The following is a 42,140-nucleotide window of genomic DNA, read 5'->3' as shown; positions in this document are numbered from 1 at the left end:
GGGGTAAACCGGCTTCATGACAAAAAGCGGCGATAAGGCCAAGATGATCGAGACGTTTAATGGCAGGTATGGGTGTGGACATATTCGCTTTCCGGCAAATAAAAGTAATAGATCAAAATTGGCGATTACCGTCAACCCCACCGATGTCATCAATACAAAAAACCTGTGTAAGATCACATTATTTTTAAATCAGAAATACGGTGCGGAATGACGGGTGTATATGAATTAATTATAACGGTAAACTGGAAAAATGATGCAGATCTTAACAGAGAAGAATTATCGCGCATTGCGCAAACTGTCTGTAAACAAACAACAGTGTATTTTGACGTGGGAAATAAATTAAGCAAAACCAAGAGAAGAGATAATAAAAACAGGAAGATCCATCTGTAGACTTGGTGCGTCCGAGTGGACTCGAACCACCGACCCCCACCATGTCAAGGTGGTGCTCTAACCAACTGAGCTACGGACGCACTGTAAACCGGTGTGGTCACTACGCAATTGGTGCGTCCGAGTGGACTCGAACCACCGACCCCCACCATGTCAAGGTGGTGCTCTAACCAACTGAGCTACGGACGCAATCTAAATTGCATTGGTGACAACGGGGACGAATATTAACGGCGAGTTAGCCTTCTGGCAAGGGGAATAATACAAATTATTGTTCAACTGTTCGTATTTGCATCTGCCACAGTGGGTTTGTCGTTTATTCCACCAGTTAAGTATTCATCCCCGGCTTTATAGTAAAGTAAATTAGCGGGTTGAATGTTGTAAAATTACCTCATCTGGTTGTTTTTGTGTCCATGAAATACGGGCGAATATCATTACTGCTGATGCAGTCAGGCCAATAATAAAGCCGATCCAGAACCCTTGTGGCCCCATAGCGGGTACAATATAGTCGGTTAATCCCAGGATATAACCGCTTGGTAGCCCCAGAATCCAGAAAGCGATAAAAGTGATATAAAAGATAGAACGCGTATCTTTATATCCACGTAAAACACCAGCCCCTACCACTTGTATGGCATCAGATAATTGGTAAAGCGCGGCAAATAGCATCAGATGTGATGCCATGGTGATAACTTCAGGATTGTCGTTATACATCAAGGCGATCGGCTCTCGCAGAAGGATGGAAAAGGTTGCGGTTAAACAAGCAAATACCAAACCAACCATAATTCCGGTATAGGCTGATATCCGGGCATTCTCGATAGATTTTTTCCCCAAATTATAGCCAACGCGGATAGTGGTTGCTGCGGCCAAAGATATTGGGAACATAAACATTAATGAACTAAAATTTTGTGCAATTTGGTGCCCTGCAACAGCAGTAACGCCTAAAGGAGAGATCAGTAATGCCACTATGGCAAATAACGTAATTTCGAAAAATACTGCCATCGCAATAGGCAAGCCGAGAGCTGAAATGCGTTTCAAAATATGCCATTCTGGTGCGGCGAAGCGATGTTTAGGGCGGATATCCCTTTGTGATGATGCACGTTTCACATACCAACGCATTAATAGGAACATGACCCAGTAAACGCTGGCGGTAGCAACACCACAGCCGACACCACCTAAAGCGGGTGCGCCAAATTTACCATAAATGAATATGTAGTTAATCGGAATATTAATCAATAATCCTAAAAAACTAATTACCATGCCTGGTTTGGTTTTTGATAAACCTTCACATTGATTACGCAGTACCTGATAAAACAGATAGCCCGGCGCACCCCACATTATTGCGTGGATAAATCCCACTGCTTTTTCTGCCAAAAGTGGATCTATATTGTGTTGCCTGTCAATCAGGAACTTGCTGTTGTATAGAATAGCAATAATGATAATGGAGAGAAAAATCGCCAGCCAGAATCCTTGCTGAGTTTGGTTAGCAATGAGATTCCTGCGACCAGAACCGTTCATTTGCGCAATAATGGGTGGTAAAGCTAATAGTAAGCCGTAACCAAATAAGATAACGGGCAGCCAGATCGAGGTGCCAACAGCAACCGCGGACATATCTGTTGCACTGACGCTACCCGCCATAACGGTGTCCACAACCCCCATTGCAGTTTGTGAAAATTGAGCAATAATGACGGGAATCCCAAGAGCGAGCAAACTACGCGCTTCTTTTAAATACTTCTGCACGCATTACACCTTTTTTATTAAAGTGGAAAATATTAAGAAAGACATCTGTATATAAGAAACGATTTTCGAAAAATCAACCGCTTACTAACCGGAGTATTGTATCTATTTAATACTATATTGCAATAATAATGCTGAGTTTATATTCAAATGATCAGGTTGTATTGATCAATGACAACTTGATATATACCCTATGGATTTCAAGATGCATCGCGGCGGCAAGGGAGTGAATCCCCGGGAGCATAGATAACGATGTGACCGGGGTGAGCGAGCGCAGCCAACAAAGAGGCAACTTGAAAGATGACGGGTATAAACTAATTAATAATTATACACAATCATTAAGAGGTTCTTCTATGTTTACGGGCATCGTTCAGGGAAAAGCACCCTTGGTTGCTATTGATGAAAAAAGTCATTTTCGGACTCATGTTGTTAAATTCCCGGCTGAATTATTGCCAGGTATTGAAACAGGGGCGTCAGTTGCCAATAACGGTTGTTGTCTGACGGTAACCAAAATAGAAGGCGATGAGATTAGTTTCGACTTGATGAAAGAGACTCTACGTCTGACTAATCTTGGTGATTTACAGCCAGGGGATTACGTGAACCTGGAGCGGGCAGCTAAATTTGGGGATGAAATTGGTGGACATTTGATGTCCGGTCATATCATCACGGTTGCTGAGATAGCTAAAATTTTCACTTCAGAAAATAATCATCAAATCTGGTTCCGTATCCATGATAAGCAATTAATGAAATATATCTTGCATAAAGGATTTATAGGCATCGACGGAATTAGCCTGACAATTGGCGATGTGGTTAATAATCGTTTTTGCGTTCACCTTATTCCTGAAACACTGGAACGTACGACATTAGGTAAGAAACGTCTTGGTCAGAGGGTTAATATTGAGATTGACTCACAAACTCAAGCGATTGTTGATACTGTGGAGCGTGTTCTTGCTCAGAAAGAGCGGGAACAGGTTGTCTCTCAGCAACCGGAGACATTCATGGAAGAATGCGCAATAAATGAGGAGCGATAGGCGGACTCCGATTGTCGCTTTCGAACAGAATTAACCGTGTGCTAAAAGGGAGTATTGAACTCATCAATGCTCCTTTTTGTGATTTGCGTTGCAGTGTTTTGTATATAATGTTAACTAACATAATTAATATTGTTATTATTGTGTTAATGCTCTTTCTCGTAAAGTGCAGGTTAATCCCCGTGATGATATTTTTAGAGGCTACTTTTTTATGGAAAACCCGATTGAGTTAGATGAATGGCTTGAAGAACCTACACACGATGATGCTGTTGAAATGATGAATGCACAAGCTGTTGTACCTTTTGGTACCGCACTTTGGCCTTAACGGTTTTTTATAATTAAGGTTCTTTATAAATAATATACCCTATGGATTTCAAGATGCATCGCGACGGCAGGTGAGTGCAGCCAACAAAGAGGCAACTTGAAAGATAACGGATATAATATATAAGTAAGGGGAGTCGCCCCTTACTTAGAAATAAACAGGATTATCCTCATGGATAAAAGTCTTGAAAATATGTATGGTTGTTTATCACACCATCCCGCAATTTCGGATAAAGTAAGAAATGATGAATGTATAAAAATATTTATCGGATCTGATACTGAGCATAGCGATATTGCGCAAAAGATGCATGTGCATAAGAAGCGTTTCGATGTAAAGTCTGATTTTGCTTTTTTAGAAAAAACATCACCGGACGATATAAAACAAAAAATATCTGATTGTGATTTGTTTATTTTTCTTTACGCATCATCAACATTAAAGAATGCCTCTCCACAAGGGCCAGAATATCTAACCAAAATAAGAAGCTTTATTACTGAATCATGGAAGAAATCTGTTAATAAAGGGAACTCGATTGTAGGTTATTTAGAAAAAGGCCATAAGTGGACTTCCATTGATGGTAGTGGAAATATTGATGTTATTCCTGGGGAAATAGCAAGCCATATAAAGAGCCTTAACGGTAGTGTCAGCTTTAGTGGCACTTTTTTGAGTACGGCACCCTTTGCCATAAAGTATGGGGTTGTCAATGATATGATGACTATAAATATAAAAGAGGGTGAAATTATTGGGTTTGATTGTGAAAATGATGAATTTAGTCAGGATTTTAATTTATACCTAAACCATAATCACGGAAACCGAATTGTTGAAGAGTTTGGTATTGGGACTAATATGGGGGTGAAAGCGCTTTATGGCAGAAATGCTGGTTTTGAAGAACGACATCCTGGTTTACATCTTGGTTTGGGTGGTGGTGTAAAAGGGAGTCATCATTTAGATTTGATATTTTCTGGTGGAAAAATAGCATTTGATCAAACAGTCTTCTTTGATAATGGTTATGTGAATGATTTCCGTTAGTGATAAATAGATCTGTCTTTTATTAAAGACCACCTATTCTAAGTGTAGTTAAATGGTTTTGTCATATTGAAATGGCAATAGAAATTTTCCTTTTATTATTTAGAGTTAGAAATGGATATGCTGTATTGACTAAAAGCTACAGTGGAAACCTGTAGCTTTTGGTTAATTATCGGGCTACTCGTAACCCGCCTTCAATACCTTTTAGACTGAATATGATTTGCCACAATTGGATATCGCGAGCACGAAATGCACCTGCACAGGCATTTAGATAATAGCTAAACATGCGTTTAAATGTTGGACTATAGTTATTTTCTATTTCAGGCCAGCAGGCAATAAATCTTTCATGCCAGGCCATCAATGTGCGGTCATAATCTGCGCCAAAGTTATGCCAATCTTCCATAACAAAACGGCTTTTGCTGGTGTGGGCTATTTGCTCAATAGAAGGCAGGCAGCCATTAGGAAAAATATATTTGCTGATCCACGGGTCAGCACTGACTTTAGCTTTGTTGGAACCAATAGTATGTAGCAGGAATAAGCCATCAGGTTTTAGGTTTCTTTGAACAACGTCGAAGTAAGTTGCATAATTTTTAGGTCCAACATGTTCAAACATACCGACAGAAACAATTTTGTCGAACTGTTCATGTAAATCCCGATAGTCTTTCAAAATGATCTTTACATCCAGATTGGTACATTGATTCTGTGCATATTTCTGTTGTTCGGCTGAAACAGTGATACCTGTTACGGAAACACCATAATTTTTAGCAGCATAAGCCGATAGCCCACCCCAACCACAGCCAATATCCAGCAGAGTCATACCTGGAGAGAGTGCTAATTTCTCGCAGATGAGTTTCAACTTATCAAGCTGAGCTTGTTCCAGTGTTTCAGCTTGTTTCCAGTATCCGCAGGAATATTGCATATAAGGGTCAAGCATACGGGTAAAAAGATCATTTCCTAAATCATAATGTTGATGACCGACAATCCATGACCGTTTTGGCGTTTGCAGATTACGTAAGCGGGTTATTGCGATTCTCAGCGTATCTTTGAAATTATTAGGCATTTTATTTTCTAATCCAGCGCGTAAAACGCGATAAAAGAAAATATCCAACCGCTCACAATCCCACCAGCCATCCATATAACTTTCACCTAATCCCATCGAACCTTGTTGTAAAACTCTTTTATAGAAATTAGGGTTTTTTATCTGGATATCATAAGGATTGTGACCATTAATTTGAATACCTGCTTCTTCTAGCATCTCATTGGTAATTCTCTGCCAGGAGTTAATGGCTGTTTTCGGGTTTTCAATACAGGATGAACTCATATACTCTCCAACGTTAGGGTGATGGAATATTGAGGAGCTCGTTTTAGCTAGCAAAGCAGGATGCTAAGACGCAAAATGCAAAAAATAACAAAGAATCAAAGTAAAAAACCTTAAAGATGACTAATCCATAAGTTTAATGAGGGCAGTCATTGCTCCTGAAAACCTCAAATTCCAGGTTATTTATAATAGGGAACATATTGAGTATAAAAGCGTAAAATTGTTTTATCAATTAATAAATAAAGGCTGCGATTAATTAGTAATTGGCAGCCTTTATTGAGATAGCAATTTGATTAATATCAAGAATTTTGTTCAATTATGTGAGTGTGGCGATCAGCGTTTTTTTTCCACTGCATAAAATATCCTAATGTCATTGGAACAACGGTAGAAACCATGACAGTGGTTGTGGATATGAGAGGATTGCTGATAAATGCTGATACAATCAGGCTGGCAATAAAACAGAGCCCTAATTGAAGCGTGTTTTGTAATGCAGTAGCTTTCCCACTGTCTTGTGGATAAGCGGATAAAGCGTTTGCTACTGCAATTGGGTATAACGCACCATTCATCGCAGCCATAAAGCAAAAAGGTACCAAAATGGTGAATAGCGTTGGCTCGCTAAATTTTGCCATTAAATAGAGCACAATCATACTGACAGCATAGCCAATTAACAGATAAGGGAAAATAATATCACTTTTTATTTTGGCTAAAATACTGCGGCATCCATAACCTCCAACGATAAAGGCCAGCGTTTGAGGGATATAACTCAGACCGATGTCATCTGGGGTATATCCCATCTCACCGAGAATCGAAGGTGAGCCTGTTAACCAGGCAAAAAAGCCGGCGCTGCATGATGCAAATATCAGAACATTGCCACTAAATAGCGGTGATTTTAATAGCGTAAGGAAAGAGACATTATTTGTTTGCGCTTGAGTTTCACGGTTTTTGCGATTTTCTTGCAAGAACAGAGTAAAAAACAACAGTAATAATGTAATTGTCAGTAAGACTAGGAAAATTATGCGCCAGCCGCCATGTTGTAACAGCCATGCTCCCATTAAAGGCGCTAGGGCAGGGGAGAGCGCAACCAGGGGCATAATCGTGGCAAAAACACGTTTGGTACGATTGGAATCGTAACGATCAATAACTAATGCTTGCCATGAGACGGCGGCTGAACAAACACCTATGGCTTGAATAAAACGCAAAACTAAAAGTTGGGTGGCGTCTGTTACCCACATCATCCCCAGACAGCCAATAGAAAACAGGGATAGCCCGGTGATGATAATCGGCTTTCTGCCAAAGCGATCTGAAAGAGGTCCCCACAAAAGTTGCGCAAAGGCGAAACCTGCAAGAAAGATACTCAGGCTGGCACTAATTGCGTTTGCCGATGTACCTAATTCTTGTTGCATGGCACCGAATGCTGGCAGATACATATCAATAGCCAGATAACCTAGCATACTCAAGCCTGCAAGGTAGAACATGAACTGACTTGAGTTTTTCATTTGATTACTCTCTTTGGATGTCATGATTGAAATAATTTGCAGTGATATACCCGTCATCTTTCAAGTTGCCTCTTTGTTGGCTGCACTCGCTCACCCCGGTCACATCGTTATCTATGCTCCCGGGGATTCACTCCCTTGCCGTCGCGATCCATCTTGAAATCCATAGGGTAAGGTAGATAACGATATTGACACATATTCTATACGTCGTGATTTTTACTTGTGAAATGGTAATATTTGCATAGTGTTGTGAAAAAAATTGAAAGGTAAAATTATGTGGTCAGAATATTCACTTGAAGTTGTGGATGCGGTTGCCAGAACAGGCAGCTTTAGTGCCGCTGCATCAGAGCTTCACCGTGTCCCTTCTGCGATCAGTTATACCGTAAGACAACTGGAAGAGTGGCTTGCTGTTTCGTTGTTTGAGCGTCGTCATCGGGATGTAGAATTAACTGAGGCAGGCGCTATTTTTATCAAAGAAGCTCGCTCTGTTATCAAAAAAATGATTGATACTCGTCACCAGTGTCAACAAGTTGCAAACGGCTGGAGAGGGCAATTTAGTATTGCTATTGATCTCGTTGTCAAACCAGAACGTAGTCGCCAGCTTATTCTTGATTTCTACCACCATTTTCCTGATATAGAACTTTTTATTCATCAGGAAGTGTTTAATGGTGTGTGGGATGCGCTGGTGAATAGTCGAGTTGATGTTGCAATTGGTGCAACCCGGGCGGCTCCAGTCGGGGAAAGGTATAGTTTCCGAGATATGGGGTTTATGCCCTGGTTATGTGTGGTTAGCGCTGACCATGCGCTGACCCAGTTGCCGGGTCCGTTATCTGATGATCAAATGCGGCCTTATCCAAGTTTGTGCCTTGAAGATACATCCCGTAATTTACCGAAGCGTGACACCTGGAATCTGGATAATCAGCGCCGGTTGGTGGTTCCTGATTGGGAGTCCGGTCTGTCTTGTCTAAACGAAGGGTTATGTGTAGGAATGGTGCCTAAGCATAGGGCAATGCCGCTTATTCGACAGAATAAACTAACCGTGCTGGAATTAGAACAGCCTTTACCAGACAGTCCATGTTGTTTGGCATGGGTTCAAAACAGCCATTCTCCAGCATTAAGTTGGCTGCTTGACTATCTTGGCGATAGTGAAACTCTTAATGCTGAATGGCTTCAAGATGAATAAAACGAATTAACGACGATAGTCGATAAATGGCCCATCCACGACAGAACGTCGCTCAACCAAGCGTGGATGTACTTCAATAGTTTGTGCATCTTCACGTTTATTGATTATTCTGTCCAGCAACATGGAAAAGGCCATCTGCCCCAGTCGTTCTTTTGGCTGATGAATGGTGGTCAATGCCGGAGAGAAATAACGAGCGTTGCGTATATTGTCATAACCGATGACAGAAATATCCTGTGGGACGCGTAATCCTAATTCATCAGCAGCACAAATCGCCCCCATAGCCATAACATCTCCGCCGCAGAAAACCGCAGTCGGGCGCTGTTTTTGATTCAAGATTTGATGCATGGCTTTATAGCCCGATTCTGGTTCAAAATCCCCCTGAATAACCCATTCTTCTCTGATCGGAATGTTGGCTTCTTTTAACGCCTTTAAGAATCCTTGATGACGGCCACCGCCGGTATTTCGTGCCAGAGGGCCGGGGATCGCACCAATATCACGATGACCACGTTCGATAAGATAACGACCAGCTAGATAACCGCCGTGGAATGCATTATCGATAATAGTATCGGTGAAATCGCTTCTGGCCTGTCCCCAATCCATGACGACCATTGGAATATTGCGATAATCTTCCAACATTCCCAACAACTGTTCCGGGTATTCTGAACACATAATTAGCAGTCCATCCACACGTTTTTGTGCCAGCATGGCTAGATAGGCTTTCTGTTTATCAATGTTATTGTGTGAGTTACATAAAATCAGCGTATAGCCTTTGCTATAACAACTGTTTTCAACAGCCTCAATGACTTCAGCAAAATAGGGGGCTTCACTGGACGTTGCCAGTAATCCGATCGATTTTGTGTGGTTAACTTTCAGACTGCGGGCAACGGCACTGGGTGAATAATTCAGTGCTTTAATAGCAGTCCAAACAGCAGCTTTAGTATCTTCAGCGACGAAGCGGGTTTTATTAATAACATGGGATACGGTGGTGGTTGAGACGCCAGCGTGCTTAGCCACATCTTTGATCGTTGCCATGAGGTGAAAGACTCCTGACCTTTTGGTCTAAATTTAAAACGCTTTGTTAATCGCTTTCTAGCCCTTTACATCGAAGGACTGGCAATAAGTTAGCGATAAATCCTGGATTTTGTCTGATCTGGCTCAAAACTGGAAGCAATAATCAGTGTTATAAAATGTGTGGTAATCGCTATTTATACTTTTCCTTATGTAAGTGCAATTAACCATCTCAATAGACTGGTTTTTGTCGTTATAAACTTTTTATTCTGAGGAGGCTCTATGAATACCGATTTGAAGCTTGGTTTATTTACTGCTGTCAGCACGTTGGTGATGATTGCCATTTTTGCCGCTCTTTGCTTGATCTTTGCCTGATGTTTTGAACGGGTTAGATGATTTAAAAATTGGGTTTTACGTTGAAAGGAAATTGGGCAGATAGTCTCTTTATCTGCTCTTTGTTTTTCTGCCGCCGTTGTGTCTGTCATCTTAACAACCTCTACAATAAATAACCGTGAAAATGATGTCATCTGTGTCAGGATACGAAGAGATCAGGATACATATTAGTGAGAGAAAATGGTATTCTCCGCAATATTGTGACGATGTTGGTTATCAACAGACTGTTGGTTTAAAGGAAATAAAAATGACGACGACTATAGAGAAGATTGAGCGCCAAATTAAAGAAAACCCGATTTTATTGTATATGAAAGGTTCTCCTAAATTGCCAAATTGTGGCTTTTCCGCGCAGGCGGTTCAGGCTTTATCTGCGTGTGGTGAACGTTTTGCTTACGTAGATATTTTGCAAAATCCAGATATTCGTGCAGAATTGCCAAAATATGCTAATTGGCCAACTTTTCCTCAGCTTTGGGTGGAAGGTGAGTTGATAGGTGGATGCGATATTATCATTGAAATGTATCAGCGTGGTGAGTTACAAACATTAATCAAAGAAACTGCTGATAAATATCGTTCTCAGGACGAAAACGCGAAAGAGTAATTTTTTAATTATTTATATACCCTATGGATTTCAAGATGGATCGCGACGGCAAGGGAGTGAATCTCCGGGAGCATAGATAACTATGTGACCGGGGTGAGTGAGTGCAGCCAACAAAGAGGCAACTTGAAAGATAACGGGTATAGATGATTATGCTATCCCCCCACATGTTGATATATGGGGGGATTATTGTTTAGGTTTGATTATATTAATCTAGCCGTTCAGCTATTTATCCAGTTTTTTCTGCTGTTGTTGCTAATGGCCAGCCACCAAGTTGTTTCCAACGGTTGACCATTTCACAGAATAATTCAGCGGTACGATCAGTATCATATAAGGCACTGTGAGCCTGATTATTATCGAATGGGATACCGGCTGTGATGCAGGCTTTTGCTAAGATTGTTTGTCCTAACACCAGACCACCTAAAGCAGCGGTGTCAAAAGTTGCAAACGGATGAAACGGATTTCGTTTTAGTCCGGTGCGTTCCGCGGCAGCCATAACAAAGCTGTGATCGAAGTTAGCATTGTGAGCAACGATAATTGCTCGATTACAATGATTATTTTTTATCCCTTTACGAACCATTTTAAAAATAGCGTGCAGAGCTTCATATTCGCTCACTGCTCCACGTAGCGGATTTAATGGATCAATGCCGGTGAATTCCAGGGCTGCTGGTTCAAGGTTGGCTCCTTCAAATGGCTCAATATGGAAGTGAAGTGATTCGCCAGGCGTTAGCCAACCTTCACCATCCATCTCCAGTGTAACGGCGGCAATTTCAAGTAATGCATCTGTTTTGGCATTAAAACCGCCAGTTTCAACATCAATAACAACAGGGTAATAACCTCTAAAACGTCCACTAAGGACGTTTGGCTCTTTTTTGTCAGACATCAGATTGAGTTACCCAGAGCGTTGCGGGCATTTTTGTTTTCAATAAGTTCAATTTTGTAGCCATCTGGATCTTCAACGAAAGCAATAATGGTTGTTCCGCCTTTTACAGGACCCGCTTCACGGGTAATGTTACCACCTGCTTTGCGAATAGATTCGCAAGTGGCTGCGACATTATCAACACCTAATGCGATGTGACCAAAGGCATTTCCCATTTCGTAATGGTCAACTCCCCAATTATAGGTCAACTCGATTACTGCTCCTTCGCTTTCATCAGCGTAGCCAACGAAGGCGAGTGAGTATTTATATTCGGTGTTTTCACTGGTGCGCAACAGGCGCATTCCTAACACTTCAGTGTAAAAATTAATGGAGCGTTGTAGATCACCAACACGGATCATGGTATGGAGTAAACGCATAATTACCTCTAATTTAATGGTTTTACCAATATTTTTGTGCGGTAGATCGCACAAAAACCACTAACTATAACGTGTCTTACGGTTACAGTTCAATTTGTCCATAATTATAATTTATTCTTATCTAGGTTTATAATTAAATATAGTATGTGAATTGTATAGGAAACGGGATGTGATGGCTGAGCAACTAGAGTTTTTTGCTATTCCCAGTCCTTGTCGAGGAATTTGTCAGGCGAATGAGCGGGGTTTTTGTCTGGGGTGTTATCGCAGCCGGGAAGAAAGATTTAATTGGATGAAAATGTCAGATGGGCAAAAGCGTGAAGTATTGCGACTGTGCCGGCAAAGATATTTACGTGCATTGAGAGCACAAAATCAGATAGATGAAGAACCACCTGAACAGCCATCACTGTTTTAATTATCGATTTTTGAGGTTATTGGGATTAACAATTCAATGATTTACTTATATAGGGTTATATTTTTGGCAAAGTTATAAATGTTCTACTATAATTTTAAGTATTTTGTTTGTTATTTTTTTATTTCTTGATTAACGGACAGGCTAAGTGAGCTTATTTGATTTTTTCATAACCTTATGTTTTAAATGGAATTTTAAGCTTGATTGTGTGATAAATGTAAAATAAAAACAACATTAATGTAAAAATAGATAGCTTAGCATTTAGATGACAGCTATTCTTATAGTACTTTGAATAAAGTATTGAATGATATTTATTGGTTTCTGCTTGTCTGTATTCGTAGTTCTGATAGTTTTTATGGTAAAAATATTGTATGTTAATTGTTTGTTCTGAGTTTAAATTAAGTTTAGTTATTCTTGGTTATAGTTACCTGAATTAGTTAGTTACTAAGAATTTACTGTGATTATACAGAAGTTATATATACTTTTTAAGGCTAGTTAGCCTGATTTAGAAAAATTTGGCTGTTATGTTTAGTAGGCTAGTTATTTAAGGAGGGACAATTGGAATCTACATTGGGATCAGATCTGGCACGGTTAGTTCGTATTTGGCGTGCTTTAATTGACTATCGTTTAAAGCCGTTAGAATTAACTCAGACTCATTGGGTAACGTTATACAATATTAGCCGGTTACCTCAGGAGCAATCTCAGATACAGTTGGCGAAAGCTATCGGTATCGAGCAACCATCTTTAGTCAGGACATTAGATCAGCTTGAGGAAAAAAAACTTATCACCCGGCATACTTGTGCCAATGATCGTCGTGCAAAGAGAATCAAGCTAACTGAAGATTCTGCATCAGTTATTAGGGAGTTAGATGGTGTTATTGAATCCACAAGAAATGAGATTCTGGGAGGTATTTCACGCGAGGAACTTGCTTTTCTTTCCACTTTAGTTCAGAAGTTAGAGCAAAATATTATCCAATTACAAAATAGATAGTAATGACGATATCCATGAAATGCTAACCGGATGAAAGAAGACCGCGACTTACTAAAATGAAGTCACGGTTTTCTTATCTATATCTTATTGTCGAGGTGAAACAGTAATATTACTACCTTGGCCTGCGATTCTTACACGTTGGCCTTTATGAAAGAGTGTTTTGCCTTGTTTTTGAACAACAATGATGCTTTCACCACTGTCACGACGAATTTCGAGTTCTACACCTTTAGTTGTGTTAAGAGCTCCCTGAACATTTTGGCCCGCGACACCACCGGCAATCGCACCCGCGGCAGTTGCTAATGTGTTGCCACTGCCACCACCAATAGTATTACCAACAAGGCCTCCTAGAACTGCACCACCAATTGCGCCTAATACATTCTCATTGCTGCTCGCCTGAATATTGATAGGACGAACAGAAACAACTGTGCCGTAAGAGACAGTTTGGACTTGCTTAGCTTGTCCAGCAGTGTAAGTATCACCAGAAAGAGAATCGGTGTTGACACAGCCTGATAATGAAGCAACGGCAACCGCGCTAACTAAAAAGTGCTTAAACATAGTAACTCCTAATTTTGATGCCTGACTGCGGAAATCTGATAGCTCATTGGGCAATCAGGCTAACAACCGGCATTGGCAATAAGTAATAAAAAGTTTATTCAAATAGAATATCAGTACATTAGCAATCTAGTGCTAAACATATATTAAACGTCAATAGAGATTTTTAAAAGAAATAGCTATTAATGAAAAATTCAGCATTTTTTGTGAAGTTGTTTCCAAAACTCAGGTTTTATTCCTTCGTTTGTCTATTAGTCATATACAGCCAAAACCACTGCGCTTTATAGTTATTGGCGTGGTTTCTGATTTTATCAAGACAGATTCTAAGCAGGAAGGCAAATTAAATGGTTATGAAGTCAGGTCGTTATATTGGTGTAATGTCGGGTACAAGTCTGGATGGCGTTGATGTGGTGCTTGCCGCAATCAATGATAAAGTTGTTGCTCAGCAAGCCAGTTATTCGCATCCATTCCCATACGAATTAAAACAGAAAATTCTCGCAGTCTGTCAAGGGCAGCAAACGACATTATCGGAAATTGGTCGGTTGGATTATGAACTTGGTTCTTTATTCGCTGAAGCTGTACAAGGCTTACTGATTAAAACAGGGTTAACCACAAGTGATATTACTGCTGTGGGATGTCATGGGCAAACCGTTTGGCATGAGCCAGATAGTCATACACCTTTCACTATGCAACTTGGCGACAATAACCGTATTGCAGCTTTGGCTGGGATAACTGTGGTTGGCGATTTTCGTCGGAGGGATATGGCGTATGGTGGGCAGGGTGCGCCATTAGTTCCAGTTTTTCATTTCGCCGTATTAGGCCATTCGATAGAACGAAGGATAATTCTCAATATCGGTGGTATTGCCAATATAACGGCGCTATTACCTGGATCACCTGTCAAAGGGTATGACACAGGTCCGGGTAATATGCTGATGGATAGTTGGGTATGGCGTCATCAGAAAAAACCTTATGATAAAGATGCGCAATGGGCACGAGAAGGTGTTGTTAATAACAAATTGCTCGGACAAATGCTTTCTGATCACTATTTTTCACGACCAGCCCCTAAAAGCACAGGCCGGGAGTATTTCAATATGAGTTGGTTGGAGGCTCAATTAGTTAACTTTCCTGACATATCTCCTGTCGATGTTCAGGCAACGCTGGCCGAGCTGACAGCAGCATCTGTATCACAACAAATTATGTTGAGTGGTGGATGTGAACGTCTGTTGGTTTGTGGTGGTGGCGCACGTAACCCGCAGATAATGAGTCGACTTTCTGCCTTATTACCGGGGACGGAGGTTTGCCCGACAGATAAATATGGCTTAAGCGGTGATGATATGGAAGCACTGGCATTTGCTTGGTTAGCATTCCGTACAATGTCAGGTGTGCCAGGGAATTTACCCTCTGTTACCGGTGCGAGTACTGAAACTATTTTAGGCGCGATTTATCCTGTTATTAATCAATAACAATGATAAGCTATCGGGTATTTAGTGAGTCATAAACAGAGTTACGTTAATGTCAGAACATAATGAATTTGATGTTGCAGAATTACGCCGTGAATATATTCGTGGTGGGTTAAGACGTAAGGATTTGACTGAAGAACCCATCGAACTTTTTGAGCGTTGGCTTAATCAAGCATGTGACGCTAAGTTGAGTGATCCCACAGCAATGTCTATAGCGACGGTCGATGAGAATGGTCAACCGTATCAACGTATTGTGTTATTGAAGCATTTTGATACAAATAGTCTGATTTTTTATACAAATTTAGGCAGCCGGAAAGCAAAACATTTGGCGCACAATAATAAAATCAGCCTCCATTTCCCTTGGTATCCTATGGAAAGGCAAGTCTCTTTTCTTGGTAAAGCAGAACGTCTTTCTCCTATTGAAGTGGTGAAATATTTCCATAGTCGTCCTAGAGATAGCCAGATTGCTGCATGGGCATCACAACAATCTTCCCGTATTTCTGCACGCGGTGTTTTAGAAGGGAAGTTCCTTGAATTGAAACAGAAATTCTTGAATGGTGAGGTGCCTTTACCTAGCTTTTGGGGGGGATTCAAAGTGACCTTTGATTCTGTTGAATTTTGGCAAGGTGGTGCAAACCGGCTCCATGACCGGTTTATTTATCAACGGCAAGGCGATAGCTGGCATATTGACAGGCTTGCACCATAAATCGTGGATTATCATTTTTAGTACTAGCACTTATAGTATTGGCGTTTTATCCTATGCCGCACTCTTTTTAAATCGCGATTTATACCCTATGGATTTCAAGATGCATCGCGACGGCAAGGGAGCGAATCCCCGGGAGCATAGATAACGATGTGACCGGGGTGAGCGAGTGCAGCCAACAAAGAGGCAACTTGAAAGATGACGGGTATACACACAGACAAAATACACAAATTGATGGAGTCATTAATGTCTAGCAATAACCTGATAAAACAACTGCAAGAGCGGGGCCTCATTGCCCAGGTGACGGATGAGAATGCGTTAGCGGAGAGACTGGCGCAGGGTCCTGTCTCCCTCTATTGTGGTTTCGATCCGACCGCTGACAGCTTGCATTTGGGGCATCTGGTTCCCTTGCTGTGTTTAAAGCGATTCCAGCTAGCCGGGCATAAACCCGTGGCGTTAGTTGGTGGAGCTACGGGTCTGATTGGTGATCCAAGTTTCAAAGCCACTGAACGTAAATTGAATACTGAAGCTACCGTTAAAGAGTGGGTGGAGAAAATTCGTAGACAAGTTTCACCTTTCCTCGATTTTGATTGTGGCGAAAATAGTGCTAAAACAGCCAATAATTATGATTGGTTTGGCAACATGGATGTTCTGACTTTCCTGCGTGATATCGGCAAACATTTCTCAGTTAATCAGATGATTAACAAAGAGGCGGTTAAACAGCGTTTGAACCGTGATGATGTGGGTATCTCTTTCACTGAGTTTTCTTATAATCTACTGCAATCCTATGACTTTGCTCGCCTGAATGAAGTACATGGTGTTGAGTTACAGATTGGTGGTTCTGACCAGTGGGGGAATATTACTTCTGGTATTGATCTAACGCGTCGTATCAACCAGAAACAAGTATTTGGCATGACCGTTCCATTGATCACGAAATCTGATGGCACTAAATTTGGTAAGACAGAAGGTGGCGCTGTTTGGTTAGATCCGAAGAAAACCAGCCCATACAAATTCTATCAATTTTGGATTAACACTGCGGATGCTGATGTTTATCGTTTCCTGAAATTCTTTACCTTTATGAATCTTGAAGATATTGATGCTTTGGAAGAAGAAGATAAAAATAGTGGTAAAGCTCCTCGTGCTCAGTACGTGTTGGCAGAACAAGTCACCGGTATGGTGCATGGTGAAGAGGGGTTAGCAGCCGCTAAACGGATTACAGAAAGTTTATTCTCTGGAGCTGCTGCTGATTTGACCGAAGCGGATTTTGCTCAATTGGCGCAGGATGGTATGCCAGTAATTGAGTTGGAAAAAGGGGCAGATTTGCAACAAGCTTTGGTTAATGCCGGGTTGGTACCTTCTCGTGGTCAGGCGCGTACGATGATCAGTTCCAACGCTGTCGCAATTAATGGTGAAAAACAATCTGAGCCTGAATACCTGTTTACTGACAGTAACCGTCTGTTTGATCGTTACACCCTGTTGCGTCGTGGTAAAAAACACGATTGTTTGATCTGCTGGAAATAACTAATATTGCATTATGATGGGGCAACAAATGTTGTCCTTTTTCTTACCATGACTTTAATCTTATAAACAGAAGCCAGAATAAAAATATAGGCCGTCATTGTGAAAAATATCCTTTCAATTCAATCTCATGTTGTTTTTGGTCACGCTGGCAACAGCGCTGCGGAATTCCCTATGCGTCGGATGGGGGTAAACGTATGGCCGTTGAATACAGTACAGTTTTCAAATCACACCCAATATGCTCAATGGAAAGGGTGTGTTATGCCAGCTAACCATCTTACAGAAATCGTTCAGGGCATAGAAGAAATTGAACAGCTCAAATCTTGCCATGCAGTACTGAGTGGATATATCGGTTCAGCGGAGCAAGGGGGCCATATTATCGATATAGTAAAACGGGTAAAAGCGGTGAATCCTGATGCTTGGTATTTCTGTGATCCCGTTATGGGCCACCCAGAAAAAGGTTGTATTGTTGTGCCTGGGGTGGCTGAATTTTTGTGTAAAGATGCCCTTCCTGTAAGTGATATCATTGCGCCAAATTTGCTGGAGCTTGAAACACTCAGTATGCAGAAAGTGACTAATGTAGAACAGGCTGTTATGGCTGCTCGAACACTATGTGATAAAGGGCCGGATATTGTACTGGTTAAACACCTTAGTCGCGCTGGTTATCAGACTGATCGTTTTGAAATGCTATTAGTGACTAAAGAACATAGCTGGCATGTAAGTCGGCCTTTGGTGGATTTTGGCGAACGCCAGCCAGTTGGTGTTGGTGATTTAACCAGCGGCTTGTTATTGGTTAATCTATTAAAAGGCGAGTCTTTACAAACTGCTCTCGAACATGTCGCTGCTGCGGTTTATGAAGTGATGGTAACAACCAAAGATATGGGCGAATACGAATTACAAATTGTGGCTGCTCAGGACAGAATGGTGGCACCTGGTCATAAATTCTGTGCGACACAATTAGATTAAACAATTAGATTAAGATATTTAACCGTTCCACCGATGTCATGTGGAACGGTTCTTTTATCCGTAAATCAAATTAACCCTTCAGCTTTCAGTGCATCACGAACATTTGGACGTTCTGCAATCCTCTCTTGATAAGCTTTAAGATGAATCAGATCAGATAGATCCAATTGCACTAAAGGTGCCCAATTACTGAGAGTGAATAAGTAAGCGTCAGCAACAGTAAAATGCTCCCCGGCAATGTATGGCTGTTTTGCTAATACTTCATCGATATACTTGAATCTTCTAAGTAGATTATTAATAGCAACAGGACGATAATTTTCTGGTGTTCCTGGTAAAAACAGAGGGGAAAATCCTTTATGGATTTCACTGGAAATATGACTAAGCCATTCAAGTTGATGATATCGTTCCATCGTTCCGGCTGGTGCAATTAATTTTTTGTCCGGTTTCTGGTCGGCAATATATTGGACAATAACAGCTCCTTCGGTGAGGATCTCATTGTTATCTAGCAGGAGAGTGGGTATCTGGCCTTTTGGATTGATTGCGAAAAAATTGTCGCCGTTCTCCGTTTTTTTAGTTTTCAGATCAACTTTAATCACGCTGAAATCAAGTCCTGCTTCACGAAGTATGATGTGGGGTGATAGAGAACAAGCTCCAGGTTGGTAATAAAGTTTCATGTATAGCTCCTTAAAAATTTTCGGTAATATACCCGTTATCTTTCAAGTTGCTTCTTTGTTGGCTGCACTCACTCACCCCGGTCACATAGTTCTCTATGCTCCCGGGGATTCGCTCCCTTGCCGCCGCGATGCATCTTGAAATCCATAGGGTATAGATATAATAGGACAAAGGAACTCAGTAAGGCATTGTCATAGCCTTGATACATACTACCACGGCATATGGAAATATACCCGTCATCTTTCAAGTTGCCTCTTTGTTGGCTGCACTCGCTCACCCCGGTCACATCGTTATCTATGCTCCCGGGGATTCACTCCCTTGCCGTCGCGATGCATCTTGAAATTCATAGGGTATATGTTATAGCAAATTAATGATTGAATAGATATCCGGTGGTCTGATCATATCGTGATGAGTGCTTTCTTATACTGTTATATAGCATATTTTACAACTGATGATATTATACGGAATAAATAATAGAGATTATTGATAGTTGCAAAAATTCATTTTATATTGATTATAATATAATTAATATATTATTTTTTCTAAATGATTTGTAATCATAGGAAAATAAATTGAATTTATTTGTAAAATCACTAAAATAGACCATGCATTGCCTATAGTTTCTTGTAAAAATATCTTTTTTATTCTCTTCATTAAAGTTTTCGACTAACTCATTGTAAATATTATTAATTGCTCTGATTTGTCCATTAAGCTTATTGACTGAATTGTTTATATTTCTAAGGCTAAATGAAACATCTGATATGTTTAAAGTGATTTCTTCCATCAATAAAGAGAGTTTATATATTTGTTTTTTATCTTCTCCATCGGGAATATTCTTTAATAATTGTTGTATTTTTATATGTGTTTTTTCTGCAAAACTTTTCTTGCTTTCAAAATAAATTTGAGATATTTCAAATGGTTGTGGTAATTTCGAGATGAAATTTTCTAGCTTACTAAAATCTGATTCAATTTCTTTCAATGCATGATTGACTCTGGCAATATAACCATGGCCTAAATAGCCACTGCTAAGTGAACCTAAATAGGTTGTTGCTTTGTGTATATTTTTAATAATTCTATCAATATCTTGTTCATCGGAATTATATGCATATTCATAATCCTCCAATGCTGATGGCCAGTGATATAATGATCCACTAAATTCATTCCAAGAAGCTGCAATTTCTTGGGATAGATCATGATTTTTCAGGCATTCTGGCAATTTTATATTGGTAATTGATTTAAACATATTGGATATAATTAAAAAATCATTTTTCATTTTATGCACCTTGCTAAAATAATAAATGTCACTAAATTGTATAAAAGCATGAAATATAATATTAAACCTAAAAGATTAAAATGATAATAAAAATAAAATATTGAAATAGAAATATTGTACTGATAATCGATTTTATGAAATTAAGTTGTTGATTATATTAAAGGACATATTACTGATTAGTGCAAGGAAACAAGATGATATTTTTTATTTCGGTAAAACAATTATAAGGTAATATCGTTTAACTCTTTAATTACAAAGGTTTTAATAATTCTTTCCAATTGTTTTTTATATTTTGATTTAAAATTAATTTTTACCTATTAGTGATGATTTAATGAAGTGATTAATCTATTTATTTTATTGATAAATAAAAGGCCCGAAAAACAGGCTCTTCGGGCCTTGGCCTTATGAATTAAAAGTTACTGATTATTAATCAGATTATTTCAATTCCAGTTCATTCATTGCGGCAATGCTGAAACCACCGTCAACATGCAGGATTTCACCGGTAATACCGCCGGACAGATCCGAGCACAAGAATGCCGCAGCGTTACCAACATCTTCAGTTGTTACAGTGCGGCGAATTGGGTTAACGGATTCACAGTGAGCCAGCATTTTACGGAAATCTTTGATGCCAGACGCAGCCAAAGTACGGATAGGCCCGGCAGAGATACCGTTAACACGAATACCTTCAGCGCCCATGGCGTTAGCCATATAACGGACGTTAGCTTCCAGAGATGCTTTTGCCAGACCCATTACATTATAGTTAGGGATTGAGCGCTCTGCTCCCAGGTAGGTGAGAGTCAGTAAAGCAGAATTTGGGTTCAGCATTTCACGGCAAGTTTTTGCCATAGCAACAAAGCTGTAAGAGCTGATGTCGTGCGCGATTCTAAAGCCTTCGCGGGTAACGGAACTGACATAGTTACCATCCAGTTGATCAGCAGGTGCAAAGCCAATGGAGTGAACAAAACCATCGAATTTCGGCCAAATTTTGCTCAGTTCGGTGAACAGGACTTCAATGCTTTCGTCTTCAGCTACATCGCAAGGCAGAACGATAGTAGAATTTAGGGAAGCAGCAAATTCTTCAACACGAGGTTTCAACTTGTCATTTTGATAAGTGAAAGCCAGCTCAGCTCCCTGGTCATGCATTGCTTTTGCAACGCCATAAGCGATGGAGAGTTTACTGGCGACGCCAGTGATCAGAATGCGCTTGCCGGTCATAAAACCCATAACAGTATCCTTGTGTGATAACGCCGGTAATGATATTCATGGATTAAAATTGCTCACAGAGACAATATCAATATGACGTTTTATTGTTAATAAACCCAGTAATTCTATCACGCTAGAGAGAAATATGCTGTATTTTGCGTTCTGCTCCGAGCAGTGATTATCGTTTTCTATATGTTAAGGAATATCCTGCCGCCAGGCATCAGCGGTGAGTGCTTCACCAAAATGGCTAGCGATTAAACGGCGGGTCATATCGTGCAGAGGGGAAGCCAACACTTCTGCTGTATTTCCCCGCTCAACAACTTCCCCTTGATGCATGACCAGCACCTGATCGCTGATATGTTTCATCATGCCAAGATGCTGGGTGACATAGAGGTAAGAAATACCTTGTTTTTCCTGTAATTCCAACATCAGATTAATGATTTGAGATCGCATAGACATATCGAGTGATGCTAATGCCTCATCAGCAATAATAATCTGAGGTTGTAATATCAATGCGCGCGCCAGTGCTACCCGCTGTTTCTGGCCTGAGGCTAACATATGTGGATAATAATTGGCATGGTCCGGTAGCAGGCCAACTTGTCGCAATGTCTGGTTGATCCGTTTTTCCCGCTCCATTGTATTAAGCGCTGTATTAAGCAGAAGGGGAATATCAAGAATTTGACCAATACGCTGACGAGGATTTAGCGACGTACTTGGGTCCTGAAATATCATACGAATGCGTTGGCTACGATAACTGTAATCACCGTAAGTGAGTTTATGGCCTTCGATCATGATTTCGCCGGAAGTTGGCTCGATGACGCCTGAAAGCATTTTTGCCAGTGTTGATTTTCCAGAACCGTTTTCACCAATAATCGCCAGCGTCTGTTTAGCTTTTAAGGTAAAACTAACGGGTTTTACCGCATTGAGATGTTGACGGTGAAAAAAACCTGTTCGATAACGAAAAGTTTTAGCCAAGTTCCTGACTTCTAGCAGAGTGTTAATCAATTACTGTTCCTCCAGATTCAGTGGAAAGTGGCAGGCAAAAGCGTGGTTTTTAATCACCCGCAACCGTGGTGTTTCAATACACGTTTTTTGCGCATAAGGGCAACGTGGACCTAAACGGCAGCCGATGGGTAAGTGCTCAAGGGATGGAATAGCGCCTGATAAGGTGTTTAACCTGCTTTTATGGGGCAAAGAGCTACTAAAATCAGGGATAGCGCGGCTTAACGCTTGTGTGTAAGGGTGGTGTGGTATTACCAATAATTCATCGGGAACGGCGCTTTCGACCGTTTGACCACAGTACAGAACATTAATGCGATCCACCAATTTGCTCATGACTTGCAAGTCATGACTTATCAGTAAAATGGTGGTGTTGTTGTTCTGATTCAATCGTGCTAACAGACGGAAAATCTGAGCTTGTGTGGTCGGTTCCATCGCATTGGTTGGTTCATCTGCAATCAGCAGGCGTGGTTGGTTAGCCAATGCGATAGCAATCATGACCTTTTGGCACTCTCCCTCCGTTAACTCGTAAGGGAAGCTATTCATAATGTCTTTATGATCTTTAATTCCCACACGGTGGAGTAATTCAATAGCCCGGCGTTTTCGCCATTTGAAACGTTGCCACCAACGGCCTTTGTATGTCCAGCAGGGAATGGCTTGAATGAGTTGACGACCAATATTTTCAGAAGGATCAAGACAGGATTGTGGCTCCTGAAAAATCATTGAGATATTGTGGCCGATCACTTTTCGGCGCTGACGTGGAGTCAGACGGAGCAGGTCAATATCATCGAAGCGAAAACGGTCAGCCGTCACTTTGAGATTATCTTTAGTGACTCCGCTTATTGCTTTGGCAATCAAGCTCTTACCTGAGCCGGATTCACCAACCAGACCACGTATTTCGCCTTCTGTCAGTGACATACTGACGCGATCAACCGCTTTAACTGGCCCTTTGGCAGTCATAAATTCAATAGTAAGATTGCGAATGTCGAGTAATGGCATTATTCCACCCCGGAATTGATTGCTCGGTGTAATCCATCACCTAATAAATTGACTAACAAGACACAGAACATAATTACCGCGCCGGGCAACATAACGGTCCAGGGCGCAACATAGATTAGCTCCAGTGAATCGCCCAACATGGCTCCCCATTCTGGTGAGGGAAGTTGGGCGCCAAGATCAAGAAAACCAAGTGAAGCGATATCAAGTATGGCGATAGAAAGGGCGCGTGTTAGCTCGTTGACCAAGGCGGCGGTAATGTTTGGTAATACGGCATACCATAGAATGTGGTAATTAGAGGCGCCATCCAGGCGAGCGGCAATAACATATTCTTTATCTAGCTCATCGTGAACGGCGCTGTAAACTGTGCGAACGATACGTGGCAATAGCGCCAACCAAATAGCGATTATTGCATGTTGCAAACTGGCACCCACAAAGGCGACGACAATGATTGCCAGCAATAGTGATGGGATAGAGAGTAATGTATCGAGAATATGATTGAGCACCGCGGATTTCAGTCCTCGTGTCATGCCTGCCAGACAGCCAATAATCAGACCACATAAAGCGGCTGCTAAAGTGACTAACAGCGCTGAACCAAATGTAGAGGCCGTACCTATTAGTAATCGGCTGAGAATGTCGCGTCCAAGATCGTCGGTACCTAGAAAAAATGCGATATTACCGTGATATGACCATGAAGGTGGCAGCAACTGATGACCAAGAAATTGTTGATCGAGCTTATAGGGGGCCAGATAGCTACCAAACAGACTTAGGGCGATCAGAATCAGCACCCCATAAAACCCCATCATTGCCAACATATCAGAATAGAAAAAGCGCCAGATGACCTTTATCGGTGACGGCATTTTCTTTTCACGATAAAAATTATCTAAGGGCATACCATTCCTTATGCTTCAGAGGGTTAGCCATTGCGCCAATAATATCAGACAGAACATTGACAAAAATCACCAGTGTGCCAATCACCATAACACTGGCAGAAATGGCGGAATAATCTTGCTGACGAATGGCACTGACCAACCAATGACCAAGTCCCGGCCAGTTAAATACGAGTTCTGTCATCATTGCCAGTGTCAGCATGGTGGAAAATTGTAATCCTAGTTTCGGAATGATAGGGGGCAACGCATTGTGTAATACATGACGACGGATAATTGTCAGCCTTGATAAACCACGGGTTGCGGCGGCTTTAATATAGTTTTCACCAAAAACTTCTTCTGTGCTGTTCCTCATCAACCGGATAACTTCGGTTGTCGGTGCAACGGCGAGTGTAATAACGGGTAGCAGCAAGTGTTGCATGGCACTAATGATCATCTCATTACGATAGGGTGATTTTGATAACCAGGCATCAATTAATGAGAAACCTGTCACAGGTTCAATCTGATATAGCAGATTAAAGCGCCCGGAGACGGGTAGCCAGCCGAGATAAAGAGAGAAAAATAGAGTCAGTAATAATGCTAGCCAAAAAATCGGGATGGAAAATCCGACTAAAGCAATGGAGATGATAACAGTATCCGCGGGTTTGTTACGCCATACTCCCGCAATAATTCCGAGTGGGATGCCGACGAGTAAGGCGGTAGAGAAAGCCAGAATACAGAGCTCCATTGTAGCGGGGAACACTTCCCGTAGTTGTCCGCTGATAAGTTCACCATTAATGCTGGATACGCCAAAATCCCATAGTAATAAGCTGTTGAAATAGAATATATAAGCATCAAATAGGGATGCCCCGCTGAGTGGAGCATTGGGGGTAAAGTAACTTAGGCTAAAGCTTATCAGTGACAGGAAAAACAGGGTAATAATCAGCAATAGCAGACGACGGAGAGTGTAAATAATCATTTGTCACCCTTCTGATTCATTCGATTAGTCTCTTTTTCCCGATAAACTCCAGCGAAAGAGGTATTACCAAATGGGCTGAGTACCAGCCCTTTAATATCATGACGGTAGGCTTGTAAATGCAGAGAATAGGCTAATGGTAATATAGGTAATTGCTGCTCAAGGACTTGTTGAGCCGCATGATAATACTTAATTCTGGATAATAATTGCTGGTTAATCAAAGCTTCCCGCAAAATTTTATCAAATGTTGGCTCACACCAATGGCTGAAATTTGTTTGTGAAGCGATAGCAGCACAACTTAACAGTGGACGGAAAAAACTGTCTGGGTCATTACTGTCAGTTGACCAACCTGATAATGTCATATCGTGAGATTTATCCATCAGTTTGGTTTCCTGAAAGCGGCCCTCAACAGGTTTGATACTCATGGTAATACCAACTTGTGCTAAATCGGCCTGAATCAGTTCTGCCATTTTGAGTGGACTTGGATTATATGATTGAGAGGCGGAAGGTACCCATAAGCTCAATTGCAAGCCATTTAATCCGAGGTCATTAAGCATTTTGCGTGATTTTTCTGGGTTGTATTCCGTAATTTCAGTTTGATTATCATAAGCCCATGACGCCCGAGGTAAAATTGATGAGGCTGTTTCCGCCGTACCATAATAGATGGATTGCATCAGCCGTTGGTTATTAATAGCGTAAGCAATGGCTTGCCGAACCTGTAGCTTATCAAGAGGTGGTTTGCTGGTATTGAAAGCCAGATAAGCGATATTCATTCCTGGGCGTAAAGTCAGACGCAGGCGAGGATCATCTCGTAAAACGGTAAGCTGACTGGCAGCGGGATACGCTAATACATCACATTCACCGGTTAAAAGTTTAGACATCCTGCCGGTGCCGCCGGCGCCGACGTCAATAACTATTTGGCGCATTTGTGGTTTGCCTTTCCAGTATTTATCATGACGAACCAGACGGATAAATTGTCTGGTCCGATGATCTTCCAACATAAACGGGCCTGTGCCGACAGGTTTCCAGTCAATTTGTTCATGGCGATTCATTTGATGCAATTGTTGCCCATATTCTTGTGAAAGTATTGGGGCATAGTGGGTTGCCAAATGCCAAAGAAAAGAAGCATCTGGTTCGTTCAAGCGAAACTCCACCGTATATTCATTAAGTTTACGGATACTTTGAATAGAATCGGCCAGTTGGAGGCTGTCAAAATAGGGGTAATGCCCGCCATTGACGTTGTGATAATAGTGTTGCTTATCAAACAGACGCTTAAAGCTGAAAATGACGTCATCAGCATTCATGTTACGGGTCGGAGTAAACCAGTCTGTTGATTGAAATGAGACATTATGGCGCAAATAAAAACGGTAGGTAGCACCGTTATCCAGTATTTCCCAATGGGAGGCTAATTCAGGGAGTAAACGATAAGTATAAGGGTCAACATCTAGTAGGCGTTCATAGAGTTGTGCTGCCAGTGTATCGACGGTTAAACCGCTGCTAGCCAGTTGGGGATTAAAGGTATTCAGGTTGCCATTAACGCAATAAATAAGCCCTTGTTGCTGAATGTCAGCCGGAGCGTGGGGATTTTTTTCAGGCGTAGCTATTGTTTCTGCAATAGCAGGAGCTGAAAGGGATAATATGATCCAATAAATCAAACTGCGCATATAAGGCATCTGTTATTAATTAGAATTGACACATTGTATCTCAATTCGCGCTTGAGCCCAAAAAAACGCTGCGGGGATGATAATGAGAAAAATTCTCAACAAAGTGCTTTACAAAACGTATTGATAACCATTATCATCTGTATCGCACTTCCGGGGAACAGTTTTTGTATCTCAGGAAAGGCACGACATTGCTCACATTGCTTCCAGTGTTTTTTAGCCAGCTCGGGTGCTGGCTTTTTTTTATCTGTAATCCGGATCACTTATCGCCGACGTTGATATCATGTTTCTTCATTAAGCCTCGTAATTGATAATAGGTCAGTCGTAGTTTCTCTGCTGCTTTTCTTTGGTTAAATCTGCTCTCTTTTAATGATAGCGCTATTAATTGTCGTTCGCTGTCATGTTGCCACTGTTTCAAATTAACGGGCAGTGAAGGCAGAAGTTGTGAAGATAAATCATTATTATCATCAACATTGGCTATAAAATGTGGTGTGGAGGCGAATGGGTTAATAATAATATTATCAAGTTGAGCAGAATTTTCGCCGTGACGATAAACCGATCGTTCCACAACATTTTTCAGTTCACGAATATTACCGGGCCACGTGTAATCCTGTAACTGTTGTCTTGCCTGGTCAGTGAACCCGGGAAATAGTGGTAAATCAAGTTCGCGGCACATCTGAATAGCAAAATGCTGCGCTAACAACATGATATCCTGCTGTCTTTGCCGCAATGGTGGGATTTTAACCACATCGAAAGCCAGCCTATCGAGCAAATCAGCGCGGAATTGCCCCTTAGCTGCCATTGCGGGCAGACTCTCATTGGTCGCGCATATCAGTCGAGCATCAACTTGTAATGATTGGCTGCCGCCAACGCGTTCAAGATGCCCATATTCAATGACACGCAATAGCTTTTCTTGAACTTGCATTGGTGCGGTTGCCAATTCATCAAGAAATAGCGTTCCTCCATCAGCACGTTCAAATCTTCCTTGGTGCCTCTTTTGTGCACCGGTAAATGCGCCAGCTTCATGACCAAATAACTCTGAATCCAATAAATTTTCATTCAGAGCCGCGCAGTTTAGGGAGATAAATGGGCCTTGCCAGCGGGGAGATAAATAATGCAAACGGCGGGCAATCAGCTCTTTACCGGTTCCGCGTTCCCCAATAACGATAACCGGTTTGTTTAATTTTGCCAGCGCGGATACCTGTTCCAGAATTTCAATAAAGCTGTTTGCTTCACCCAATAGGTTTTCTGTGGCGTCATTCATGGTTATTTTCACCGATAATTGGTTATTTTAGCCACTTTATTACGTTGTGATAAAAAGTTAAATAAAAAAATTTCTTTATATTTCATGAAAATAAAGTAAATGAAAAGTTGGCACGACTCTTGATAGATAAAAGTGACATGAATAGTATTAACCAACCTTAACCAAAGAGGATAATTTGTTATGGGTATTTTCTCTCGTTTTGCTGATATCGTGAATGCCAATATCTCTTCATTACTGGATAAAGCGGAAGATCCGCAGAAAATGATTCGTCTAATGATTCAGGAAATGGAAGACACTTTAGTTGAAATTCGCTCAACTTCCGCCCGTGCTCTGGCAGAGAAAAATCAGTTATCTCGCCGCATTACCGCAGGTGAACAACAAATGCACGACTGGCAGGAAAAAGCGGAACTGGCGTTGAATAAAGAGAGAGAAGATTTGGCACGGGCAGCCCTGCTTGAAAAACAGAAAGTGGCTGCTTTAGTGGATACATTGAAACATGAATTGACCATACTGGAAGAGACACTTGAGCGAATGAAAGGGGAGATTGTTGAGCTTGAAAACAAACTTAGCGAAACCCGAGTAAGACAACAGGCATTGGCTTTGCGTCATCAGGCGGCCGCCTCTTCCCGACAGGTTCGTCATCAGCTAGACAGCGGTAAAATTGATCAGGCAATGGCTCGCTTCGAACAATTTGAACGCCGTATCGATCATATGGAAGCGGAAGCAGAAGCCGTGGGCATGGGAAAACAAAAATCGCTGGATCAACAGTTTGCTGAATTAAAAGCAGACGATGAAATCAGTGCGCAGTTAGCGGCAATGAAGGCTAAAATAAATGCTAATAAAGAACAACATTAAGTGTTGGCGCACTCAACTAACCATTTAAGGAAAAGTGATGGGCTCTATATTTCTTGGCATTCCGCTGACTATTTTTGTACTTTTTGTGTTACCCATCTGGTTGTGGTTGCATTATAACAACCGGAATTCAAACCAAAGTCAGTTAGATCAGAATGAAATTCAGCGTCTGGCAGAGCGTGTACAACATATGCAGGCACGAATCAAAACATTGGAAGATATTCTGGATGCGGAACATCCTGATTGGAGGCAATCATAATGTCGAATGGTAACCGCCGGAAACTGTATCGAATACCTGAGAAGGGCAAAATTAAAGGTGTTTGTGCTGGGTTGGCCTATTATTTTGATGTACCAGTACGTTTGATTCGTGTCATCGCGGTATTGTCACTCTTTTTTGGCCTGTTTGGTTTTGTGGTTGTTGCTTATATTGTACTGGTTTTCGTCCTTGATCCGGCACCCACGGGTTATACCGAAGAGGCCCATTTTTCAGTACAAAACTTGCTGAATGAAATCGATTATCAATTGAAATCGGGAGAGATTCGTCTGCGCCAAATGGAGCGTTATATCACCTCAGAAACGTTCAGCGTTCGCAGTCGTTTCAGGCAGCTTTGATAGCAAAAATTACCTATGGCTCGGCTGATACAAAAAAATTGTTGTAATACTTATCTCAGGAGAGACATGAAACGGCTACAAAATGAATTAACTGCGTTGGTGAATCGTGGGATGGATCGCCATTTACGGTTAGCTGTAACAGGATTAAGTCGTAGTGGTAAAACAGCGTTTATCACATCTTTGGTTAATCAGTTACTTAACCTCCATAGCGGTGCCCGGTTGCCGCTATTTTCTGCTGTGCGTGACGGTCGCTTGTTGGGTGTAAAACGGGTTCCTCAACGTGATTTGGGCGTTCCTCGTTTTACTTATGATGAAGGGTTGACCTCACTTTACAGCACACCGCCAGCCTGGCCGACTCCGACGCGGGGTGTCAGTGAAATCCGTCTGGCACTTCGTTACCGTTCTGGGGATTCTCTGCTGCGCCATTTTAAAGAAACTGCCACGTTATATCTGGAAATTGTGGATTATCCCGGCGAATGGCTGTTGGATCTACCGATGTTGGCGCAAAGTTATTTAACATGGTCACATCAGATGAATAGCTTATTGCAGGGACAAAGAGCTGCATGGGCAAAACCTTGGTTGGAACTTTGTAAACAGTGCGATCCACTGGCACCCGCAGATGAGAATCTGTTGGCTGCTATTGCTCATGCCTATACGGAATATTTGGTTAAATGCAAAGAGCACGGTTTACATTTTATTCAGCCGGGGAGATTTGTTCTGCCCGGTGATATGATGGGTGCTCCGGCTTTACAATTTTTCCCGTGGCCGGATATCAACAATATCACTGAGTCACGATTTGCTCAGGCAGATAGACACACGAATATCGGTATGCTGCGTCAGCGCTTTGAATATTACTGCCAGTCGGTGGTGAAAGGGTTTTATAAAGCGCATTTTCTACGTTTTGATCGACAGATTGTGTTGATAGATTGTTTACAGCCATTAAACCGTGGACCACAAGCATTTAATGATATGCGTTTGGCGCTGACACAATTAATGCAAAGTTTTCATTATGGTAAACGAACGCTCTTCCGCCGCCTGTTTTCCCCTTGCATTGATAAATTAATGTTTGCTGCCAGTAAAGCCGATCACATTACCGCAGATCAACATGCTAATTTGGTTTCTTTACTCCAGCAATTGATTCAGGAAGCCAGACAAAATGCGGTTTTTGAAGGTATCAGCATGGATTGTGTTGGCCTGGCATCGGTACGAGCGACAGAAAGTGGCGTGATTGAACACAATGGTGAAAGTATTCCGGCGTTGAAAGGATATCGGCTTACAGATGGTAAACCGCTGACATTTTTTCCCGGAGAGGTGCCACGGCGTTTACCTGAGGATAACTTCTGGCAAAAACAGGGTTTCTCTTTCGAAGAGTTTAGCCCTTGTCCGGTAAATGTGGATACACCATTGCCTCATATCCGGTTGGATACCGTGCTGGAATTTTTAGTGGGAGATAAAGTGAAATGACGGAGCCCTTGAAGCCAAGAATTGACTTTACAGAATCCTTATCGGGGCCACAAGAGCCGGTTTTAAAGCCTGCTCAGATCTTTAATGAAAAAGACACAGCAAATTTTTGTCCTGCTTCACTGGAACTTGAGGCTGAAGAACGCGAAGGTCAGGTAGAAGGGATAGTTAATGCAGCACTGAAACCTAAGCGTAGTTGCTGGCGTAGAATGGTATATGGTTCTCTGATGTTATTGGGGGTGAGTGCTGTTGCTCAGTTTGTGCAGTGGATTTATCAATCATGGCAGCAACAGGATTGGAGCGCATTAGGTGTAGCGGCAACCGGGGGCATGATTGTCTTTGCGGGAATAGGTTCTCTTGTCAATGAGTGGCATCGTCTTTATCGGCTAAGAATGCGGTCTGAGGAACGCGATACTGCGAGAGCGTTATTGCAGCATCATGGCGTGGGTAAAGGGCGGGAATTTTGTGAGAAGTTGGCAAGTCAGGCGGGTATCGAACAGCATAACCCGGCGTTACAGCGCTGGCGAGCCGCTTTACATGATACACATAACGATCGTGAAGTGGTGGTGTTGTACAGTAAATGGGTTCAACCTGTTTTGGACTCTCAAGTCAAGGCTGAAATCAGCCGCTGTGCTGCGGAATCGGCATTAATGATAGCAGTTAGCCCGTTGGCCATTGTCGATATGGCATTTATTGCCTGGCGTAATATCCGGCTAATTAATCGTATTGCAGCTCTATATGGTATTGAACTGGGATATTTCAGTCGTATTCGGCTCTTCCGCCTTGTTCTGCTGAATATTGTTTTTTCTGGTGCTTCAGAAGTGGTGCGGGAAGTGGGTATGGATTGGTTATCGCAGGATATCGCTGCGCGTCTTTCTGTCAGAGCCGCTCAAGGGATCGGTGTAGGTTTACTGACTGCCCGGTTGGGTATTAAAGCGATGGAATTATGTAGGCCATTACCTTGGATAGAAGGTGATAAACCCAAATTAGGAGATTTCCGTCGTCAGCTAATCACTCAACTTAAGAATATCCTACCAAATAAGTCTAAGAATATAGTTAATTAAATGATATATACTTTAATTCTATATGAACGCACAAAATATCCAGATAACGACAATATTTTACGTTATTTTATTAGTTTGTTTTATAATCAATCTTAGAGTTTGTTTATTTTAGTGAAAGTTTCAAATACTGTGTTATACCCAATGGATTTCAAGATGCATCGCGACGGCAAAGGAGCGAATCCCCGGGAGCATAGATAACTATGTGACCGGGGTGAGTGAGTGCAGCCAACAAAGAGGCAACTTGAAAGATAACGGGTATATTTGCGACATTAAAAAACCGGAGTCTGGTCAATTTTTACTGACAGAACGCTTCATATGAATAATTGTAGAGAGTAGTATTTTAAAAAATTATATGTATTAGTGTAAATAAGGTCAAAACAGATGCGCTTAGAAGTTGCTTGCCATGATCGAATTGGGCTGACCCGTGAACTGCTCGATCTACTGGTATTAGAGAATATTGATTTAAAAGGGATAGAAATATCTCAAATCGGCCGGATTTACCTTAATTTTTCACAAGTTGATTTCAATGTATTTCGTAAATTGATGGCAGAAATTCGCCGTATTAATGGTGTTATTGATGTTCGTACCGTCTCTTTTATGCCTTCAGAAAGAGAACACAAAGCGATGTGTGCCCTGTTGGAATCCTTGCCTGAGCCTGTTTTTTCAGTTGATCTGAAAGGAAATATTGAGCTTGCTAACTCCGCGGTGTTTAAGCTGTTTGGTGTTAGTGAGGAACAAACTTATCAAAAACCTATCGGGCAGTTTATCAGCGGTTATAACTTTTCGCGCTGGTTTGAAAATAAAAATATCCAGCAACGTGTGGAAAGGATAACTCTCAAAGGTCTGGACTACCTGATGGATATTACTCCTATTCAGCTGATTGATGAAAAGCAGAAAATGCAATGTGTTGGCACAGTGATTATGCTCAAATCTGCTGCTCGAATAGGGAATCAACTGAAAAAACTGACTGTCAATGATGGTAGTGAATTTAAGGCGATTATCGCTGTTAGCCCAAAAATGACTCAGCTTATTGAACAGGCTCGTAAAATGGCGATGCTGGATGCGCCACTGTTGCTGATTGGTGAAACAGGAACTGGCAAAGACATTTTGGCAAAAGCCTGTCATTTGCACAGCTTACGCGGAAAACAGCCCTTTTTGGGGTTGAACTGCGCATCGATGCCGGATGATGTAGTAGAAAGTGAACTGTTTGGCTATGCTGCCGGCGCTTATCCGAATGCGATTGAAGGAAAGAAAGGTTTCTTCGAGCAGGCTAATGGCGGCACTGTTTTACTGGATGAAATTGGCGAAATGTCGCCACAGATGCAAATTAAGCTGCTGCGTTTTCTTAATGACGGTACTTTCCGCCGAGTAGGGGAAGAAAATGAAGTCAAAGTGAATGTCAGAGTTATCTGTGCTACACAAAAAAATCTGGTTGAATTGGTGCAGCGAGGGGAATTTCGCGAAGATCTCTATTATCGTCTTAATGTGTTGGCGATTACCCTCCCGCCGTTGCGTGATCGTAAAGCAGATATTATGCCGCTGGTGGAGTATTTTATTGAGCGTTTTTCTGAAGAACAGGGAGTACTGAAACCGAAATTGTCCCCTGAACTTCCCCACTTTCTGACGAGTTACAGTTGGCCCGGTAACGTAAGGCAGTTACAAAATGCCATCTATCGGGCGCTGACTCAGCTTGAAAATATGGAGCTGACGCCGCGGGATATACAACTGCCAGAGTTTGAAACAGAGGTTTCTTTTAGTGAAGATGTGTTCAATGGTTCTCTGGATGAAATCAGTAAACGTTTTGAACGTTCGGTGTTAACGCGTCTTTATCGGCACTATCCCAGTACGCGTAAACTGGCTAAACGTCTTGGGGTATCGCATACTGCGATTGCCAATAAATTGAGAGAATATGGTCTGAGTAGCAGGAAGCATGCTACCGAATATGAGCCGGATGGTGATGAATAAAATAATGCCCACCGGAAGTGGGCATTATATCCCGTCATCTTTCAAGTTGCCTCTTTGTTGGCTGCACTCGCTCACCCCGGTCTCATAGTTTGCTATGCTCCCGGGGATTCACTCCTTTGCCGTCGCGATCCATCTTGAAATCCATAGGGTATAAATCATGGGATTTATTTCAGTGCGGCCAGTGCGCTATCGTAATTTGGCTCATTAGTAATTTCATCAACCAGTTGGCTATAAATCACGTTATCGCTTTCATCAAGCACAATGACTGCACGGGCTGTGAGACCACTCAGAGGACTACCGCTGATGGCAACGCCATAATCTTCACTGAAAGTACCGCCACGTAGGGTAGACAGCGTGACGACATTTGATAACCCTTCCGCGCCACAGAAACGGGACTGAGCAAAAGGCAGGTCGGCAGAAATGCACAGTACGACGGTATTTTCCAAATCATTCGCTACCTGATTAAATTTACGTACTGATGCCGCACAAACACCGGTATCGATACTTGGGAAAATATTCAGCACCTTACTTTTTCCGGCATAGTGGCTAAGAGAGACATCGGAGAGATCTTTGGCTGTCAGAGTAAAATCTTTCGCTTTTTCCCCTGATTTTGGGAACTGGCCGCTTACGGCGATATCATTGCCTTGAAATTTTACTGTTTGTGTCATAGCTTTCTTCCTCTGATAAATGAACCACGATTGCCCAGTGTAGAAGAATATTCAGTTCTTGCCCATCAAAAATAGTGCTTGTGAGAGTAAAATTGTCTGATTGTGTCATTCTGACAATGGCTTATAATTTAGTAATGGGATATCTATTTTATAACAGGGCAGATTATTACCTTATGCGCTATTTCAATCTGATTTCTTGTGCACTACTTATCAATAGTTTTCTTATTATCAATAGTTCTCTTATCACCGTTTCTGCTTTTGCTGCGGAAGTTCCTCCTGGCACTCAGCTTAATGACAAACAGGAACTGGTTCGTCACCTAAAAGACGAACCGGCATCCTTAGACCCGATTAATGCTGTGGGTTTGACAGAGGCGCAAGTTCAGCGTGATCTGTTTGAAGGTCTGGTGAATCAGGATGCGTATGGCAATGCTATTCCCGGTGTCGCAACAGCGTGGAAAACCGCGGACAACAAAACGTGGTTTTTTACCTTGCGTTCTGATGCCCGTTGGTCAAACGGCGAACCCGTTACCGCGACAGATTTTGTGTATAGTTGGCAGCGGTTGGTCACTCCAGCTAATACGTCATCTTTTGCTTGGTTTGCCGCACTAGCGGGTATTGAAAATGCTCAGGAAATTATTGACGGTAAACTGCTACCAGCAAAACTGGGTGTTGAGGCCATTGATAAGCACACATTAAAGGTGACATTAAACCGGCCTGTACCTTATTTTCCCAACCTGACTGCGAATTTCAGTCTCTATCCGGTAAATAAGAAAACAGTAGAAAAATATGGGAAAGAGTGGATAAAAGTTGGTCATTTGGTGGGGAATGGTGCTTTCAAATTACATGATCGAATTGTTAATGAAAAAATCGTTCTGACACCAAACCCTTATTACTGGGATCATAAAAAAACCGTCCTGACCAAAGTCACATTCGTACCAATTAATCAGGAATCGCACGCGACTAAACGCTATCTGGCGGATGATTTGGATATTACCGAATCTTTCCCGAAAAATATGTATAAAAAATTGCAGCATGAATTACCTGGGCAAGTCTATACGCCGGATCAGTTGGGGACCTATTATTACGCTTTTAACACCCAACGTGCGCCAACGAATGATGCCAGAGTGCGTAAAGCGCTTTCTATGACAATTGACCGTAAAATTATTGCGGAAAAAGTCTTGGCGACAGGGGAGAAACCTGCCTGGCATTTTACGCCGGATGTGACCGCGGGTTTCCATCCAGTGATCAGTGACATGGAACAACATACGCAAGCAGAATTGGACCAACAGGCTAAGGTTTTGTTACAAGCGGCTGGTTACGGGCCGAACAATCCATTGAAACTTTCTCTGCTCTATAATAATTCTGAAAACCACCAGAAAATTGCGATTGCTATTGCCTCTATGTGGAAGAAAAAACTGGGGGTGCAAGTAAGTTTGATGAATCAGGAATGGAAAACTTATATTGATAGCCGTAACACGGGTAATTTTGATGTTATTCGTGCATCTTGGGTGGGTGATTATAACGAGCCATCTACATTTCTAAGTCTGCTAACGTCAACGCATAGTGGCAATATTGCTAAATTCCATCAGGCAAATTACGACAAACTGCTACAATCTGCTAGTTTGCGAACAGATGATGGCTTAAGAAACGATGACTACAACAAAGCGGAGCAAATGATTGCTGAACAGGCGCCTATTGCACCGATTTATCAGTACACTAACGGCAGGTTGATAAAACCTTGGTTGAAAGGATATCCGATCACCAATCCAGAAGACGTGGCATATAGTCATACTATGTACATAATTAAGCATTAAGGGTAAGGAGCTGGATGTGGAAACCATTTATGGCTCATCATTGCAAGAGGCTGATGCAGTCTATGCTTGTCAGTTTAATGGTCAAGGCGGCATGACGCCGATTGACATGAATGGATTAGCCACACCAGCTCAACCTTTCTGGCAACATCTGGATTACCACAATCCCAAAAGTTATCGCTGGATAATGGACACGGATCTGTTACCAGAAACAGTCAAAAAGGGGCTGGCCGGAGAGAGTTTTAGACCAAAAATAGTTCGTACCGGAGATGGTACGATGATTACGCTGCGAACAATTAATAGCAATAAAAGTGAACGTCCCGATCAACTGGTAACGTTCCGTATTTATATTAATTCTGAAATTATCGTTTCCAGTCGCCATCGTAAAGTTCATTCACTGGAACAGGTACTGAGTGATTTACAGAATGGAATAGGCGCGAAAACGACCGGGCACTGGTTGGTTGAAATAGCTGATGCAATAACCGATGAAGTGGGTAATTTTATTGAAGATCTTCATGACAACCTTATTGAGCTTGAGAATATGATTCTTGAGCAACGGATACCGGGGCGGGGTGGGTTGGCTTTACTGCGTAAGCAATTGATTATTCTGCGCCGTTATATGGCGCCTCAAAGAGATGTATTTTCTCGTCTCGCCAATGAAAGATTACTCTGGATGAGTGATGAAGATCGTCATCGAATGCAGGAAATATCTGACCGCTTAGGAAGGGAATTGGATGATTTGGATGGTTGTATTGCTCGCACAGCGATTATTTCAGATGAAATTACCTCTATGATGGCGGATGCGATGAACCGTCGTACTTATACTATGTCATTATTTGCCATGATTTTTTTACCGACAACATTCCTGACTGGATTATTTGGTGTCAACCTTGGCGGTATTCCTGGTAATGAAAACCATCTGGGTTTTAGTATTTTTTGTTTGCTGTTATTGGGATTGATTATATTTGTTGCCTTCTGGTTAAAAAGAAGTAAATGGCTATGAAAATTAAATAGTTATTTGGAGATATGAAACATAACTACGGAGAAGTGTTACTAAAACTAGTCCTTAATTTGAGATATATCAATATTCACCAGTCGTCATTGAGGCATGATAACTCTCGCAGGTGAAAACAACGTTAAGCGATGAATGTTGTTCTCCGTAATTGTAGTTTTTCTCACATATACCCTATGGATTTCAAGATGGATCGCGACGGCAAGGGAGCGAATCCCCGGGAGCATAGATAACGATGTGACCGGGGTGAGTGAGCAGCCAACAAAGAGGCAACTTGAAAGATGACGGGTATAAGTCTTTATACAGAATAATTGCCCATTCTTGTGCCGATATTAATTTCTAATGTCGGCTTTTTTTATTTTTCATTTGTTGCTTTAGGAAAATAAATAAAAATCAAGACGAAAGTGAAAGAGAAGCAGAAATTAACGCTCTGAAGTATATCCAGAGCGGAATAACTATTTGACTTCAATGATATCCAGCCGTTCTGATTGATAATCGGGTTGATCTTCTATATCAACAACGGGTTGTATGGGTAATTCCTCGCGGTCAAAGGCGAGATCGCCACCATCGATAATTTCGCTGTCGTGAGTGATATTTTTAAAATCGAATAGATTAAAATCGCTGAGATGTGATGGAACGACATTTTGTACCGCACGAAACATGGTTTCAATTCTGCCCGGATAACGCTTATCCCATTCCCGTAACATATCCTTGATAACCTGGCGTTGCAAATTGGGTTGCGAACCACAGAGATTACAAGGAATGATCGGGAATGCTTTGGCGGTTGCATAGCGCTCAATATCTTTCTCGCGGCAATAAGCGAGAGGGCGAATGACAATATGTTTACCATCATCACTCATCAACTTTGGTGGCATACCTTTTAGTTTGCCGCCATAAAACATATTGAGAAATAAGGTTTGCAAAATATCATCACGGTGATGGCCTAATGCAATTTTCGTTGCGCCCAACTCAGTGGCAGTGCGATATAAGATGCCACGGCGTAGGCGGGAACAAAGAGAACAAGTTGTTTTACCTTCGGGTATCTTCTCTTTCACTATGCCATAAGTGTTTTCTTCGACAATTTTATATTCGACACCCAGTTCATCCAGATAAGCGGGAAGGATATGCTCAGGAAAACCGGGTTGTTTCTGATCCAGATTAACTGCAACAAGTGAAAAATTAACCGGAGCACTTTTTTGCAGATTTTGCAGGATGGACAGCAGGGTATAGCTGTCTTTACCACCAGAAAGGCAGACCATAATGCGATCGCCTTCCTCAATCATATTGAAATCAGCGATTGCTTGACCGACATCACGGCGTAAGCGCTTCTGTAATTTGTTCAGGTTATATTGTTGTTTCTGATCCACCACGGACGCTCTGTAAATAATATTTAAATGGGATTTAGGCGGTGGAGTATACCATTTTTGTTACCTTAACACCTTAAAGAGTTTGTGATAGCTTCCGTCCGTTTTTACCTGTTGATGCGGATGGATTGACAGTTTTTTCTGTATGGAAGATGAAGATCGTCCATACTCTAAATTCTGTTGATAACCGGTATCAGAATGGAGATGAAAATCAAAACTCTGGTTGTTAAATTTGTTGAACTAGGGGTTCAATCGAACTATTATCACGTTAGGTGATATAAATTTATATCATGTTAAGTGACATCAATTTGATAAAAAACCGGTGAGCCATGTAGTACCCATGACAAATGGGATTGTTACCTATGTAAACCTTTACTGGTATCTACTAAACAAGAGAGGTGTAGATGATGAAAAGATTTATTTGTGATGAATTCGAATGGGTTTAACCATTAAAATAGTAGAGTATACAGGTAATGGACAGGTTAAGCGAAAAGCGGAGCAGAGCCTCCGCTTTTTTAAGGATGATGATATGGCAGCAGAACCATAACAAGTAACTCAAAAACGGCTAGAAAGTCACAGACGGCTATTTTTCTTTCTGAAAGTAGAAGTGATTTTGGTTTCTGGGAAGGTCACAAAGTTATCAGAAAAATCCATGAGTCAGGTAGGTCCTTTAGATCTTATATCTATGACGAAGATCTAACAGAAGAAAACGTTGAAGACAGAAGGCGCATTCACTATTTTCTTAACTTTTTTGAAAGGGTATCAGTTAACGTAAAAAATAACATTTATGATGAATGTATGTTAAAGGAAGTACTGTATAGTACGGCAGTTAAAAACTTTGAGATAGTAGAACCTTTTATAAAAGCTTTGAGCGAGAAATTTAATAGCCAAACTTATTACCAAGAATATGAGTGGCTTGCTAGAAAGTGGCAAAAAGATCCGTTGAAAATCAATAGAAAATAAGATAGACCCGTCTCACTCGGTTTTTTTATCTTTAATCAGCTTGTTTCGGCAGGCTTTTTTGTGAGTGAAATTTTTTTGATTTATTTTGTAAATAGCTATAGAGATAATCATAAAAATATATAATGAAATGTAAGAAATAAATAAGATGATATATGTGACTCTGTTTATATTTATATTTATATTTAAATTAAATGTTAAATATAAGCTTGTAGTCTGTCAGGTGTATTTGAAATATAAAACAAATATCATTCCAATAGAGAAGGATAATATGCTGATGGAGTTAGTTAAAATATAGATCTTTAACCAATTTGTCATGTTTTTCGGTAATCGCTGAATAAAATCGTAGGACTCTTTATACATATATTTACTATCCTTTTCATTGATTCTTATTATTTTTCCAATGAGTAATTGGTAAAAAAATAGCAACTTGAAACTGACCATAAACACCCAAAAAACGGCCCAGCTTTACTCCTGCTGATAAATAAAGTCCTTTTCCTATATATAATTCAATAATTTCATCCATTTTACTCTGATTTATTTTGTAAATAATGATTGACACAACTAAAAAAACAAGAAATAAAATATAAAGGATAGTCATAATGATAAGAGTTAATCTGTTCATGTTAATTTCCTGTTTGTGTTTTAATCAATAGGGTGTGTTTTATGTATTCGTTAAATTCTTGTATAACAAGAGAAGTAGACAGCTTAAGATGAATAAGAATATAGAGAATAAATAATAATAGATAATCATTATTGATGCAAGTTTTTTAGGTATACTCTTTGCGAACTCATATGCTTCTTGCGGGATGGAATTACCTATAAAAGCACGAGATATTATAGTCTTTCTTCTAGTTATTATCTGGTAGAGGAAACATGATAGATAATAACTCCCATAGAAGCCAGAAAACGATATTACATATATAATTTGTGGTATAAAAAAACCATTTTGTATATATTCGCCTCTAATTTCTATGAAGGATTTTTTATTTATTCCATAAAAAACGAATAAAGATGGCAACAAAAACATACTAACTAAAAATAAAGAAATCATGATAAAGTTAACTGTATTAATTAAGATGTTCATGTTATTTACTTACTATTTTGTCTATTAAAAGATCTCCTGCTTTGCTTCCGGCAACTCCACCTACTACACTACAGACAGCTACGCATATCCATTTAGCACGATGAATAATATTTTTGAATTAATATTATTATTGTTAATATGAGAGCAAATGCTACACCTATATAAGTGATAATGATGCATGTTTTCATCCAATGCGTTAAACTGGAGGGTAGATTTTGAATAAAGTAATAAGATTCTTGGTGCATGTATTTACTATCAGGCTGATTTATCTTCATTTTTTTTCCAGTTAACAGCATGTAGAAGAACAAAACGACGTGAATCTGATCACGCATCCTTCCGAAGCGTTGTATTATTATGCCTGTTGGTAAATAAAGTCCTTCTTCTATATATAATTCAATAATTTTATCCATCTTTTTTTGGTTTATTTTGTAAATGGCTATTGATATAACCAAAAATAAAATAGATAAGAAAAAACATATGGTCATTACCAAATCCAATATGCACATAGTCAATTTCCAATAAACGAATCTACAACGAATTCAGCAGCCTTTTCGCCACCTTTACTTCCAACATAGCCTCCTGCTAAACCGCCACCAACCATGCAAAGTCCGGCAACTAAACCTCCTGTTGCAGCTCCAAGAGCAACACATGCTGCTCCTGCTGCCATAGTGCCACCATATCCTATGGCCATCCCACCACCCGTTCTACCAACAAATTTACTATATTCTTTGATAGCCACTTTTTCACATTTTCCGGTCTGCCCATAATTACAGGCATCAATAACCTGGCCGGTGGTATCGGTAAAGTCTAAGCCGATTGCAACCCAGCCACCATATTTCATCCATTTAACCATTTTAGCACTGCGGGTGATTATATGACTATATCCCTTTATCGCGCCAATCCCTGCTTTATCCCATTGGTGAGCAATGGCTTTGGTTGATAATTTTAGCGCATGTTTTAAATTAGGATGTTGGTCGATTTTCAAAGAGAGTCGGCCAACTT

Annotated in this window: 42 protein-coding genes, 2 tRNA genes and 1 pseudogene; 20 read left to right on the top strand and 25 right to left on the bottom strand. The window is 41.1% G+C overall.

From position 1 onward, the window contains the following. The 4 genes from AAC155_RS20530 to AAC155_RS20515 all read right to left on the bottom strand — a co-directional run. On the bottom strand, positions 1-82 hold an 82-nt coding region (locus tag AAC155_RS20530), incomplete at its 3' end, for a DUF4277 domain-containing protein (protein ID WP_223121420.1). A gap of 311 nt (positions 83-393) precedes the next feature. Beyond that, a tRNA-Val gene (locus tag AAC155_RS20525) sits at positions 394-470 on the bottom strand. 29 nt (positions 471-499) lie between these two features. After that, positions 500-576: transfer RNA gene (locus tag AAC155_RS20520), tRNA-Val, on the bottom strand. A gap of 171 nt (positions 577-747) precedes the next feature. Further along, on the bottom strand, positions 748-2,121 hold the full coding sequence (locus tag AAC155_RS20515) for an MATE family efflux transporter (RefSeq protein ID WP_113043940.1): 1,374 nt from the start codon (positions 2,119-2,121) through the stop codon (positions 748-750). Between the two features lie 350 nt (positions 2,122-2,471). On the opposite strand from AAC155_RS20515, the gene AAC155_RS20510 reads away from it, so the two are divergent. Both AAC155_RS20510 and AAC155_RS20505 read left to right on the top strand, forming a co-directional pair. After that, positions 2,472-3,149, top strand: a complete 678-nt coding sequence (locus tag AAC155_RS20510; protein ID WP_113043939.1) for a riboflavin synthase subunit alpha — start codon at positions 2,472-2,474, stop codon at positions 3,147-3,149. Positions 3,150-3,639: 490 nt separating this feature from the next. Then, positions 3,640-4,494, top strand: a complete 855-nt coding sequence (locus tag AAC155_RS20505; RefSeq protein WP_113043938.1) for a leucyl aminopeptidase — start codon at positions 3,640-3,642, stop codon at positions 4,492-4,494. A gap of 166 nt (positions 4,495-4,660) precedes the next feature. Here AAC155_RS20505 and cfa read toward each other — a convergent pair whose 3' ends face one another. Both cfa and punC read right to left on the bottom strand, forming a co-directional pair. Next, positions 4,661-5,812, bottom strand: coding sequence for a cyclopropane fatty acyl phospholipid synthase (cfa, locus tag AAC155_RS20500; protein ID WP_113043937.1), 1,152 nt, complete (start codon positions 5,810-5,812; stop codon positions 4,661-4,663). A 296-nt stretch (positions 5,813-6,108) separates the two neighbouring features. Then, positions 6,109-7,305, bottom strand: a complete 1,197-nt coding sequence (gene punC, locus AAC155_RS20495; RefSeq protein WP_113043936.1) for a purine nucleoside transporter PunC — start codon at positions 7,303-7,305, stop codon at positions 6,109-6,111. Between the two features lie 271 nt (positions 7,306-7,576). Between punC and punR the strand changes: the two genes are divergently transcribed. After that, positions 7,577-8,485: a DNA-binding transcriptional activator PunR gene (punR, locus tag AAC155_RS20490; RefSeq protein WP_113043935.1), complete on the top strand. Its 909-nt coding sequence runs from the start codon at positions 7,577-7,579 to the stop codon at positions 8,483-8,485. 6 nt (positions 8,486-8,491) lie between these two features. On the opposite strand, the gene purR is transcribed toward punR, so the two are convergent. Together purR and AAC155_RS20480 are read right to left on the bottom strand one after the other, a co-directional pair. After that, positions 8,492-9,517 carry an HTH-type transcriptional repressor PurR gene (gene purR, locus AAC155_RS20485; RefSeq protein WP_112875776.1) on the bottom strand — a complete coding sequence of 342 codons (1,026 nt, stop codon included), beginning with the start codon at positions 9,515-9,517 and terminating at the stop codon, positions 8,492-8,494. Positions 9,518-9,702: 185 nt separating this feature from the next. Continuing rightward, positions 9,703-9,978, bottom strand: coding sequence for a hypothetical protein (locus AAC155_RS20480; RefSeq protein WP_113043934.1), 276 nt, complete (start codon positions 9,976-9,978; stop codon positions 9,703-9,705). 155 nt (positions 9,979-10,133) lie between these two features. Between AAC155_RS20480 and AAC155_RS20475 the strand changes: the two genes are divergently transcribed. After that, entirely contained in the window at positions 10,134-10,484 is a 351-nt protein-coding gene (locus AAC155_RS20475) for a Grx4 family monothiol glutaredoxin (protein WP_112893932.1), read from the top strand. Positions 10,485-10,710: 226 nt separating this feature from the next. Here AAC155_RS20475 and rnt read toward each other — a convergent pair whose 3' ends face one another. Further along, on the bottom strand, positions 10,711-11,364 hold the full coding sequence (gene rnt, locus AAC155_RS20470; RefSeq protein ID WP_112875779.1) for a ribonuclease T: 654 nt from the start codon (positions 11,362-11,364) through the stop codon (positions 10,711-10,713). After that, positions 11,364-11,777 carry a lactoylglutathione lyase gene (gene gloA / locus AAC155_RS20465; protein WP_113043933.1) on the bottom strand — a complete coding sequence of 138 codons (414 nt, stop codon included), beginning with the start codon at positions 11,775-11,777 and terminating at the stop codon, positions 11,364-11,366. The genes rnt and gloA overlap by 1 nt, the downstream gene beginning before the upstream one ends. 172 nt (positions 11,778-11,949) lie before the next feature. Here gloA and AAC155_RS20460 point away from each other — a divergent pair, with 172 nt between their 5' ends. Beyond that, a complete protein-coding gene (locus AAC155_RS20460) occupies positions 11,950-12,189 on the top strand; it encodes a DUF1289 domain-containing protein (protein WP_112875781.1) in 240 nt (79 codons plus the stop codon). 555 nt (positions 12,190-12,744) lie between these two features. Then, positions 12,745-13,176, top strand: coding sequence for a transcriptional regulator SlyA (slyA, locus tag AAC155_RS20455; RefSeq protein WP_112875782.1), 432 nt, complete (start codon positions 12,745-12,747; stop codon positions 13,174-13,176). 84 nt (positions 13,177-13,260) lie between these two features. Here the strand turns inward: slyA and AAC155_RS20450 are convergent, their stop codons facing one another. Further along, on the bottom strand, positions 13,261-13,731 hold the full coding sequence (locus AAC155_RS20450) for an outer membrane lipoprotein (protein ID WP_112893930.1): 471 nt from the start codon (positions 13,729-13,731) through the stop codon (positions 13,261-13,263). 347 nt (positions 13,732-14,078) lie between these two features. On the opposite strand from AAC155_RS20450, the gene anmK reads away from it, so the two are divergent. The 4 genes from anmK (at position 14,079) to pdxY (ending at position 18,375) form a co-directional block, all read left to right on the top strand. Continuing rightward, positions 14,079-15,191: an anhydro-N-acetylmuramic acid kinase gene (gene anmK / locus AAC155_RS20445; RefSeq protein ID WP_113043942.1), complete on the top strand. Its 1,113-nt coding sequence runs from the start codon at positions 14,079-14,081 to the stop codon at positions 15,189-15,191. 49 nt (positions 15,192-15,240) lie between these two features. Continuing rightward, positions 15,241-15,894, top strand: a complete 654-nt coding sequence (gene pdxH, locus AAC155_RS20440; protein WP_113043932.1) for a pyridoxamine 5'-phosphate oxidase — start codon at positions 15,241-15,243, stop codon at positions 15,892-15,894. A gap of 243 nt (positions 15,895-16,137) precedes the next feature. After that, a complete protein-coding gene (gene tyrS, locus AAC155_RS20435; RefSeq protein ID WP_112875785.1) occupies positions 16,138-17,412 on the top strand; it encodes a tyrosine--tRNA ligase in 1,275 nt (424 codons plus the stop codon). Positions 17,413-17,511: 99 nt separating this feature from the next. Continuing rightward, a complete protein-coding gene (gene pdxY, locus AAC155_RS20430) occupies positions 17,512-18,375 on the top strand; it encodes a pyridoxal kinase PdxY (RefSeq protein ID WP_113043931.1) in 864 nt (287 codons plus the stop codon). Between the two features lie 65 nt (positions 18,376-18,440). Here the strand turns inward: pdxY and gstA are convergent, their stop codons facing one another. From gstA to pspF, 10 genes are all read right to left on the bottom strand, one after another. Next, the gene (gstA, locus tag AAC155_RS20425) at positions 18,441-19,046 is read right to left on the bottom strand and encodes a glutathione transferase GstA (protein ID WP_113043930.1); all 606 of its coding nucleotides are present in this window, start codon (positions 19,044-19,046) and stop codon (positions 18,441-18,443) included. Between the two features lie 10 nt (positions 19,047-19,056). Beyond that, positions 19,057-19,215, bottom strand: a complete 159-nt coding sequence (locus tag AAC155_RS20420) for a hypothetical protein (protein ID WP_158536610.1) — start codon at positions 19,213-19,215, stop codon at positions 19,057-19,059. 343 nt (positions 19,216-19,558) lie between these two features. Next, positions 19,559-20,317, bottom strand: coding sequence for a hypothetical protein (locus AAC155_RS20415; RefSeq protein ID WP_113043929.1), 759 nt, complete (start codon positions 20,315-20,317; stop codon positions 19,559-19,561). Between the two features lie 435 nt (positions 20,318-20,752). Then, positions 20,753-21,541: an enoyl-ACP reductase FabI gene (fabI, locus tag AAC155_RS20410; RefSeq protein ID WP_011146814.1), complete on the bottom strand. Its 789-nt coding sequence runs from the start codon at positions 21,539-21,541 to the stop codon at positions 20,753-20,755. 174 nt (positions 21,542-21,715) lie between these two features. Continuing rightward, positions 21,716-22,525, bottom strand: a complete 810-nt coding sequence (gene sapF, locus AAC155_RS20405) for a putrescine export ABC transporter ATP-binding protein SapF (protein WP_113043928.1) — start codon at positions 22,523-22,525, stop codon at positions 21,716-21,718. Next, positions 22,526-23,518, bottom strand: a complete 993-nt coding sequence (sapD, locus tag AAC155_RS20400; protein WP_113043927.1) for a putrescine export ABC transporter ATP-binding protein SapD — start codon at positions 23,516-23,518, stop codon at positions 22,526-22,528. Further along, positions 23,518-24,408, bottom strand: coding sequence for a putrescine export ABC transporter permease SapC (sapC, locus tag AAC155_RS20395; protein ID WP_113043926.1), 891 nt, complete (start codon positions 24,406-24,408; stop codon positions 23,518-23,520). The genes sapD and sapC overlap by 1 nt, the downstream gene beginning before the upstream one ends. Continuing rightward, the gene (gene sapB, locus AAC155_RS20390; RefSeq protein ID WP_112875793.1) at positions 24,395-25,360 is read right to left on the bottom strand and encodes a putrescine export ABC transporter permease SapB; all 966 of its coding nucleotides are present in this window, start codon (positions 25,358-25,360) and stop codon (positions 24,395-24,397) included. The genes sapC and sapB overlap by 14 nt, the downstream gene beginning before the upstream one ends. Beyond that, the gene (gene sapA, locus AAC155_RS20385; RefSeq protein ID WP_113043925.1) at positions 25,357-27,021 is read right to left on the bottom strand and encodes an ABC transporter substrate-binding protein SapA; all 1,665 of its coding nucleotides are present in this window, start codon (positions 27,019-27,021) and stop codon (positions 25,357-25,359) included. The genes sapB and sapA overlap by 4 nt, the downstream gene beginning before the upstream one ends. 256 nt (positions 27,022-27,277) lie before the next feature. Next, a complete protein-coding gene (gene pspF / locus AAC155_RS20380) occupies positions 27,278-28,282 on the bottom strand; it encodes a phage shock protein operon transcriptional activator (protein WP_113043924.1) in 1,005 nt (334 codons plus the stop codon). Between the two features lie 180 nt (positions 28,283-28,462). On the opposite strand from pspF, the gene pspA reads away from it, so the two are divergent. From pspA to tyrR, 6 genes are all read left to right on the top strand, one after another. Further along, positions 28,463-29,137, top strand: a complete 675-nt coding sequence (gene pspA, locus AAC155_RS20375; RefSeq protein ID WP_113043923.1) for a phage shock protein PspA — start codon at positions 28,463-28,465, stop codon at positions 29,135-29,137. 37 nt (positions 29,138-29,174) lie between these two features. Continuing rightward, positions 29,175-29,393: an envelope stress response membrane protein PspB gene (gene pspB, locus AAC155_RS20370; RefSeq protein WP_113043922.1), complete on the top strand. Its 219-nt coding sequence runs from the start codon at positions 29,175-29,177 to the stop codon at positions 29,391-29,393. Then, positions 29,393-29,746 (top strand): envelope stress response membrane protein PspC, encoded by a 354-nt coding sequence (gene pspC / locus AAC155_RS20365; protein WP_113043921.1) that lies wholly within the window; start codon positions 29,393-29,395, stop codon positions 29,744-29,746. Before pspB ends, pspC begins: the two co-directional genes overlap by 1 nt. Before the next feature lie 66 nt (positions 29,747-29,812). Further along, complete coding sequence (locus tag AAC155_RS20360; RefSeq protein WP_113043920.1) at positions 29,813-31,210, top strand: YcjX family protein; 1,398 nt, start codon at positions 29,813-29,815, stop codon at positions 31,208-31,210. Next, complete coding sequence (locus AAC155_RS20355) at positions 31,207-32,271, top strand: YcjF family protein (RefSeq protein WP_113043919.1); 1,065 nt, start codon at positions 31,207-31,209, stop codon at positions 32,269-32,271. The genes AAC155_RS20360 and AAC155_RS20355 overlap by 4 nt, the downstream gene beginning before the upstream one ends. 381 nt (positions 32,272-32,652) lie before the next feature. Continuing rightward, positions 32,653-34,236: a transcriptional regulator TyrR gene (gene tyrR, locus AAC155_RS20350; RefSeq protein ID WP_113043918.1), complete on the top strand. Its 1,584-nt coding sequence runs from the start codon at positions 32,653-32,655 to the stop codon at positions 34,234-34,236. Positions 34,237-34,400: 164 nt separating this feature from the next. Here tyrR and tpx read toward each other — a convergent pair whose 3' ends face one another. After that, positions 34,401-34,904 carry a thiol peroxidase gene (tpx, locus tag AAC155_RS20345; protein WP_113043917.1) on the bottom strand — a complete coding sequence of 168 codons (504 nt, stop codon included), beginning with the start codon at positions 34,902-34,904 and terminating at the stop codon, positions 34,401-34,403. A gap of 173 nt (positions 34,905-35,077) precedes the next feature. On the opposite strand from tpx, the gene AAC155_RS20340 reads away from it, so the two are divergent. The 3 genes from AAC155_RS20340 (at position 35,078) to AAC155_RS20330 (ending at position 38,012) form a co-directional block, all read left to right on the top strand. Further along, on the top strand, positions 35,078-36,718 hold the full coding sequence (locus tag AAC155_RS20340; RefSeq protein ID WP_113043916.1) for a peptide ABC transporter substrate-binding protein: 1,641 nt from the start codon (positions 35,078-35,080) through the stop codon (positions 36,716-36,718). Positions 36,719-36,734: 16 nt separating this feature from the next. Next, positions 36,735-37,718, top strand: coding sequence for a zinc transporter ZntB (gene zntB, locus AAC155_RS20335; RefSeq protein WP_113043915.1), 984 nt, complete (start codon positions 36,735-36,737; stop codon positions 37,716-37,718). A 144-nt stretch (positions 37,719-37,862) separates the two neighbouring features. Next, on the top strand, positions 37,863-38,012 hold the full coding sequence (locus AAC155_RS20330; RefSeq protein WP_158536609.1) for a hypothetical protein: 150 nt from the start codon (positions 37,863-37,865) through the stop codon (positions 38,010-38,012). A gap of 170 nt (positions 38,013-38,182) precedes the next feature. On the opposite strand, the gene ttcA is transcribed toward AAC155_RS20330, so the two are convergent. Next, positions 38,183-39,112: a tRNA 2-thiocytidine(32) synthetase TtcA gene (gene ttcA, locus AAC155_RS20325; RefSeq protein ID WP_191214959.1), complete on the bottom strand. Its 930-nt coding sequence runs from the start codon at positions 39,110-39,112 to the stop codon at positions 38,183-38,185. 522 nt (positions 39,113-39,634) lie between these two features. On the opposite strand from ttcA, the gene AAC155_RS20320 reads away from it, so the two are divergent. Next, positions 39,635-40,054 (top strand): DUF4760 domain-containing protein, encoded by a 420-nt coding sequence (locus AAC155_RS20320; RefSeq protein WP_113043913.1) that lies wholly within the window; start codon positions 39,635-39,637, stop codon positions 40,052-40,054. A gap of 376 nt (positions 40,055-40,430) precedes the next feature. Here the strand turns inward: AAC155_RS20320 and AAC155_RS20315 are convergent, their stop codons facing one another. Further along, positions 40,431-40,676, bottom strand: a complete 246-nt coding sequence (locus AAC155_RS20315; protein WP_240002853.1) for a hypothetical protein — start codon at positions 40,674-40,676, stop codon at positions 40,431-40,433. A 970-nt stretch (positions 40,677-41,646) separates the two neighbouring features. Next, a pseudogene (locus AAC155_RS20310) lies at positions 41,647-42,140 on the bottom strand (hypothetical protein); the annotation flags it as partial.

The organism is Photorhabdus sp. HUG-39 (assembly GCF_963878365.1).
In the GTDB taxonomy this organism is placed as follows: Bacteria; Pseudomonadota; Gammaproteobacteria; order Enterobacterales; family Enterobacteriaceae; genus Photorhabdus; species Photorhabdus kayaii.
This window is presented reverse-complemented; position numbering and strand designations above follow the sequence as displayed.

Coding starts and splice junctions, on each gene's coding strand:
- AAC155_RS20510 (WP_113043939.1), top strand. CDS start 2,472: ATGTTTACGGGCATCGTTCAGGGAAAAGCACCCTTGGTTGCTATTGAT.
- AAC155_RS20505 (WP_113043938.1), top strand. CDS start 3,640: ATGGATAAAAGTCTTGAAAATATGTATGGTTGTTTATCACACCATCCC.
- cfa (WP_113043937.1), bottom strand. CDS start 5,812: ATGAGTTCATCCTGTATTGAAAACCCGAAAACAGCCATTAACTCCTGG.
- punC (WP_113043936.1), bottom strand. CDS start 7,305: ATGAAAAACTCAAGTCAGTTCATGTTCTACCTTGCAGGCTTGAGTATG.
- punR (WP_113043935.1), top strand. CDS start 7,577: ATGTGGTCAGAATATTCACTTGAAGTTGTGGATGCGGTTGCCAGAACA.
- purR (WP_112875776.1), bottom strand. CDS start 9,517: ATGGCAACGATCAAAGATGTGGCTAAGCACGCTGGCGTCTCAACCACC.
- AAC155_RS20480 (WP_113043934.1), bottom strand. CDS start 9,978: ATGACAGACACAACGGCGGCAGAAAAACAAAGAGCAGATAAAGAGACT.
- AAC155_RS20475 (WP_112893932.1), top strand. CDS start 10,134: ATGACGACGACTATAGAGAAGATTGAGCGCCAAATTAAAGAAAACCCG.
- rnt (WP_112875779.1), bottom strand. CDS start 11,364: ATGTCTGACAAAAAAGAGCCAAACGTCCTTAGTGGACGTTTTAGAGGT.
- gloA (WP_113043933.1), bottom strand. CDS start 11,777: ATGCGTTTACTCCATACCATGATCCGTGTTGGTGATCTACAACGCTCC.
- AAC155_RS20460 (WP_112875781.1), top strand. CDS start 11,950: ATGGCTGAGCAACTAGAGTTTTTTGCTATTCCCAGTCCTTGTCGAGGA.
- AAC155_RS20450 (WP_112893930.1), bottom strand. CDS start 13,731: ATGTTTAAGCACTTTTTAGTTAGCGCGGTTGCCGTTGCTTCATTATCA.
- anmK (WP_113043942.1), top strand. CDS start 14,079: ATGAAGTCAGGTCGTTATATTGGTGTAATGTCGGGTACAAGTCTGGAT.
- pdxH (WP_113043932.1), top strand. CDS start 15,241: ATGTCAGAACATAATGAATTTGATGTTGCAGAATTACGCCGTGAATAT.
- tyrS (WP_112875785.1), top strand. CDS start 16,138: ATGTCTAGCAATAACCTGATAAAACAACTGCAAGAGCGGGGCCTCATT.
- gstA (WP_113043930.1), bottom strand. CDS start 19,046: ATGAAACTTTATTACCAACCTGGAGCTTGTTCTCTATCACCCCACATC.
- AAC155_RS20415 (WP_113043929.1), bottom strand. CDS start 20,317: ATGAAAAATGATTTTTTAATTATATCCAATATGTTTAAATCAATTACC.
- fabI (WP_011146814.1), bottom strand. CDS start 21,541: ATGGGTTTTATGACCGGCAAGCGCATTCTGATCACTGGCGTCGCCAGT.
- sapD (WP_113043927.1), bottom strand. CDS start 23,518: ATGCCATTACTCGACATTCGCAATCTTACTATTGAATTTATGACTGCC.
- sapC (WP_113043926.1), bottom strand. CDS start 24,408: ATGCCCTTAGATAATTTTTATCGTGAAAAGAAAATGCCGTCACCGATA.
- sapB (WP_112875793.1), bottom strand. CDS start 25,360: ATGATTATTTACACTCTCCGTCGTCTGCTATTGCTGATTATTACCCTG.
- sapA (WP_113043925.1), bottom strand. CDS start 27,021: ATGCGCAGTTTGATTTATTGGATCATATTATCCCTTTCAGCTCCTGCT.
- pspF (WP_113043924.1), bottom strand. CDS start 28,282: ATGAATGACGCCACAGAAAACCTATTGGGTGAAGCAAACAGCTTTATT.
- pspA (WP_113043923.1), top strand. CDS start 28,463: ATGGGTATTTTCTCTCGTTTTGCTGATATCGTGAATGCCAATATCTCT.
- pspB (WP_113043922.1), top strand. CDS start 29,175: ATGGGCTCTATATTTCTTGGCATTCCGCTGACTATTTTTGTACTTTTT.
- pspC (WP_113043921.1), top strand. CDS start 29,393: ATGTCGAATGGTAACCGCCGGAAACTGTATCGAATACCTGAGAAGGGC.
- AAC155_RS20360 (WP_113043920.1), top strand. CDS start 29,813: ATGAAACGGCTACAAAATGAATTAACTGCGTTGGTGAATCGTGGGATG.
- AAC155_RS20355 (WP_113043919.1), top strand. CDS start 31,207: ATGACGGAGCCCTTGAAGCCAAGAATTGACTTTACAGAATCCTTATCG.
- tyrR (WP_113043918.1), top strand. CDS start 32,653: ATGCGCTTAGAAGTTGCTTGCCATGATCGAATTGGGCTGACCCGTGAA.
- tpx (WP_113043917.1), bottom strand. CDS start 34,904: ATGACACAAACAGTAAAATTTCAAGGCAATGATATCGCCGTAAGCGGC.
- AAC155_RS20340 (WP_113043916.1), top strand. CDS start 35,078: ATGCGCTATTTCAATCTGATTTCTTGTGCACTACTTATCAATAGTTTT.
- AAC155_RS20330 (WP_158536609.1), top strand. CDS start 37,863: ATGTTGTTCTCCGTAATTGTAGTTTTTCTCACATATACCCTATGGATT.
- AAC155_RS20315 (WP_240002853.1), bottom strand. CDS start 40,676: ATGAACAGATTAACTCTTATCATTATGACTATCCTTTATATTTTATTT.